The sequence below is a fragment of the Streptomyces sp. NPDC049627 genome, assembly GCF_044465645.1.
Taxonomy (GTDB): domain Bacteria; phylum Actinomycetota; class Actinomycetes; order Streptomycetales; family Streptomycetaceae; genus Streptomyces.
Window position 1 is genome coordinate 396263 of sequence record NZ_JBITLW010000009.1, and the last position, 57671, is coordinate 453933.

At 71.5% G+C, this 57671-nt stretch carries 44 protein-coding genes (1 of these 44 cut by a window edge); 26 read left to right on the forward strand and 18 right to left on the reverse strand.

From position 1 onward, the window contains the following. The 4 genes from ACIBU0_RS26090 to ACIBU0_RS26105 form a co-directional block, all read right to left on the reverse strand. Positions 1 to 1135, reverse strand: the 5' portion of a protein-coding gene (locus ACIBU0_RS26090) for an NCS2 family permease (RefSeq protein ID WP_398822539.1). It extends 323 nt beyond the left edge of the window; 1135 of the gene's 1458 nt are visible here — the first part of the coding sequence; it begins with the start codon at positions 1133 to 1135; the stop codon falls past the left edge of the window. 187 nt (positions 1136 to 1322) lie between these two features. Next, positions 1323 to 3707 carry a xanthine dehydrogenase family protein molybdopterin-binding subunit gene (locus ACIBU0_RS26095; protein WP_398822542.1) on the reverse strand — a complete coding sequence of 795 codons (2385 nt, stop codon included), beginning with the start codon at positions 3705 to 3707 and terminating at the stop codon, positions 1323 to 1325. A gap of 5 nt (positions 3708 to 3712) precedes the next feature. Continuing rightward, on the reverse strand, positions 3713 to 4315 hold the full coding sequence (locus ACIBU0_RS26100; protein ID WP_398822545.1) for a (2Fe-2S)-binding protein: 603 nt from the start codon (positions 4313 to 4315) through the stop codon (positions 3713 to 3715). Beyond that, positions 4315 to 5205, reverse strand: a complete 891-nt coding sequence (locus tag ACIBU0_RS26105; RefSeq protein ID WP_398822548.1) for an FAD binding domain-containing protein — start codon at positions 5203 to 5205, stop codon at positions 4315 to 4317. Before ACIBU0_RS26105 ends, ACIBU0_RS26100 begins: the two co-directional genes overlap by 1 nt. A 376-nt stretch (positions 5206 to 5581) precedes the next feature. Between ACIBU0_RS26105 and ACIBU0_RS26110 the strand changes: the two genes are divergently transcribed. Both ACIBU0_RS26110 and ACIBU0_RS26115 read left to right on the forward strand, forming a co-directional pair. After that, entirely contained in the window at positions 5582 to 7255 is a 1674-nt protein-coding gene (locus tag ACIBU0_RS26110) for a PucR family transcriptional regulator (protein ID WP_398822551.1), read from the forward strand. 179 nt (positions 7256 to 7434) lie between these two features. After that, positions 7435 to 8199: a hypothetical protein gene (locus ACIBU0_RS26115; protein ID WP_398822554.1), complete on the forward strand. Its 765-nt coding sequence runs from the start codon at positions 7435 to 7437 to the stop codon at positions 8197 to 8199. 55 nt (positions 8200 to 8254) lie between these two features. Here the strand turns inward: ACIBU0_RS26115 and ACIBU0_RS26120 are convergent, their stop codons facing one another. Next, on the reverse strand, positions 8255 to 9112 hold the full coding sequence (locus ACIBU0_RS26120) for a GntR family transcriptional regulator (protein ID WP_398822557.1): 858 nt from the start codon (positions 9110 to 9112) through the stop codon (positions 8255 to 8257). 155 nt (positions 9113 to 9267) lie between these two features. Here ACIBU0_RS26120 and ACIBU0_RS26125 point away from each other — a divergent pair, with 155 nt between their 5' ends. Continuing rightward, on the forward strand, positions 9268 to 10119 hold the full coding sequence (locus ACIBU0_RS26125; RefSeq protein WP_398822560.1) for a (2Fe-2S)-binding protein: 852 nt from the start codon (positions 9268 to 9270) through the stop codon (positions 10117 to 10119). Between the two features lie 303 nt (positions 10120 to 10422). Then, positions 10423 to 11463 carry a DUF2637 domain-containing protein gene (locus tag ACIBU0_RS26130; protein ID WP_398822563.1) on the forward strand — a complete coding sequence of 347 codons (1041 nt, stop codon included), beginning with the start codon at positions 10423 to 10425 and terminating at the stop codon, positions 11461 to 11463. Between the two features lie 73 nt (positions 11464 to 11536). On the opposite strand, the gene ACIBU0_RS26135 is transcribed toward ACIBU0_RS26130, so the two are convergent. Both ACIBU0_RS26135 and ACIBU0_RS26140 read right to left on the reverse strand, forming a co-directional pair. Further along, the gene (locus tag ACIBU0_RS26135; protein WP_398822566.1) at positions 11537 to 11959 is read right to left on the reverse strand and encodes an ATP-binding protein; all 423 of its coding nucleotides are present in this window, start codon (positions 11957 to 11959) and stop codon (positions 11537 to 11539) included. 633 nt (positions 11960 to 12592) lie between these two features. Further along, complete coding sequence (locus ACIBU0_RS26140) at positions 12593 to 13210, reverse strand: hypothetical protein (RefSeq protein ID WP_398822569.1); 618 nt, start codon at positions 13208 to 13210, stop codon at positions 12593 to 12595. Positions 13211 to 13445: 235 nt separating this feature from the next. On the opposite strand from ACIBU0_RS26140, the gene ACIBU0_RS26145 reads away from it, so the two are divergent. Beyond that, positions 13446 to 14756: a helix-turn-helix domain-containing protein gene (locus ACIBU0_RS26145; protein WP_398822572.1), complete on the forward strand. Its 1311-nt coding sequence runs from the start codon at positions 13446 to 13448 to the stop codon at positions 14754 to 14756. Positions 14757 to 14778: 22 nt separating this feature from the next. Here ACIBU0_RS26145 and ACIBU0_RS26150 read toward each other — a convergent pair whose 3' ends face one another. Continuing rightward, on the reverse strand, positions 14779 to 16113 hold the full coding sequence (locus ACIBU0_RS26150; protein ID WP_398822575.1) for a protein phosphatase 2C domain-containing protein: 1335 nt from the start codon (positions 16111 to 16113) through the stop codon (positions 14779 to 14781). A 298-nt stretch (positions 16114 to 16411) separates the two neighbouring features. Between ACIBU0_RS26150 and ACIBU0_RS26155 the strand changes: the two genes are divergently transcribed. From ACIBU0_RS26155 to ACIBU0_RS26165, 3 genes are all read left to right on the forward strand, one after another. After that, positions 16412 to 17350: a winged helix-turn-helix transcriptional regulator gene (locus ACIBU0_RS26155; RefSeq protein ID WP_398822578.1), complete on the forward strand. Its 939-nt coding sequence runs from the start codon at positions 16412 to 16414 to the stop codon at positions 17348 to 17350. A 62-nt stretch (positions 17351 to 17412) separates the two neighbouring features. Further along, the gene (locus ACIBU0_RS26160; protein ID WP_398822581.1) at positions 17413 to 17895 is read left to right on the forward strand and encodes a DUF456 domain-containing protein; all 483 of its coding nucleotides are present in this window, start codon (positions 17413 to 17415) and stop codon (positions 17893 to 17895) included. Positions 17896 to 18014: 119 nt separating this feature from the next. Further along, positions 18015 to 18386: a PPOX class F420-dependent oxidoreductase gene (locus tag ACIBU0_RS26165; protein ID WP_398822584.1), complete on the forward strand. Its 372-nt coding sequence runs from the start codon at positions 18015 to 18017 to the stop codon at positions 18384 to 18386. Between the two features lie 2 nt (positions 18387 to 18388). Here ACIBU0_RS26165 and ACIBU0_RS26170 read toward each other — a convergent pair whose 3' ends face one another. From ACIBU0_RS26170 to ACIBU0_RS26195, 6 genes are all read right to left on the reverse strand, one after another. Next, positions 18389 to 18898: a methylated-DNA--[protein]-cysteine S-methyltransferase gene (locus tag ACIBU0_RS26170; RefSeq protein ID WP_398822587.1), complete on the reverse strand. Its 510-nt coding sequence runs from the start codon at positions 18896 to 18898 to the stop codon at positions 18389 to 18391. Positions 18899 to 18900: 2 nt separating this feature from the next. Next, positions 18901 to 20292 carry a bifunctional transcriptional activator/DNA repair enzyme AdaA gene (locus ACIBU0_RS26175; RefSeq protein WP_398822800.1) on the reverse strand — a complete coding sequence of 464 codons (1392 nt, stop codon included), beginning with the start codon at positions 20290 to 20292 and terminating at the stop codon, positions 18901 to 18903. 168 nt (positions 20293 to 20460) lie between these two features. Next, positions 20461 to 21555, reverse strand: a complete 1095-nt coding sequence (gene rsgA, locus ACIBU0_RS26180) for a ribosome small subunit-dependent GTPase A (RefSeq protein WP_398822590.1) — start codon at positions 21553 to 21555, stop codon at positions 20461 to 20463. A 287-nt stretch (positions 21556 to 21842) separates the two neighbouring features. After that, the gene (locus tag ACIBU0_RS26185; RefSeq protein WP_398822593.1) at positions 21843 to 23339 is read right to left on the reverse strand and encodes a cellulose binding domain-containing protein; all 1497 of its coding nucleotides are present in this window, start codon (positions 23337 to 23339) and stop codon (positions 21843 to 21845) included. A gap of 188 nt (positions 23340 to 23527) precedes the next feature. Then, a complete protein-coding gene (locus ACIBU0_RS26190) occupies positions 23528 to 24847 on the reverse strand; it encodes a radical SAM protein (protein ID WP_398822596.1) in 1320 nt (439 codons plus the stop codon). A gap of 330 nt (positions 24848 to 25177) precedes the next feature. Next, positions 25178 to 26185, reverse strand: a complete 1008-nt coding sequence (locus ACIBU0_RS26195; RefSeq protein ID WP_398822599.1) for a hydroxyacid dehydrogenase — start codon at positions 26183 to 26185, stop codon at positions 25178 to 25180. A 537-nt stretch (positions 26186 to 26722) separates the two neighbouring features. On the opposite strand from ACIBU0_RS26195, the gene ACIBU0_RS26200 reads away from it, so the two are divergent. The 14 genes from ACIBU0_RS26200 (at position 26723) to ACIBU0_RS26265 (ending at position 47217) form a co-directional block, all read left to right on the forward strand. Then, on the forward strand, positions 26723 to 27478 hold the full coding sequence (locus ACIBU0_RS26200) for a hypothetical protein (protein WP_398822602.1): 756 nt from the start codon (positions 26723 to 26725) through the stop codon (positions 27476 to 27478). A gap of 50 nt (positions 27479 to 27528) precedes the next feature. After that, positions 27529 to 29538 carry a hypothetical protein gene (locus ACIBU0_RS26205; RefSeq protein WP_398822605.1) on the forward strand — a complete coding sequence of 670 codons (2010 nt, stop codon included), beginning with the start codon at positions 27529 to 27531 and terminating at the stop codon, positions 29536 to 29538. Further along, positions 29535 to 30506, forward strand: coding sequence for an AAA family ATPase (locus tag ACIBU0_RS26210; protein ID WP_398822607.1), 972 nt, complete (start codon positions 29535 to 29537; stop codon positions 30504 to 30506). Before ACIBU0_RS26205 ends, ACIBU0_RS26210 begins: the two co-directional genes overlap by 4 nt. Beyond that, the gene (fsxC, locus tag ACIBU0_RS26215; protein WP_398822610.1) at positions 30499 to 34530 is read left to right on the forward strand and encodes an FxsC protein; all 4032 of its coding nucleotides are present in this window, start codon (positions 30499 to 30501) and stop codon (positions 34528 to 34530) included. The genes ACIBU0_RS26210 and fsxC overlap by 8 nt, the downstream gene beginning before the upstream one ends. Further along, on the forward strand, positions 34520 to 35521 hold the full coding sequence (locus ACIBU0_RS26220; protein WP_398822613.1) for a KGGVGR-motif variant AAA ATPase: 1002 nt from the start codon (positions 34520 to 34522) through the stop codon (positions 35519 to 35521). The genes fsxC and ACIBU0_RS26220 overlap by 11 nt, the downstream gene beginning before the upstream one ends. A 74-nt stretch (positions 35522 to 35595) precedes the next feature. Next, positions 35596 to 36849 (forward strand): D-arabinono-1,4-lactone oxidase, encoded by a 1254-nt coding sequence (locus tag ACIBU0_RS26225; RefSeq protein ID WP_398822616.1) that lies wholly within the window; start codon positions 35596 to 35598, stop codon positions 36847 to 36849. A gap of 125 nt (positions 36850 to 36974) precedes the next feature. Then, positions 36975 to 38210: an ROK family transcriptional regulator gene (locus tag ACIBU0_RS26230; protein ID WP_398822619.1), complete on the forward strand. Its 1236-nt coding sequence runs from the start codon at positions 36975 to 36977 to the stop codon at positions 38208 to 38210. Positions 38211 to 38443: 233 nt separating this feature from the next. Continuing rightward, positions 38444 to 39706 (forward strand): ABC transporter substrate-binding protein, encoded by a 1263-nt coding sequence (locus ACIBU0_RS26235; protein WP_398822622.1) that lies wholly within the window; start codon positions 38444 to 38446, stop codon positions 39704 to 39706. A 20-nt stretch (positions 39707 to 39726) separates the two neighbouring features. Further along, on the forward strand, positions 39727 to 40695 hold the full coding sequence (locus ACIBU0_RS26240) for a carbohydrate ABC transporter permease (protein ID WP_398822625.1): 969 nt from the start codon (positions 39727 to 39729) through the stop codon (positions 40693 to 40695). Next, positions 40692 to 41567, forward strand: coding sequence for a carbohydrate ABC transporter permease (locus ACIBU0_RS26245; protein ID WP_398822628.1), 876 nt, complete (start codon positions 40692 to 40694; stop codon positions 41565 to 41567). The genes ACIBU0_RS26240 and ACIBU0_RS26245 overlap by 4 nt, the downstream gene beginning before the upstream one ends. A 27-nt stretch (positions 41568 to 41594) precedes the next feature. After that, the gene (locus ACIBU0_RS26250) at positions 41595 to 44471 is read left to right on the forward strand and encodes a glycoside hydrolase family 2 TIM barrel-domain containing protein (RefSeq protein ID WP_398822631.1); all 2877 of its coding nucleotides are present in this window, start codon (positions 41595 to 41597) and stop codon (positions 44469 to 44471) included. A gap of 125 nt (positions 44472 to 44596) precedes the next feature. Beyond that, positions 44597 to 45604 carry an ATP-binding cassette domain-containing protein gene (locus ACIBU0_RS26255; protein WP_398822634.1) on the forward strand — a complete coding sequence of 336 codons (1008 nt, stop codon included), beginning with the start codon at positions 44597 to 44599 and terminating at the stop codon, positions 45602 to 45604. A gap of 1 nt (position 45605) precedes the next feature. Further along, positions 45606 to 46409, forward strand: a complete 804-nt coding sequence (locus tag ACIBU0_RS26260) for an ABC transporter permease (RefSeq protein WP_398822637.1) — start codon at positions 45606 to 45608, stop codon at positions 46407 to 46409. A 1-nt stretch (position 46410) separates the two neighbouring features. Continuing rightward, positions 46411 to 47217, forward strand: a complete 807-nt coding sequence (locus tag ACIBU0_RS26265; RefSeq protein WP_398822639.1) for an ABC transporter permease — start codon at positions 46411 to 46413, stop codon at positions 47215 to 47217. Positions 47218 to 47309: 92 nt separating this feature from the next. Here ACIBU0_RS26265 and ACIBU0_RS26270 read toward each other — a convergent pair whose 3' ends face one another. From ACIBU0_RS26270 to ACIBU0_RS26285, 4 genes are all read right to left on the reverse strand, one after another. Further along, the gene (locus tag ACIBU0_RS26270; RefSeq protein WP_398822642.1) at positions 47310 to 49328 is read right to left on the reverse strand and encodes a calcium-binding protein; all 2019 of its coding nucleotides are present in this window, start codon (positions 49326 to 49328) and stop codon (positions 47310 to 47312) included. Between the two features lie 120 nt (positions 49329 to 49448). Beyond that, entirely contained in the window at positions 49449 to 50720 is a 1272-nt protein-coding gene (locus tag ACIBU0_RS26275; protein ID WP_398822645.1) for an MFS transporter, read from the reverse strand. A 125-nt stretch (positions 50721 to 50845) separates the two neighbouring features. Next, the gene (locus tag ACIBU0_RS26280) at positions 50846 to 51358 is read right to left on the reverse strand and encodes a hypothetical protein (RefSeq protein ID WP_398822648.1); all 513 of its coding nucleotides are present in this window, start codon (positions 51356 to 51358) and stop codon (positions 50846 to 50848) included. After that, positions 51355 to 53082 carry a PHP domain-containing protein gene (locus tag ACIBU0_RS26285; protein ID WP_398822651.1) on the reverse strand — a complete coding sequence of 576 codons (1728 nt, stop codon included), beginning with the start codon at positions 53080 to 53082 and terminating at the stop codon, positions 51355 to 51357. The genes ACIBU0_RS26280 and ACIBU0_RS26285 overlap by 4 nt, the downstream gene beginning before the upstream one ends. A 246-nt stretch (positions 53083 to 53328) precedes the next feature. On the opposite strand from ACIBU0_RS26285, the gene ACIBU0_RS26290 reads away from it, so the two are divergent. The 4 genes from ACIBU0_RS26290 to ACIBU0_RS26305 all read left to right on the forward strand — a co-directional run bounded on the left by ACIBU0_RS26290 (position 53329) and on the right by ACIBU0_RS26305 (position 57630). Next, the gene (locus ACIBU0_RS26290; RefSeq protein WP_398822654.1) at positions 53329 to 54645 is read left to right on the forward strand and encodes a jacalin-like lectin; all 1317 of its coding nucleotides are present in this window, start codon (positions 53329 to 53331) and stop codon (positions 54643 to 54645) included. A gap of 93 nt (positions 54646 to 54738) precedes the next feature. Then, positions 54739 to 55341, forward strand: a complete 603-nt coding sequence (locus ACIBU0_RS26295) for a TetR-like C-terminal domain-containing protein (RefSeq protein ID WP_398822657.1) — start codon at positions 54739 to 54741, stop codon at positions 55339 to 55341. Positions 55342 to 55402: 61 nt separating this feature from the next. After that, positions 55403 to 56842, forward strand: a complete 1440-nt coding sequence (locus ACIBU0_RS26300) for a hypothetical protein (RefSeq protein ID WP_398822660.1) — start codon at positions 55403 to 55405, stop codon at positions 56840 to 56842. A gap of 59 nt (positions 56843 to 56901) precedes the next feature. Next, on the forward strand, positions 56902 to 57630 hold the full coding sequence (locus tag ACIBU0_RS26305; protein WP_398822803.1) for a hypothetical protein: 729 nt from the start codon (positions 56902 to 56904) through the stop codon (positions 57628 to 57630). The last annotated feature ends 41 nt before the right edge of the window (positions 57631 to 57671 follow it).

Here is a 57671-nt window from a genome sequence, read left to right on the forward strand (position 1 = left end):
AGAGGCAGGCCGCGAAGAACAGGCCGGTGACGACCGAGGAGAGCCCCGTACGGGCACCCTCGCCGACGCCGGTCGCGGACTCGACGAACACCGTCTGGCCGGACGCGCCGGACACACCGCCGATCGCACCGCCCGCGCCGTCGATGAACAGCGCCTTGGACAGACCCGGCATCCGGCCCTTGTCGTCGGCCAGGTTGGCCTCGGTGCCGACGCCGATGATCGTCGCCATCGCGTCGAAGAACCCGGCGAGCACGAGGGTGAAGACGATCATGCCGACCGTCATCGCGCCGACCTCGCCCCAGCCGCCGAACTCGACGTTGCCGAAGATGGAGAAGTCCGGCATGGACACCGCGCTGCCGTGCAGTTCGGGAGCGCCGCTGGCCCACTGCTTGGGGTCGATGACGTCGAAGGCGTTGAGGGCGACGGCGAGGACGGTGCCGCCGACGATGCCGATCAGGATCGCGCCGGGGATGCCGCGCGCCTGGAGCATGAAGATCGCGATCAGGGTGGCCGCGAAGAGCAGGACGGGCCAGCCGGCCAGTTCGCCGGCCGGGCCGAGGGTGACCGGGGTGGCCTCACCCTGGTGCACGAAGCCGGCCTTGTAGAAGCCGATCAGGGCGACGAACAGACCGATGCCCATGGTGATCGCGTGCTTCAGCGCGAGCGGGATCGCGTTCATGATCATCTCGCGCAGGCCGGTGACGACCAGCAGCATGATGACGACGCCGTACATCACGCACATGCCCATGGCCTGCGGCCAGGTCATCTGCGGGGCGACCTGCGAGGAGAGCACGCCGGAGACGGAGAGGCCGGCGGCGAGGGCGAGCGGTACCTTGCCGAAGAAGCCCATCAGCAGCGTGGTGAAGGCCGCCGCGAACGCGGTCGCAGTGATCAGGGCCTTCTGCGCGAGGGTGTCCCCTGCCGCGTCCTTGCCGGACAGGATCAGGGGGTTGAGCAGGAGGATGTACGCCATCGCCATGAAGGTGGTGACGCCGCCGCGCACCTCACGCGCGACCGTGGATCCCCGCTTGGATATGTGAAAGTACCGGTCGAGCCACGACTTGCCGGCGGGGACGCGGGTGCCTTCTCCCGCGTCTTCGGCAGTGGTCGTGGGCTCCAGTGACTGCTGGGTCATGTGGGCCTACTCCCAAGGTTCAAAGGGGCACCCTGGCCAACCGCCGTTGCGGCTGACGGGATTTGGGAAGGTGCTTCGGCCGCACGACCCGGGGGACGGCCCGAGACGAACGATCTGTACTGCTTGCTCCGGGCGGCGCGGAGTGTGTGACGTTCCGTGCGCCGCCCGGAGGGACTGGCGGGTTTCCTTACGCCGTACCGGTGAGGTGTTCCGGACGGACCGGCGTGCGGTTGAGCTCCAGCCCGGTCGCGTTCCGGATCGCCGCCAGGACGGCCGGGGTCGACGACAGGGTGGGGGCCTCGCCGATGCCGCGCAGCCCGTACGGGGCGTGGTCGTCGGCGAGTTCGAGCACATCGACGGGGATGGTCGGCGTGTCGAGGATCGTGGGGATCAGGTAGTCCGTGAAGGAGGGGTTCCTGACCTTCGCCGTCTTCGGGTCGACGATGATCTCCTCCATGACCGCCACGCCCAGACCCTGGGTCGTACCGCCCTGGATCTGGCCGATGACGGACAGCGGGTTGAGCGCCTTGCCGACGTCCTGGGCGCAGGCCAGCTCGATCACCTTCACCAGGCCGAGCTCGGTGTCGACCTCGACGACGGCGCGGTGTGCGGCGAAGGAGTACTGGACGTGGCCGAAGCCCTGGCCGGTGCGCAGGTCGAAGGCCTCGGTCGGACGGTGCCGCCACTCGGCCTCGACCTCGACGGTCTCGCCTTCGAGGACGTCGGCCAGATCGGCGAGGACCTCGCCGCCGTCGGTGACGACCTTGCCGCCCTCCAGGAGCAGCTCGGCGGTCGCCCAAGCGGGGTGGTAGGAGCCGAACTTGCGGCGCCCGATCTCCAGCACCTTCTCGCGGACCAGCTCACAGGAGTTCTTGACGGCGCCGCCGGTGACGTACGTCTGACGCGACGCGGACGTCGAACCGGCGCTGCCCACCTGGGTGTCCGCCGGGTGGATCGTCACCTGCGTGACGCCCAGCTCGGTGCGGGCGATCTGCGCGTGGACGGTGACACCGCCCTGGCCGACCTCCGCCATCGCCGTGTGCACGGTCGCGACGGGCTCGCCGCCGACGACCTCCATGCGCACCTTGGCGGTGGAGTAGTCGTCGAAGCCCTCGGAGAAGCCGACGTTCTTGATGCCGACCGCGTAGCCGACACCGCGTACGACGCCTTCGCCGTGCGTGGTGTTGGACAGGCCGCCCGGCAGCTGCCGTACGTCCGCGCCCTCGCTGGACTCCCACTGGCGCTCCGGCGGCATCGGCATCGCCTTGACGCGGCGCAGGAGTTCGGCGACCGGGGCCGGCGAGTCGACGGGCTGGCCCGTCGGCATGATGGTGCCCTGCTCCATGGCGTTGCGCTGCCGCAGCTCCACCGGGTCCATGCCGAGCTGCTTCGCCAGCTTGTCCATCTGCGCCTCGTAGGCGAAGCACGCCTGGACCGCGCCGAAGCCGCGCATGGCGCCGCAGGGCGGGTTGTTGGTGTAGAGGGCGATGGCCTCGATGTCGACGTCGTCGACCACGTACGGGCCGATCGACAGCGAGGAGGCGTTGCCGACCACCGCCGGGGAGGCCGAGGCGTACGCCCCGCCGTCCAGCACGATGCGGCACTTCACGTGCGTGAGCTTGCCGTCCTTCGTGGAGCCGTGCTCGTAGTAGAGCTTGGCGGGGTGGCGGTGGACGTGCCCGAAGAAGGACTCGAAGCGGTTGTAGACGATCTTGACCGGCTTGCCCGTGCGCAGCGCCAGCAGGCAGGCGTGGATCTGCATCGACAGGTCCTCGCGACCGCCGAAGGCGCCGCCGACGCCGGAGAGCGTCATACGGACCTTGCTCTCGGGCAGGCCGAGCACGGGCGCGATCTGGCGCAGGTCGGAGTGCAGCCACTGGGTGGCGATGTAGAGGTGGACGCCACCGTCCTCGTCGGGGACGGCGAGACCCGACTCGGGGCCGAGGAACGCCTGGTCCTGCATGCCGAAGGTGTACTCGCCCCGGACGATCACGTCCGCCCTCTTGGCGGCCTCCGCCGCGTCGCCGCGGATGATCGGCTGGCGGTGGACGATGTTCGGGTGCGGGACGTGGCCGCTGTGGTGGTCGTCGCGGTTCTCGTGGACGAGGATCGCGTCCGGGGCGGTCGCGGAGGCCTCGTCGGTGATGACGGGCAGCTCGCGGTACTCCACCTTGATCTTGGCGGCGGCGCGGCGGGCCGTCTCCGGGTGGTCGGCGGCGACGATCGCGACCGGCTCACCGTGGTGGCGTACCTTCCCGTGCGCGAGAACCGGGGTGTCCTGGATCTCCAGGCCGTAGTTCTTCACGTCGGTCGGCAGGTCGTCGTACGTCATGACGGCGTAGACGCCCGGCATGGCGAGGGCCTCGCTCGTGTCGATGGACACGATCTCGGCGTGGGCGACCGTGGAGCGCAGGATCTGGCCCCAGAGCATGTCCTCGTGCCACATGTCGGACGAGTAGGCGAACTCGCCGGTGACCTTGAGGGTGCCGTCCGGGCGGAGGGTCGACTCACCGATGCCGCCCTTGGTCTGGGACCCCTGGGTGATCTTGGTGGGAGCGCCGTTGGTGGGCATGGTGCTCAGACCGCCTCTCCCTGCCGGGCGGCCGCGAGGCGGACCGCGTCCATGATCTTCTCGTACCCCGTGCAGCGGCACAGGTTGCCCGACAGGGCCTCGCGGATGTCCGCGTCGGTCGGGTTCGGGTTGCGCTCCAGCATCTCGTCGGCGGCGACCAGCAGACCCGGGGTGCAGAAGCCGCACTGGACGGCGCCGGCGTCGATGAACGCCTGCTGGATCGGGGAGAGTTCGGTGCCCTCGCCGGTCTGGGAGTCCTGGCCCTTGGCGGCCCACTGCTGGGCGTCCTGGAGCGAGGTCCCCGCCTTGCCGTCCGTACCGCAGGCGCCGGAGGCGCAACCGCCGTGCTCCGCACGCTGCTTGGCGAAGTCGGCCAGCCCCTCGACGGTCACGACCTCGCGGCCCTCGACCTGACCGGCGGCGACCAGGCACGAACACACCGGCACGCCGTCCAGCCGGACGGTGCACGATCCGCACTCGCCCTGCTCACAGGCGTTCTTGGACCCCGGCAGACCGAGCCGCTCGCGCAGCACGTACAGAAGGCTCTCGCCCTCCCAGACGTCGTCGGCTTCCTGCGGACGTCCGTTGACAGTGAAGTTGACGCGCATCAGGCGACTCCCTCCGTGTGAGCGGCGGTGCCGCGGTACGACTCCCAGGTCCAGGTCAGCGTGCGGCGAGCCATGATGCCGACCGCGTGGCGGCGGTAGCTCGCGGTGCCCCGGACGTCGTCGATCGGGTTGCAGGCGGCGGAGCACAGGTCCGCGAACTGCTTGGCGACCGACGGGGTGATGATCTTTCCGTTGTCCCAGAAGCCGCCCTCTTCGAGCGCCGCGTTCAGGAACTCCTCGGCGGCCTTGGCCCGGACGGGCGTGGGAGCGGCCGAACCGATCCCGGTACGGACGGTCCGCGTCTCGGGGTGCAGCGCGAGCCCGAAGGCGCACACGGCGATGACCATGGCGTTGCGGGTGCCGACCTTGGAGTACTGCTGCGGCCCGTCGGCCTTCTTGATGTGCACGGCGCGGATCAGCTCGTCCGCGGCCAGCGCGTTGCGCTTGACGCCGGTGTAGAACTCGTCGATCGGGATACGGCGGCTGCCGCGCACCGACTCGACCTCGACCTCGGCGCCGGCCGCCAGCAGGGCGGGGTGGGCGTCACCGGCCGGGGAGGCGGTGCCGAGGTTGCCGCCGACGCCGCCGCGGTTGCGGATCTGCGGGGAGGCGACCGTGTGCGAGGCGAGGGCCAGGCCCGGCAGCTCGGCGCGCAGGTTGTCCATGATCGTGCTGTACGGCACCGAAGCCCCGAGCCGCACGCTCTCCTCGCCGACCTCCCACTCGTAGAGGTCGCCGATGCGGTTCAGGTCGAGGAGGTACTCGGGCCGGCGGTGGTCGAAGTTGATCTCGACCATCACATCGGTGCCACCCGCAATCGGCACAGCGGTGGGGTGCTCGGCCTTCGCGGCGAGCGCCTCCTCCCAGCTGGCGGGGCGAAGGAAGTCCATGACCGGCTCTCTTCTTGGTCTCGTGGGTCGTACGGTTTGAGCCAGATCTGGTGCGGCGGGCCCGGCTCGTTCATGTGCTGTTAACGCGCATTGACGTCAGTACACAGCTCCGTCCTCCACCGGGGTCAGTCACGGAAACCATGAAGGAGTTGGCTGGCCAGGGAGGTCATCTTGTAGATTCGTATGAACGGAGGTCATCAGTAACCTCCCCGTTTTTCCGTGGAAACGTGAGACACAGCCCTTGTGACCAGGGACACAGCCGACACACAGCCCGGCGGAGAACGGTCACCCCCCACCGGCCCGCCGGACGGGCCGCTCACCACACGACCTCCTAGATCCATCGTAGATTTCGAGACAAAGAACGGCGGCGACGAGAATGCGGCTGCGCGCACTGCTGGACACCGACGCGCTGGGCCTCAAGCTGCTCGGCGGCGAGGACGAGCTGGACCGCACCGTGCGCGGTGTGATGACCACCGACCTCAGGGACCCCAGCCGCTATCTCTCGGGCGGTGAGCTGGTCCTCACGGGCCTGGCCTGGCGTCGGGGACCCGCGGACTCCGAGCCGTTCGTGCGCCTCCTGGTGCAGTCCGGAGTGGTCGCGCTGGCGGCCGGCGAGGCGGAGCTGGGGGACGTGCCCGAGGACCTGGTCCTGGCCTGTGCCCGCCACCGCCTGCCGCTCTTCGCCGTCCACGAGTCGGTGGCCTTCGCGACGATCACCGAGCATGTCGTACGGCAGGTCAGCGGCGAGCGGGCCGGGGATCTGGCGGCCGTCGTCGACCGGCACCGGCGGATGATGACGTCGGGCCCGGCGGGCGGCGGCCCGGACGTCGTCCTCGACCTCCTCGGCTCGGACCTGGACCTGCGGGCGTGGGTGCTGTCGCCGACGGGCCGGCTCATCGCCGGTTCGAAGGTCGGCGGACCGGCGCTGCCCGCCGACCTGTGCGCGAGGCTGGCGGCGGAGCACCTGTCGGCCGCCCGTACGGCCCGCCGCGGCCCGCACCGCGTGACGCTCGGCACCACGCCGTACTCCCTCTTCCCGATCCGCAGCAGCGGCCGCTCCCCGCAGGCCGCGCGGGACGTGCGCGAGACGCTGCTGTCGGACTGGCTGCTGGCCGTGGAGGCGGACGCGAGCGACTGGCCCGAGGAGCGGCTGGACCTCCTCCAGGGCGTCACCCAGCTGATCGCGGTGGAGCGGGACCGCAGGGACGCGGCGCGCACGGTGCGCCGCCGCCTCGCGCAGGAGGTCCTCGAACTGGTCCAGACGGGCGCGGCGCCCGCCGAGATCGCGGCGCGGCTGCGGGTCGCGGCCCCGGTGCTGCTGCCCGGCCTCGGCGCGGCCCCGCACTGGCAGGTCGTCGTGGCCCGGGTCGAGTGGGAGGGCGGGGACATCGAGGCGGGGCCGGTCGCCCAGTCGCTCCTGGAGGAGGTCCTGGTGGATCCGCTCGCGACCGGCCCGGAGCCCTCCGACCGCATCGCCGTGGCCCACACGGGCGACGAGGCCATCGCCCTGGTTCCCCTGCCCGCCGTCTCCTCGGAGCACGACGGCTCCGAGGCGGGGATCCTCGCGGACGCGCTCCTCGACTCGATCCGGGACCCGCTGGCGGCGGGCCTGGACGACGACGGCCGGGTCACGCTGGGCGTGAGCGCGGCGGTGCACTCGGCGGAGGGGCTGCGCGGCGCCCTGGAGGAGTCCCGCCACGCCCGCCGGGTGGCGGCGGCCCGCCCGGGCCGGGTCTGCGCGGCGGGCCACCAGGAACTGGCCTCGCACGTGCTGCTGCTGCCGTTCGTCCCGGACGACGTGCGGCGGGCCTTCACGGCAAGGCTGCTCGACCCGCTCCGGGACTACGACCGCCGCCACCGCGCCGAGCTGATCCCCACCCTGGAGGCCTTCCTGGAGTGCGACGGCTCCTGGACGCGCTGCGCGACCCGTCTCCACCTGCACGTCAACACGCTGCGCTACCGAGTGGGCAGGATCGAGCAGTTGACGAGCCGGGACCTGTCCCGGCTGGAGGACAAGCTGGATTTCTTCTTGGCATTGCGGATGAGTTGAGCGGGCGCGGGGCCCCGCGGACGGTGGTGCGGGATGGCACCAAGTGCCGTCGCTGTCCCACGACTTTGTGAAATCCTTCACCCACCCTCTTGGCCGGGCCCGGCGATTCATGCTGAGATGCGGCCACCACTCAACAGCTCGATGGCGTGCTCGGGGAGGGCAAGGTGGCGTATACCGCCATGTCTGGTAACGGAACGACCGCTGGTGACGATCCACTCCAGACCGCGGTATGGCGGCTGCGCTCACGCGCCTGCTGGGCGGATGCGGCGGCCCTGCTCCAGCCGGTCACCGCTCAGGCCGCGCTGCAGCGGGCCGCGCTGCTGGTGGAGCGGTGTCTGTACACCGAGCAGGGCTGGGAGGAGGCCGAGGACGCGCTGCGCACGGCCGAGGCGCTCGCCCACAGCGACGACGAGCGGGGCGCGGCCGCTTGTGAACGCGGGCAACTTGCGTACGCCGCGACGCTGCACTCGGTGCGTGACCGGGCCGACGAGGCGCGGGCCGCACTGGGGCGGGCGGCGGCGCTGATCCCTCCGGGGGCGGCGGGGAGGGCCTTGCTGGACTTCCGGCGGGGTCTGCTGGCGGAGAACCTGGCGCGCTCGCCCCAGGCGGCCCGTGCGGCATACCGCCGCGCACACGCGGGCGCGACGGCCCATGCCGACCCCCTCCTGCTCTCCTTCACCTGGCGCCATCTGGCCGGACTCGCGCTACGGGACGGCGAGTTGGCGGAGGCGCGGCACGGGTTCGCCGAGTCCCTGCGCATCCGTGAGGAGTTGGGCTACCTGGTGGGGACGGCGCCCGCGCTCGTCTCCCTCGCCGACACCGAGACCGAGCCCGAGGCGTCGCGCCTGCGTGAGGAGGCCCGGCGCCTGTTCCGCCTCCTGGGCGGCGTCCCCACCTGGCTGTCCCGCCAACTGGCCCCTACCCCACCGGCAGCCACGGCCTGAGCCATCCTCGAAGGGGCGGGGCCCCTGGACCCCCTGCCGCCGCGGGCACCCCCGCTCAACCGCCGGAGGCAGCCGCCGCCGCGAAGTGCTCCCCCACCAGCGACCGCACAACCTCCAGCTCACCCGCGATCAGCGCATCCAGCAGTGCCGTGTGCTCCGCGGCGTCGGCGATGAGGTCGGCGTGGCCGTGGGCGGGTGGGCGGGTCGTGGTGACCAAGGGCCACTGGGCGCGGCGGTGGAGGTCGTCGGCGATCTGGACGAGTTGGTCGTTGCCGCAGAGGGAGAGCACAGCGCGGTGGAAGGTGCGGTCCGACTCCGCGTAGGTCGCCCGGCACCCGGCCGACGCCGCGCGGACCGTCGCCTCGGCCAACGGCCGCAGTTCCGCCCAGCGTTCGGCGGGGACCGTACGAGCGAGCCGCAACATCACCGGCACCTCGATCAGCGCCCGGACCTCGGCGAGTTCGGCCAGCTCCCGGGCCCCGCGTTCGACGACCCGGAACCCCCGGTTGGGGACGACCTCCACGGCCCCCTCCAGGGCGAGCTGCTGCATGGCCTCACGGACCGGCGTCGCGGAGACGCCGAAGCGTTCGCCGAGGGCGGGAGCGGAGTACACCGCCCCGGGAGTCAGCTCGCCGCTGACGAGCGCGGTGCGCAGCGCGTCGAGGATCTGCCCCCGCACCGAGGCCCGCTGGACGACCGGGCGCGGCCGCGGGATCGGCTGCTCACTGTGCGTGTGCTCCCCACGAGCCGTCGGCGCCGCCGAGCCCCCCGGACCCCGACCCCTGCCCGCGGCCCCGCCCTGCGGCGGCACCCACGGCAGATCCGGCCGGGCCTCCTGGACACCGGATGCCCCCGGACCCACCGGGCCCTGCGGAATCCCCGTCCCGGCGGAGCCCTGCGCGCCCTGCTTCACGGGTCCTCCTCCGGACGTGTCGGTACTTGGGGTCATTACGGCGGGTTGTTACTCACCCGTCAAGCACCTTAGGCGCAGAACGCGACAGTTCAAACTGAAGCGACCTTGGGTAAGGTTAGCCTTACCTTCAATGCCTCGCGGATCGGCGGTCCGGTATGCCTGTGCCCCCCTCAGCCCTCGCCGACGCGTACACCCGTCTCACCGAGGCCTTCCCGGGGCTCGACATCACCCAGCCGGCCATCGGCGAGCCGCTCCCCCGGCACGGCGGCTGGATCCCCGCCACGGCGCTCGCAGCAGGCACGACCGGTCTCGACGCGTTCCTGGCCTGGGACGACGCACAGATACGACGCGACTACGGACAGCCCGCACGGCCGGACGTCGTCGCGAGCTTCGGCCTGCACCGCTACGCGTGGCCCGCCTGCCTGCTGATCACCGTGCCCTGGTTCCTGCTGCGCCGCGTCCCCCGCTTCCCCGTGACGCATGTCTCGTACGACCGGACGGCCCCCGGCCTCTCCCTGGGTCGCCTCGCCGCCCGCCCCGCCGCCTTCGCCTGCCTCCCCGGCGACCCGGCGGCGACACTGCCCGGCGCCAGGGTCGTACCCGACGAGGAGGCGCTGCGCGCGGAGGTACGGGCCGCGGTCGCCGAGCACCTCGAACCCGTCCTCGCCGGCTTCGGACCCCGTATGCGGCGACGCGGGCGCGCACTGTGGGGCATGGCGACCGACGAGGTCGTGGAGGGCCTGTGGTACGTCGCCCACCTGTTCGGCGACCGCGAGCAGGACCGGGCCCGGCGCGAGCTGGAGCTGCTGCTGCCGGGCGCGACGAAGCCCTACGTCGGCTCGGCCGCCTTCCGTGAGCTGACCGGACCGAACGGCGAGTCCCTGCCGACCCGGGACCGGGCGAGCTGCTGCATGTTCTACACCCTGCGCCCCGAGGACACCTGCGTCACCTGCCCCCGCACCTGCGACGCCGATCGGGTCACCAGGCTGCTGGCCACCGCGAGTTGAGGCCCCCTCAGGCGGGGAGCGGGACGGGGTGCCGTAAGATCACCCGCGAGTGCGACACCCGTTCCGGTTACAGGCGTTTCACAAATTCCTCACCAAGCACAGGAACTTTCCGTGGAACCACCCGTACGGGTAGTCTTATTCGAACTCAACTCCCGCCCCTCAAGCGGCAGTTCGAGCAGAACGCCGCCCTGGGCATTCCCTTGCACTTCCTTGGCGGCCTCTTGCCCCGAAACCCCCTGAGGGCCGGTGGGATTGGGCCACTATGGCGGGCGTTACGCCCTATCCCAATGCAAGGGACCCCAGATGAGATTGACCGACATATCGCTGAACTGGCTGCTTCCGGGCGCCGTCCTGCTCCTGGGCCTGCTGGCGGCGATAGCGGTGCTCCGGCGCGGGAAGGCCTCGGGGAAGGACGCGAGCGCGGACGACTCGTGGGAGCGCAGCGAGGAGCGCCGCAGGCGCAAGGAGGCCATATACGGCACCGCCTCCTATGTGCTGCTGTTCTGCTGCGCGGCCGTGGCCGCCGCGCTCTCCTTCCACGGTCTGGTCGGCTTCGGCGAACAGAACCTCGGCCTCCACAACGGCTGGCAGTACCTCGTGCCGTTCGGTCTGGACGGTGCCGCGATGTTCTGCTCCGTCCTCGCGGTGCGCGAGGCCAGCCACGGTGACGCGGCGCTCGGCTCCCGGATACTCGTGTGGACGTTCGCGGCCGCCGCGGCCTGGTTCAACTGGGTGCACGCGCCCAGGGGCATCGGCCACGACGGTGCCCCGCACTTCTTCGCCGGCATGTCCCTGTCCGCGGCGGTGCTGTTCGACCGGGCGCTGAAGCAGACCCGCCGGGCCGCCCTGCGCGAGCAGGGTCTGGTGCCCAGGCCGCTGCCGCAGATCCGGATCGTCCGCTGGCTGCGGGCTCCCCGGGAGACCTACAAGGCCTGGTCGCTGATGCTCCTGGAGGGCGTGCGCAGCCTGGACGAGGCGGTCGACGAGGTCCGCGAGGACAAGCGGCAGAAGGAAGCGAGCCGACTGCGGCGCCGCGAGCAGGAGCGCATGGAGCGGGCCCAGCTGAAGGCCATCAGCCGGGGTCACCGCGGCTTCGTCGGCCGCGGCGGCGGACGGCACGCCGAGCCCCAGGCGGCCCTGGAGCGGGCCGACCGGGTCACCGCGGAGCCTGCCATATCCACGCCGGAACAACTGCCCGTGCGCTCACGTCCCTCACTGCAGCCCGTACGCACCGGTTCTGATCCGGTCACCGTCGACCTCACCGCGGAGGACGACACAATGGCGCTGCCGCGACTCGACTCCCTGGAGCGCAAGCTCAAGGACCTTGAGCAGCAGTTCGGCTGAGAACGCCGCTCATCGACGGGAAGGGGCGCGATCCGGGACCCGGGTCGCGCCCCTTCCCGTTGACGTACGTACGTCAGGCGGCACCCGCGTCGAGTTCGAACCACACCGCCTTCCCCACCCCGTGCGCCACCACACCCCAGGCGTCCGCGAGGGACTGCACCAGGAGCAGGCCTCTGCCGTTCGTACCGTCGTCGGCGTTCGGTACGCGCAGTCTGGGCCGGCGGGCCACGAAGTCCCGCACCTCCACCCGCAGTCCGCGTGGTCCGACGGTGGCCGTCAGGACCGCTTCACGGTCGGTGTGGACGATCGCGTTGGTGACGAGCTCGCTGGTGAGCAGTTCGGCTATGTCCGATCGCCCTGGTCTCCCCCAGTGCCGTAACAGTTCGCGCAGGGCCTTGCGGGTCTCCGGTACGGCCCGCAGGTCCGCCCGCCCGAGTCTGCGCCTGAGTTGAGGCGTCTGTATGTGGTCCCCGGCGCTCGCGGCCCTGTCCTCCACTGCCTCCGCCGAGGAGGCCCCGAATGCGATGGGACCGCCTCCCCGTGCCTGCCTTTTCATGACCCCCGCCCGCGTGCCGATGTCGGTTCCCCTCCTGGCTCGAACACGTTCACGGGAACCATTTCCCAGTCGGACCCCCGACAGTCATGTCGAATCGTCAACGACCAGGTGTTCGGCCACGGTTGGGGCAGGCAGTACGGGGTGGATGAAACCGGGAACGTCACCCGCCGGCCGCCCGGAAGTCGCCGTACGCGACGAGCGGACCCTGTGGGCCACCGGCCAAGGGGCCTGCTTCCAGGCGGGGAGCAGGCTGCCGGCGAGGGGAGGCGGGGCGGGGCGTCCGCCTCGGGAAGGGGCGGCCCACCAGGGCGGTACCGCACGGCGTCGGGCCGACGGCCCCGGGGGCGTCCTGACGGTGGAGGTTCGGCCCGTGCGTCGATTCCGGCCTGACGACACCGCCGTACGCGATACAGAGGCGGGACACCTGAGGTTCGGCATCGAGGCGCTGTCCGAGCCGATGCGCGCGGCCGGTGAAACTGGCCGGAATTCGGCCGTGCCGTGGGTGCGGGGCCGCCCGCCCGACCCCCGTCCGGGAGGGCGGCCCCACCGAGTGGTGGTCCGGTGGTGCGCCGGTCAGTAGAGCTTGTCGACCGCGGTGGTGGTCGTCTTCTTGAAGTCCTTCACCGGCGCGTCGGTGAAGTCGCCCATCTGCCCCCACTGCACAACGGTGACGGTGCCGCCGTCCCGGCCGACCGACACCAGGTGGATGTCCATGGCGCCCCAGGAGGCGCGGGTGTGGACGCCGTGGACGCGGGCGCCCTCCTCGACGGGCAGGCTGCCGTAGCTGCGGTACTCGGCCTCGATCTCCGGGTCGGCGTCGCTGCGCAGGGCGCAGTTCCGGATCTCCATGTTGAGGCGGGTGGCGAGGGCCTTGGCCTTGGCGTTGTCCCCGACGACGACGTTGAGCTGTTCGGCGCCGGTTTCGAGGTCGGTGCGGAAGGTGCGGTAGCGGGAGTCGTAGCCGAACAGCGCCTCGCCCAGGCAGCCCTGCATCTCCTCCGGGACGCCGTCGGTGACCCTGCCGGCGGTCCAGGCGGAGGAAGGGTGCGGCGGCAGTTCGGACGCCGACAGGAACTTCGGCGCGGGCGCCTTCGTCGCGGCGCCGGCCGGTGCGGCGGTGAGTGCGGTGCCTGCGGCGAGGCCCGCGACGGCGAGTGCGGCGAGCACGCCGGCTCGGGTGCGCTTGGACATGGGTGTCCCCCGTGAGTGAGAAGAGTGCGTGAACGATCGGAAAGTGGTCGTCAGCGACGCCGGATGGTCCGTCCGGCTCTGGTCGGTGCGACACCAAGAGCATCAGCCGTCACAGTCGGCGAACGCAACCGCCGGCGCCCGATCCGCGACGGTGGAACCATCCCAGCCCTTGTGACGTGCAGGTATATGGGGTGCCTGGGATGCCGTCCCGGGACGGGGAGGACACGGGGGAACAGTGTCGGAAGTGCAGGACGACGTCCAGGAGTTCGCGGCGCTGCTCAGACGGCTGAAGGAGCGCACCGACCGCAGCTACGGTCAGCTGGCCCGCCGCCTGGCCATGAACACCTCCACGCTGCACCGCTACTGCGCCGGTGACGCGGTCCCCGTCGACTTCGCGCCCGTGGAACGCTTCGCCGCGCTGTGCCGTGCCACTGCGGAGGAGCGGCTGGAGCTGCACCGGCTGTGGATCCTGGCGGTGGCCGCGCGACAGCGCAACCGGACGGCGAGTGCTCCCGCGACGGACAGCGCCGTCGCCGTGCATGACGGCTCCCTCCCGGAGACGGCCGAGGAGCCGCAGACCCGGCAGTCGTTACCCGAAGAACCGGCACCGAACAGTTCTCCCCGCCGCCCCTGGTACCGCCGCCGGCGCCTCCTGGTCACCGCGGCCGTGGCCACGGCGCTCCTCGCCACGCTGGGCAGCCTCTCCGCCCTGCCGGACGACGACCGCTCCCGGGCGAGCGACTCGGTGCGGGGCGCCGATCCGACCCGTACGACGACGGCGGGTCCCCGCCCGACCCCGACCGCGTGGCCGAAGCCCTCCTCCACCTCGCCGTCGCCCGGCGCCTCGCACACGAAGAAGCCCTCGCCGAAACCCACGGCCACAGCCGGCAGCCCCTCCAAGGGGACCGGCCGGCAGCGGCCCTCGACCGGCCTCCCCCTCACCTGGAGCGCCAACTCCCATGTGTGGCAGGCGGGCTGCGGACACGATTACGTCATCTCCAGGCCCCCGCAGCAGGTGCCTCCGCCCCCGGCCCCGCAGGACGCCCGGACCTGGGCGGCGTCGCTGAGCGCGGTGCACGGGCGGCAGACGATGGTGGAGATCTCGGTGCAGGGGCGGACGTCCACGGCCGTCGTCCTGGAGGCGCTCCGGGTGCGTGTGGTCGGCCGCTCGGCGCCCGTCGCGGGCAATGCGTACGCCATGGACCACGGCTGCGGCGGAGCGCTGACGCCCCGCTACTTCGACGTCGACCTGGACATGGACCGGCCCATCGCCCGCCCGGTCCGCGGCAACGACTCGGGCACCCCGATCCCGGCGATGCGGCTGCCGTACCGCGTGTCCGCCGAGGACCCGGAGGTGCTGCTGGTCGACGCGCGGACGACGGGCTGCGACTGCAGCTGGTACCTCGAACTCGACTGGTCCTCCCAGGGCCGCACCGGCACGGTCCGCATCGACGACCACGGCCGCCCGTTCCGTACGACGAGCATCGGGGCACTGCCGCGGTACGCGTACGACACCTCGGCCCGCACGTGGGGGCCGTACTCCTGAGCCGTACGAACCGGGGGCGGTGCTACGCCTCCCACACGGCGGCGGCCGTGCGGTCGTCGGCGTAGCCCTTGACCCGGACCTGGGCGTCGGCGAGGAAGGCGGCGAGGCCGGGCGGCTCGGGGCCGGACCACCGTCCGGTCAGGTGGGCGGCGAGTTCGGGTTCGCCGCGCAGCGGGTCGGCGAGGCCGCCCGTGCACATCAGGAGGGTGTCGCCCGGGCGGGCCACCGAGGCGCGGAAGCGGAAGGGCTCGCGGGGCGGTTCGGGGGCGGGGTCGTAGGGGCTCGGGGGTGTGGTGATGCCGAGGTCCATGGTGAGGCGGTCGCCCTCGGGAGTCTCTGCGGGGAGGGAGCCGAAGCCGACGACGGGTTCGCCGACGGCATCGGTGGCGCGGGGCTCGATGTCCTGCCATTCGCCGTCCCGCAGACGGAACAGTCCGCCTGCGCCGACGCCGAAGAAGACACGCGTACGGCACCCTGGGTCGGCCGGGAGCAGGAGGCAGCGCAGCGTCGCCCCGTACTCCTCCGGTTCGATGCCCTGTTCCGCCGCACTGGCGCGGAGTTTGCCGAGGCTGCGGTCGGTGAGGCGGTGCAGGCCGGACTTCAGGTCTCCGCGCCGTGCGGCCCTGATGTCCTCCGTGAGCCTCGGATGACTGCGGCCGACGGCCCGGCCGATCCAGTGGCAGGCCTCGGCGGCGGCGCGGTGCGCGTTCGGGGTCGCTCGGGCGCCGGTTGCCATCGCCACGAGGACCAGGGCCTGTTCGCCGGTGCCGAAGCGGGCGGTGAGGAGGGAGTCGCGGCGGGGTTCGCCCCGGTAGCGGGCGGAGTCTCCGCGCAGGGAGACGGCGCGCAGGGTGCAGGCGCCGTAGTGCGCGCCGTCCAGAACGGTGTCGGCGACCAGGTCGTCGAGGTCGTCGGGGTCCGCGAGGGGGAGGGCGGTGGGTTCGGGGGCGTAGGTGGGAGGGCCGTTGCCCACGTAGTCGAGGGGGGTCGGGGGGAGCAGGGGGACGTCGACCCGGGTCGCGGGGTGGGGCTCGGCGTCCATGTTCGATGGCTGACTTCCCTGGGGTTCCTGCGGTTCGTGGGGCTCCTGGGGCTCCTGGGGCTCCTCCACCGTGAATCCGGGCGGCTTCGGCAGACCGGGCGGGAACGCCGACGGCCGTCCGGAGGCATCCGGGTCGGCCCGTGGCGCCGGAACCGTGGCGCCCGTCCCCTGATTCACCGCCCCCGCCGCCGAGGCGAACCGGTCGTCCAGTGAGTCGGGTGCCGTTGTCGGGCCCGTGTCCTCGGCGGAGTCGCCGTACAGTTGCCCCCACCAGTCGTCCTCGTGACCCGTGGGCCTTCCCCCCTGCTGGCTCATGCCCCCAATTGTCCACCGCACGGCCAGGATGAAAACGGGGCATCCGGAAAATCCGCCCCGGTACGCCGCCTGGAAAACGGCGTGTCGGGTGAGGTGTTGAACAGTCTTGCGAAACAAGATCGCCCCATTCCCCTTCTGCGGCGGCGACACCTTGGCGGAGTGACGGGTGGGGCGGCGATGATGTGCTGAGGCGTTTTTGCGCCGTGGCTGTTTTACGCCGTAGCCGTTCCACGCCGGGGCTGTTCTCCGCGGCCATGGACCGGGCAGCGGTGTTCGACCGGGGAGGAGGCGCGGCCCGATGCTGGGAGCGATCGGTCTCGACGAGACGCTCGAGTCGGCGTACCGGGCCCTGCTGTCCGTGGGCGCCGCCGACGTAGCGGATCTCGCGCGACGGCTGGCGCTCGGCGAGTACGACACCGAGCGCGCCCTGCGCGGGCTGGAGCGGTACGGGCTGGCGGCGCGGTCCTCCGCACGGCCCGGCCGCTGGGTCGCCGCGCCGCCCGGGGTGGCGCTGGGCGCGCTGCTCACCGAGGAGTACCGGGCGTCGGCCGGCGAGCCCGCCGGGCACGACCTGGTCGAGGTGGTGATCGGGGCGGCCGCGGTGGCGCGGCGCTTGCTGCAGCTCCGGCTGGGGGCGAGCAAGGAGGTGTGCGCGCTGGTCACCGGTACGCCGGCCGCCCTCACCGGCATGGAGAACGACGCGGAGCAGCAGGCCGCCGACCGCGGCGTCCGCCACCGGGTGGTGCTGGAGCGCTCGGTCCTCGACCGGCCGCACGCTGTCGCCGGGCTGTCCGCCGCCCTCGGCCGCGACGAGCAGGTGCGGGTCGTGGATCACGTGCCGGCCGGGCTGGTGATCGCCGACCGGACACTCGCCCTGGTGCCGCTCACCTCGCACACGTCGGAGCCGGCCGCGCTGGTCGTCCACGCGAGCGGGCTCCTGGAGCTGCTGTCCGGGCTGTTCGAGTCGGTGTGGCGGGAGGCTCTGCCGGTACGCCTCGGCGCGTCCGGGGCCACCGAGCAGCGGCTGGACGAGCCCGACGACACCGACCTGAAGGTGCTGTCCCTGCTGCTGGCCGGCCTGACCGACGCGAGCGTGGCCAAGCAGCTCGACCTGGGCCTCAGGACCGTGCAGCGCCGGGTGAAGCGGCTGATGGAGCTGGCCGGGGTGACGACCCGGTTGCAGCTGGGGTGGCATGCGTATGAGCGGGGATGGGTGGACCGGGAGCGCCAGGAGTGACGCGGGACCTGCGGCGATACCGCTGATCTGCGCGTGGTCGCGAGCTCCGGCACTCTGGTCAGATGGGAGTGTGGGACCTCGTGCTGGTCGGCCTGGTCCTCCTGCTCGGCCTGTGCGGCGTGCTGGTGCCCGGGGTGCCGGGGTCGTGGCTGGTGTGGGCCGCGGTCATGTGGTGGGCGCTGCAGGATCCCCAGCCGGTCGCGTGGTGGGTGCTGGTGGGGGCCACCGTGGTGCTGTTCCTCTCCCAGGTGGTGCGCTGGGCGCTGCCGCCGCGCCGGCTGCGCCCGAGCTGGGCCGGCCGTCACATGGCGCTGTACGCGGGAGCGGGGTCGTTCCTGGGTTTCCTCCTGCTCCCCGTGGTCGGCGCGATCCCCGGCTTCATGGCCGGCATCTACCTGGAGGAACGGTTCCGGCTCGGCCGCCACGGCGAGGCGATGGCGGCGCTGCGGACGGCGATGCGGTCGGGCGGGTCGAGTGTGCTGGCGGAGCTGTTCACGTGCCAGCTGATCGCGGGGGCGTGGGTGGGGGCCGTGATCTGGGGCTGAAACGGGCTGATCATCGGGCAGCACAAGCCGCCGGGCGGCGTCGGCCCCGCCGGAGTAGGTCCGGGGCCCTAGGACAAGGAGCCGATGCGCCGCGGATACGGGCGTGTTTCGCTGGCCGCATGACCGAATTCAGCGAGGCGGAACGCGCGTATCTGAGGTCGCAGCGGCTGGGACGGCTGGCCACCGTGGATCCGGCGGGGCAGCCCCAGGCGAACCCGGTCGGCTTCTTCCCTCAGGACGACGGGACGATCCTGATCGGCGGCAGCTCGATGGGGACCACCAAGAAGTGGCGCAACCTGCAGAAGAACCCCAAGGTCGCTCTGGTCGTCGACGACCTCGTCAGCGTACGGCCGTGGCGGGTGCGCGGGGTCGAGATCCGGGGGGACGCGGAACTCCTCACGGGCCCGCACGAGTTGGGCCCGTACTTCAGTGAGGAGGTCATCCGTGTCCATCCGCGGTGGGTCCGCAGCTGGGGCGTGGAGGAGGGCTGATCTCAGGCGGAAGCCTGCAGCGCGCCCTCCAGCGTGAGCAGCCGCACCTTGCGGTCCAGGCCGCCCGCGTACCCGGTCAGTGACCCGTCGGCGCCGATCACCCGGTGGCACGGCCGGAGGATCAGCAGCGGGTTGGCGCCGATCGCGCCGCCGACGGCCCGTACGGCGGCACGCGAGGCGCCGATCCGCGCGGCGATCTCACCGTACGTGGTGGTGGCCCCGTACGGAACGGTGTCGAGGGCCGCCCAGACCCGCTCCCGGAACTCACTGCCGTCACCGCGCACCTCCAGATGGAACTCCTTGAGCTCACCGGCGAAGTAGGCGGCGAGCTGCTCCTCGGCCGAGCGGAAGAGCGCGGGATCACGCCGCCAGCCGTCCTGGACAGTCCGGCCGCCCTTCTGGCCGGGCACGGAGAGGGAGGTCAGGACGCCGGTCGAGGGATCGGCCGTGAGCAGGAGACGCCCGAGCGGGCTGTCGATCTCGGTCCAGTGGGTCGGGGTCGGGGTGGTCATGTTTACTCCAACTCCCCTGCTGCGAGCAGGTGTTGCCAGGCATAGGAGCGCCAGGGGCGCCAGCTGTCGGGGACGTCGACGCCGGGCGGCGCGACGTCCGGGTCGCCGAGGGCACGGCTGCGGATGACGGCGACGGTACGGTCGTCCAGACCGGGCAGACCGAGCAGCGCACGCCGTGTCTCCTCCCGGTCGGCGCCCGGGTCCAGCCGGACGGCTCCGTCGGCGAGGGCGGCGGTGAGCGCGCCCAGGCGACCGCCGGGCTCGGCCTCGGCGAGAACGGCCGCCTCCGGGAACAGATGGGTGAGGCTGCCGCAGGGCGAGTCGAGCGCCTTGCCGTACCGCAGCACCAGCCGCTCGGCTTCCGCCGGCCCGACCAGTGCCCGCACCGCCGTCTCCTCCGCGTCCGCGGCGCCGGGTGACCGCAGTCCGGGCCGGGCGGCCACGAGTGCGGCGAGCTGCGGATCGGCCCCGAGCCGCTCGTCGACGGCGTACGGATCGGCGTCGAGGTCGAAGAGACGCCTCAGGCGCTGCACGGCGGTCGTCAGGTCGCGGGGGTCGGTGAGGTGGAGGCGGGCGTCGAGCCAGCCGCCGGGGTGGGTGGCGGGCGGCGTCCTGGGCAGACCGGGACGCTCGTCGACGGCGACGATTCCGGTGCCGTGCGGCAGCCTGAGGGTCCGCCGGTACGTCCGGTGCCCGTGCGGCCCGGCGATGTCTTCGACGCCGGGCACGACCTCCCGTCCCAGCCGGTCGAAGACGGCACCGGCCTGGTACGGCCCCCGGTACGCGAGCCGCAGCGGGATCCCGGCGGACGGGGTGTCCCCCCGCCGGGAGGCCCTGCGCGCGGCGGCCGCCCGCAGCTCGCTCGGCGTCGACGCGTACACCTCCCGGACGGTGTCGTTGAACTGCCGCACGCTGGCGAACCCGGAGGCGAACGCGATCTCGGTGATCGGCAGCCCGGTGGTCTGCAGAAGCACACGTGCGGTGTGCGCCCGCTGGGCCCGGGCGAGCGCCACCGGCCCGGCGCCGAGCTCGGCGGTGAGCTGCCGCTGGACCTGCCGGGCGCTGTAGCCGAGCCGCGCGGCGAGCCCGGCGACGCCCTCCCGGTCGACGACCCCGTCGCCGATCAGCCGCATCGCCCGCCCCACCGCGTCGGCCCGCACATTCCACTCCGCGGACCCCGGCACGGCGTCCGGCCGACACCGCCGGCAGGCCCGGAAACCCGAGCCCTGCGCGGCGGCGGCCGTCGCGAAGAACCGCACGTTGCACCGCTTCGGCGTGACCGCCGGGCAGCTGGGGCGGCAGTAGATGCCGGTCGTCTCGACACCGAAGAAGAACTCGCCGTCGAACCGCGCATCACGGCTGCGCACCGCCTCGTACCTGGTGTCTTCGTCCATCACACGGTCCAGTGTGGGGCCTGGACGAAGACAGGGCTGGCGGATTTCGGACACGGCACTGCCGCGCCCCTTCAGGGGCGCGGGGCTGTGTTCGATATGCGGCTCCGCCGCGTGGGCGCGACCAGACACAACGAGCCCGCAGCCGCCAGACGGCCTGACGCGGCACCCTCACCGCCATCGCCCCCGCTTCGCCTCCATCGCCGCCCTCCCCTCAGCGCCCTTCCGCTTCCAGTCCCGCCGAAGCTCCGCACGGACCCTCGCATCGGTCTTCGCCACGATCCACTGGTTCTCCCGCATCAGCTTCCGGTAGCTGTCCAAACGCCGCTCGGGGAGCTCACCGGCATCGATCGCGGCCAGCACGGCGCACCCCGGCTCGGCATCATGCGCACAGTCCTGGAAACGGCACCCCTCGGCCAGCTCCTCGATCTCCGAGAAGACCTGGCCGACCCCGGTCCCGGCGTCCCAGAGCCCGACGCCGCGCAGCCCCGGCGTGTCGATCAGGACCCCGCCGCCCGGCAGCGCGAGGAGGTTGCGCGTGGTGGTCGTATGACGGCCCTTGCCGTCGATGTCCCGCGTGGCCTGGACCTCCATGACGTCCTCGCCGAGCAGCGCGTTCGCGAGGGTCGACTTGCCCGCGCCGGACTGTCCGAGCAGCACGGACGTACCGCCGGACACGACCGCGACGAGCGCGTCGAGCCCGTCCCCGTCCATCGCGCTGACCGGGAGCACGGGCACCCCGGGCGCCGTGAGCTCCACGTCCTGGACGAGATGCGAGAGCGTCACGGCGTCCGGCACGAGGTCGGCCTTGCTGAGGACGACGACCGGCTGCGCGCCCGACTCCCAGGCCAGGGCGAGGAACCGTTCGATCCGGCCGAGGTCGAGCTCGACGGCCAGCGACACGGCGACGATCGCGTGGTCGACGTTGGCGGCGAGGATCTGCCCCTCGGACCGCTTGGAGGAGGTGGAGCGTACGAAGGCGGTACGGCGTGGCAGATACGTCCGTACGTAGCGGGGATTGTTTCCCGCGGGTTCGACGGCGACCCAGTCCCCGGTGCACACGACCCGCATCGGATCGTGCGGGGTGACGAAGGCCGTGTCGGCGCGTACGACACCCTCGGCGCTGATGACGTCGCACTGCCCGCGGTCGACCCGCACCACGCGCCCGGGCAGCAGCCCCTCGGCGTCGTACGGGGTGAACGCGTCGGCCCAGGCGGAGTCCCAGCCGTAGGGAGCCAACGCGGAGAAAACAGAAGAGGAAGTCAACGGGTGACCCTTCACAAGGGTGGCCCCGGCAGCCGCGTCAGCGGGACGCGGAGAGATGAGGTGTGATCAGCCGGCGGCCACGGAGGCGGACTTGATGAACTGGAACCGGATGCGAGCAGCGCTCATCGCCATGACAGCCATCGGTCGACACCTCCTCACACACATCTGACGCACGCCTCTGATGCAGACATCTGACGCACGCATCTGCTTCGACGGCGGCGGCCACCGGCCACCGCCCTGAACCGCCGTCACTCTAGCCCGGACCCGTGAAGGCCCGTCAACCGGTTTTAGGCACAGTCGTGCCCGTTCAGCGCGAAGTCGTACGCCGGCGAGTTCTCGCCCTCCCACGACGCGATGAAGCCGAAGGAGAGGGTGCCGTTCTCGGCGACCGTCCTGTTGTAGTCCGCGGCCGCGGCCGTCACCCGGGAGCCGTTCTGGGCGAAGCTCGCGTCCCACATCTGGCCGACCTGCTGGCCGTCCCGGAAGGACCAGGCGACGCGCCAGTCGTCCAGGGCACGCTCGGTGGTGACGGTGACGGTGGCCTGGAAGCCGTCGGGCCATTCGTTGACGAGGTCGTACTGGACGCTGCAGGTGGCCGGTTCGCTCGCGGACGGATCCGGCTCGTCCCCGCCGGCCGTGGAGGACTGGGTGCCCTGCGGCTCCGGGTCGGGTTTCTTCGGCGCGGGTGAGTCGCGCCGGGTGTTGGTCGCCGACGGCCGCGGCGAGTGCGACGCCGACGCGCCCGACGCCGACCGGGTGGCGCCCGTGACCGGCGCGGAGAAGTCGGGGCCGGAGACCGGCTGGCGGTCGGAGGCGTCGCCACCCGCCACGGTGCCGTCACCGGTGGAGCCGCCGGGCATCATCGACACCGCGAGGGCGAGCAGGGAGACGAGGACGGCGGCGACGAGGAGGCCGCTGCGCACGACGCGCGCCTTGTGCGCACCGGGGTTCGGCGGGCCGGCGTCCGCCTCCGGCCGGTCGGGACGTCCGGCGCCGAGGCGCACCTCGGTGGCCCGGCGGCGGCGCTCCAGGTAGGCGAGTCCGCCCCAGCCGATCACCCCGCCGGCGAGCGCCCCGGGCAGCCCGCCGCCGTGCAGCCGCAGACAGGCCGCGGCCTCGGCGCACTCCACGCAGGTGGCGAGGTGGCGGGAGAGGTCCTCCGGGGTGTCGGCGGCCGTCGAGCGGGTCACGGCGTCGAGGAGGCGGGCGTAGCTGCGGCACTGCGCGTCCATCGGCGTGTCGAGGTGGTTGCGCTGGCAGCGGTCCCGGAACAGGCCCCGGACCTGGGCGAGTTCCTCGGAGACGGTGTCCGGGTCGAGGCCGAGCCGACGGGCCACGACGGCCGGCGGCAGCGCCTCCACCTCGGTCAGCCACAGCAGTGCCGCGTCCGGCTCCTGCATGTCGCGCAGTCCGCGCAGCGCGAGCGGGCGCTGCAGCGGGGGTCCGGTGTAGCGGGCGGCCTTGTCGGAGTTGAGCCACAGGCGCAGGTCGGGGTCGAGCTTGTGGCCCTGTCCGGTCTCCTCCCAGGCGGCCGCCGTGGTGCGTACGGCGGTCAGCAGCAGGGGGATCCGGGGCAGCCGGGCCGGGCGGCGGCCCGCGCTTCGCAAGGTTCCGGCCTCGGCCTCGCGGGCCTCGCGTATGCCGGTCGAAAACGCCTCTGCGGCCAGCTGGCCGGCCGCGGTGGAGCCGGCCGTGCACAGATCGGCGTACGACAGCACGGCGTCCCAGCACTCGGAGAACAGCGCGGCCTCGGTGGCGTCCTGGGGGGTCGGCAGGTCGGGCATGAGTCTCCTGCATCCACATGCGAGGTCAACTCGCCATATTGGCAATGGAGTTGGGGGGAACCTCGCGGCAGAGCATGAGCTTTTCACGATTCCTGCACAACTGACAAGCGCCGTGTTCAGATGTCATGACAGTCCGTCGCGCCCGCAACTCCAGTCACTGGTACGGATGCCGGCCCCGTCCGTCTCAATTACACCGTCGCGGACTCCTCCGCCGGAAGGCTGTCCATGAAGGAGCTGACCGAGAACACCGCGCGACCGGGACCGGGCGGACCGTATCCGGGCGGGGAGGACAGGCCGAAGTCGTCCATCGTGGCGCGGTAGGCCTCCAGCAGCCGGATGTGGTACTCCAGCGGCGCTCCCTGCGGGTTGGCCTTGCCGAGCGGGGTCGTCGGCTCGGGGCACCACGTGGTGAAGCGGGGCGTGATCCCGTGGGACATGAAAAAGCGCAGGCCCTCGGTCGTCGAGGCGATCGCCTCGTCCACCGTCGTGAAGCCGAACGGCTCCGCCATCTCCACACCCGCGACGAAGTTGGGGATGACGTTGCGCGCGCCGAACACCTCGGCCGAGTCGAGGATCCGCTTGTGCCACTCGTCGCGGCCGACATAGCGCTCCTTGCCCGGGCAGTACAGCTCGAACAGGCGGCGGTCCCACACCTCGTAGTTGGGGTGGTAGATCTGCACGCCGTAGTCCTTGAACCGCTGCACGTCGTCGCGCGGCAGCGCCTGCGCCACCACCTTGCCGATCCAGCGGCCCGGGAAGCGCTCCTCGATGGCCTTGGCGTAGTGGCCGTAGAAGTCCGCCTCGTCCCGCCCGGCGACCGTCTTGGTGATCGCGCCGCCGGTGAGCGTGTAGGCGGTGGACGCCTTGGCGGTGTCGTACCGGTCGATGATCTCGAGGGCCTCCAGGACCTCCTCGACGTCCTTCACCCCGGTGTACGGGCGCCCGGCCGCCTTGTGCTGGCGCCAGTTGTGGTTGATGTCGCAGTACTGGCACTCCTCCTTGGCGCCGAAGTACTGGCAGACCCGGAAGACGGTGAGGTAGATGAGATAGCCCCACTGGATGGTGGGGGCCACCTCCATGACGGACTTCCCGTTGGAGAGCTTGTGCCGGTAATACTCGGGCATGGGCGGGACACCGACGTCGGCGATCCGCTTCCCGTCGAGGTAGAGCCCGAGCAGCCCCTCTTCGTCGGCGGCCACGCGGTACGGCGACGACGGGTTCACGCGCACCGAGACGACGGTCCGGCGCAGGTCGTACGGGCCTCCGGTGAGGATGATCTCCTCCGGCGGGCGTCGCAGTGCCGCCTCCCCCAGCTCGGGCAGGGTGCCGTGGTCGAAGGAGAAGATGAAGTACGACTTCGGCTTGACCTCACCGCCATCGTTGTCACTCAGGGCGGACGGGTCGAAGGCGACTCCGCCCCGGAGCAGATCCTCCTTGAAGACGGCTTCCCGAGGTACATGCGGGAATCGCTCCATCAGATCCTCGACCAGTGCGGTGCGGCTGCCCATCCGTTGTCTCCTCCCGGCTCAGGCGTACGACTCCTCACGGTATGCCCCTGCCCGGGCGTGAGCGGCGGCGGGGGCCCTTCGGGGCCGGTCGTGGCGGGCCGTGGGGTGATGGGGGGCTTTTTTCTCGCCCCCGCCGCCCCTACCCGTCCCGTCCCTGGGGGCCTGCGGCCCCCAGACCCCCGCTTCGGCCCTGAAGGGGCCTCGTCCTCAAACGCCGGACGGGCTGGGTAAGTCAGCCTCTCCGGCGTTTGAGGAGCGGGGGTCCAGGGGGCGGAGCCCCCTGGCGGGGGCGAGAACAGCCCGGCCGCGCACCCTCAAACTGGCCGACCGTCACGCCATGCGTTCCAGCTCCGACTGGACGATCCCGTGGGCCAACGGCTGCCCGGCGCCGAGCCGCTCCGCCTCTTCCGTGACCGCGAGGCCGAGGCGGGCCGCCTCGTTTCCCTGGGCGCCGGCCAGATGCGGGGTGATGAAGGCGTTCGGCAGGTCGTACAGGGGTGAGTCGGCGGGGAGGGGCTCGGGGTCGGTGACGTCGAGGATCGCGGAGATGCGGCCGGTGCGGAGTTCGGCGATCAGGGCGTCGTGGTCGAGCAGGGCGCCGCGCGCGGTGTTGATCAGGACCGCGCCGTCGCGCATCAGGGCCAACTCGCGGCGGCCGATGAGGTGACGGGTCCGGGGGGTCTCGGGGGCGTGGATCGTCACGACGTCCGAGGTGTGCAGGAGGTCGTCCAGAGGAAGGAGCCGTACGCCGAGTGCGTCGGCGCCCGCCTCGTCGACGTACGGGTCGGTGAGACACACGCGCAGGTCGAAGGGGCGCAGGAGCTCGATCACCCGGCGGCCGATGCGCGAGGCTCCGATGACGCCGACGCGGCGGCCGTAATTGCCGATGCCGGGGACGAGCCCCCAGCCGGCGAAGGCACGCTCGGTGCGCAGGCGGTCGCGGGCGGCGAGGAGATCCTTCCCGGCGAGCAGAATCATGGCGAGGGTGTACTCGGCTACCGGCACGGCGTTGGCCCCGGCCGCCGAGCTCACCGCGATGCCCCGCCGCCACAGCTCGGGCGTGGCGAGGCTCTTGACCGAGCCGGCCGAGTGCAGCACCGCGCGCAGTTCCGGGGCGGCGTCGAGGAGGGCCGCGTCGAGGCGGGGGCAGCCCCAGCCGGTGACGAGGATCTCGGTGCGGGCGAGGGCGTCCTTGAGGCGCGGGTCCGTGAAGTCCTCGGCCACGAGGGCGGGATCGATGTCCACCGACTCCCGCAGCCGCTCCAGCACCTCCGGCGGAAAGACCTGCGGCACGTACTCGGCGGTCATGGCGAAGAGCGCCTGCGGCAGACGGGGCAAGGACGTGGCCTCCGGCTCAGCGAGGGGGACGAGAGGGGGGCGGGAAAGCGGTCTCTACGGTAGGCAGGCGCGGGTGAGAGGGTCAACGCACGGACGCTTCCCCGGCAGGACGGCATGGCATGGGTGACGGGGACGACGGCCGGTTCGGCAGCCCCACCGTCCCTCTCATGGTGACGATCGGACGGGCTTCCGGTATTTCGGTATTGCGGCGCATGCTTGACCTGCCGTCTGATAAATGTCCCTATACGTGCACGCCCCGCCGGACGGGGGCGGAACGTGTCGGGGGGCATCACGGGGGTACGGATGATCGCTTCGAGCAGGGCTCAGCTGGTGTTCGTCCATGGCATCGGCCCTCTTCGGAATGCCGGACAGGAGCAGCAGGCGTGGCTTGAGAGTCTGGCCCAAGGTGCACGTAGGGCCGGGCACAGTGACGCCGTCTCGGGTCTCACCCGGCAGTGGCTCGCCGACGTCCGGTTCGCGAACTACAGCGACCTGTTCATGGCCCCAGGCCGGCAGGGTCCCGACGTCTTGCCGCCCATGCGTGAGCAGCAAGCCCTCCTGCTGCCCTTTGTCCGGGAGCTGACCGAGGAACTCTTCCACCAGGCTCGGGACCGTGGGGACGCCCGTACGCTGCGTGTGATCGAGGACGCCCGGCAGCAGTTGTCAGGGGCAGCCGACGAGGTCGCGGCGTCGCCGCAGACGCAGGGAATCGGCGAACCCGTGCGGCTTCTGGCGAGCGTGCTGACCACTCTGCTGCAGATACCCGGGCTGCGCAGGGCCGCCCAGTGGGCCAGCGGCCAGTCGTTGCTGGGGCACCTGGGCCAGGTGGGGCGCTACCTCGGCCGCGGCGAGACGGACGGCGAAGGGCGGCCCCTGGACGTGCGCGTGCGGGAACGGGTGCTGCGGTGTGCGGACCCCGGGCGGCCGCTCGTGGTCGTCGCGCATTCACTGGGCACGGTCGTGGCCTTCGAGGCCCTGCACCACCATCCCGGCCCCGTCGCACTGCTGGTGACACTCGGTTCGCCGCTGGCGACCGCGGCGGCCGTCCGGCAGCGGGTGCGGCCGCGACCCGCGCACACTCCGGAACCGGTCGAGCGGTGGCTCAACTTCTGGGACAGGGACGACATCGTGGTGTGCCGGCCCCGGCTCGCCCCATGGATGCTGCCGAACGGATCCGGTGTCGTACCCGTCACGGATCGCGTCGACTCCGACGGGATCTGGGTGCACACCGCGACGAAGTACCTGCGGCAGCCCGCGGTGGCCGGCCCGGTCGTCGAGGCGCTGAAGCGGTGACCGGCCCGGCGGCGCGGCACGTGCTGGTGATCGCAGCGCAGTGCCGCGCCATGGGAAGGCTGACGCGCCTCGGACGAGCGGCGCGGGACCTGCACGCCGTCCTCATCGATCCGGCGTTCGGAGGCTGCGCCCGCCGCATCGGTGCGCACCGGTCCCTGCTGATAGGCGACGACCTCACACCGGGGGACGTGCATGAGGCCGTGACCGAGGCCGTACGCCGAGCCAGGGAGGACAGCACCGTCCTCGTGGTGGCCCTGCTGGGCCACGGGTTCACCACGCCGCAGCAGACCGACCTGTACTACATGGTCGGCGACTCCACGACCGAGAGCACCGGCTCGGCCGTGCATGTGGGGCATTTGCTGGCCGGAGCGGCCGACGAGAAGGGGCTGGACGGTGTCATCGGCATCGTCGACACCTGTCGTGCGTCGGGTGCGACACCGGACGCCGGCCAGTTGGCCGGTGGTGTGCGGGCGGGCCGGGCACGGCTGGCGGTCCTCACCGCCGCAGCCGCCGACCAGGACGCCCGTGATCTGCGGCTGAGTTCCGCTCTGACAGAGGTGCTGAGGGAAGGCATTCCCGGTGCCGGCAGCGCGCTGCACGTGGACCGGACCCTGACCGAAGCGTTACGCGCGCGCATCAGCGGCCAGACCGTCGGACGCACGGAGTACGACAACGATCCGTATGCCCTCCAAGGTCTGTGGCTGTCCCGCAACGCCCGTCACACCACCGTCACCGACGCCGAACCCGTCGGCCCGTTGGGGCATCAGGTGCTGTCGGAGGCGGTGGAGTTGTGGCGGGCGCCTGCCGCGCTGCCCGAGCGTCTCACGCCCACCGCCCTCGAGGAACTGCGGGACTTCGCCCGGTCCGGCCGGGTCGAGGACGAGACCGACCCGGTCTGGCGCCGCCGCATCGAGGAGGTGACCACGGCGCTCCTGGAGTGCGCGTACGTCGCCGACCTCATCGCCGACACGCTGGCCGACGAACTCACCAGCGATCTGCTGCGCACCGCCGGCCGCCTGGCCGGCTTCCCGACCGCCCGCAAGGAAGGGACGCTGCTGCGCGACCTGCTGGAGTACGCCGCCCTGCGTGTCCAACCCGTCGGGGACAGGCCAGGGCAAGGGGTGGCCCGGCTCCTGGCCGCCGTCGCCGATCGAGCGGGGCTCGGCACGAGCGACTCGCCACTGCGGGAGTGGGCCCGGCAGCGTCGGCTGACCCCGCAGTTCAACCAGGCGCTCAAGGATTTCGAGGCCGACCGGCAGGGACAGCGGCTGCGGCTCGTCGTGAGCCTGGCGGGCGCGTGGGCGGACTGGCCGGAGGAGGTGGAAGCCTGGTTGCTCCGCGGCGGTACGGCACTGCCCGAGCAGTGGTCCACCCCCTGCGTCTCCGCAGATCGCATCGGTGTGGGCAGGGCGATCGGAGAGGCGCTGGACTGGGCGCGCGGCCAACTCCCGGTCCCGGAGCTCCTGGTGAACGTGGACGTGGCCGCACCCGCGCACCTGGTGGCGCGGTGGCGGCCGGAGGAGGAGAAGATCGGACTCCACATCCTGGGGGCGCACCACGCCGTCATGGTCCGCTGGAGCGGTCGGCTGGATCCGCAGGCGCACAATGCGGAGAGCAACGACGCCGCCCGCAAGTCCCTTCAGGCCATGGCCTCCTGCGCTGCGGTGCCCGTGGAGTGGGTCGACGCGGCGGTCCTGCGCGACCGCTCCGGACTGGACCTCGGATTGCAGGCCGGCCAGTACGCCATGGCGGTGGGCGTGGACCATCACCCTGAGGACCTGCCCGACGTCCTCGGTCTCTTGCTGCCGTACGCGCCGATCGTCCTGTGGCCGCGTCCCGATGCCCGGTCCTCCCAGGACCGCCTGCGCACGGTGGTGGGCCAGCAGTGGCACACGCTGCCCGGAGGCTTCGCCCAGGCCTACCGCGACCGCTGGAAGACCCACGAGAACTGCTCGCTGTGTCTGGGCGACATCCGTGCCGTCTGGCATGACGAGGCGTGGCTGGAGTTCTGCCGCCCGTTCGAGAAACGTGCTGTCACCGCCCTCGAGGAGGAACCGTGACCTGGAAGCCCTACTACCACGGCGACGGAGTCCGGCGGCGGGCGGAACTCGCTGCACCGCCACCCTGGCGTACATTCCCCCGAACCTCCCAGCACCGCGAGTACCAGCCGCCGCCGGGACTGACCGACGCCGTCAACGCGGCCCTGCACCTGCGCCGTCCGCTGCTGATGACCGGTCCCGCCGGGTCGGGGAAGTCCACCGTCATCGAGCAGGTCGCCCACGAACTGGATCTCGGCCCGGTGCTGCGCTGGCACATCACCTCGCGCAGCACACTGGCCGAGGCGTTGTACCGCTACGACGCCCTGGGGCGCATCCACGCCCAGAGCCTCCGGGCCTCCCTCACACAGGCCGCCCACCACCGCCGACTCGGCGGCCGGCGGGCCGGTCGCGCGGGCGACGACATCGCGCCCTTCCTCCAGCTCGGCCCACTCGGCACCGCGCTGCTGCCGGTGGAGCGGCCTCGCGCCCTGCTCATCGACGAGATCGACAAGAGCGATCTGGATCTGCCCGGTGACCTGCTGGACGTCCTGGAGCGCGGCGAGTACGAGATTCCCGAACTCGTGCGCTACAGGCGCCGCAGCGTCGAGGTCCGCCAATGGGACAGCCAGGACACGTACCGGATCGAGCACGGACACGTGCGGTGCACGCAGTTCCCCTTCATCGTGCTGACCAGCAACGGAGAACGCGACTTCCATCCGGCCTTCCTCCGCCGCTGTATCCGGTACACGATGCCCAGGCAGACCCCCGAGTTGCTTCGGGACATCGTCCGCGCGCACTTCGAGGAGCTGCCCGGCCACGGGGCCCAGGAACTGATCATCGAGTTCGCCGAACGCGTGGGCCGCGGCGATCACCTGGCCGTCGACCAGTTGCTGAACGCCGTGGCTCTGCTCGTCGGTGACCAGGCGCCCCCGGAGGAACAGCGCCGGCAACTGCACACCCTGCTGCTGAGCGCGCTGTCCCGTGCCTGACGCTCTCGACCGGCTGCTCACCTCGCTGGGCGCGTGCGCGCCGCCCGGCACGGACGCGCGCACCCTGGCCGACGCGGTGTTGCTGGCCGTTGCCCGGACGGCCGCGCGGCCCGCCGCCCAGGTCGAGGACGACTCTGCGGCCTCGGCTCCGCCGACGGACGAGCCGGCACCGCCCGGCGAGCCGGCCCCCACCATGCCGCCGGCCGCCACTGGCCAGGACCCGGGGGTGTCCGCCCATGTCCCGGGAAGCACCACGCGGGTGCGCGGTACCCCGCTGTCGCTGGGTCGCGCGGACCCCCTGCCCGAAATCCTGGCCGTCGGCCGGGCCCTTCAGCCGTTCCGCCGCACCTGGCGCCGCGGCAGTCGAACCCGCCTGGACATCGACGCCACGGTGGACCACTACGCGCGCGGAGGGCCGCTGATACCGCTGTTCTCCCCGCGGCCGGAACGCTGGTTCGAAGTCGTGGTGCTCGTGGATCGCTCGCTGTCGATGAGCGTGTGGCAGGAGACCGCGCAGGCCCTGACCCGGCTGCTGCGTGGCCTGGGCGCATTCCGGGCCGTGCACAGCTGGACATGGGAGTGGGACGAGGAGGCACGACCACGGCTGCGCGACCAGACGCGCACACGGGTCTCGCCCGACCGCGTGCCCCACCACGGCAGCGGTGCGCAGGGCCGGCGTCTCGTCCTGGTCGTCTCCGACTGCACCGCGCGCGGCTGGCACGATCCCGCCCCCTGGAAGATGCTCGCATCCTGGGGTCGGCACGTCCCGGTCACGCTCGTCGATCCGCTGCCGCAGCGGCTGTGGCGCCGCTCCGCCCTCGACCTACCCGCCGTACGCGCCACCGCCAGGCACGCCGGCAGCCACAACGCCGCTCTGCGCTACCGGCTCCCGCTGCGGTTTCAGCCCCACTCCGGCCTGGCTGCCGAGCTCAGCCCCTGGCAGGCTCTGCCCGTCGCCGCCTGTACGCCGCACTCCCTGGGTTCCTGGGCTCGTGCCCTGATGGGTACGGATCCGCAGGGCTGCGACGCCGTCCTCGTTCCGGCCACCGGGCGTGTAACGCGCCTCGGCCCCGTTGGAGGTGACGGCGCCACGGACCCCGAAACCCTTGCGGACGCGTTCCTGCGCACCGCCTCGGCGCCGGCGGTCCGGCTCGCCGTTCTGAGCTCGCACGTGCCCGAGCTCACCCTGCCGCTGTTGCACGCGCTGCGTGAACAGGCCGTGCCCGAGGCACGCCTCGCCGACGTCGCCGAGGTGCTCACCAGCGGCCTGCTCGCCGTGACCCGAGTCCCGGACCACGATCCCGTGCTGACCTTCCGCGGTCCGGCCCGCGCTCGGCTGCGCGAACACCTGACGAGTCACGACGCGTGGCGCACCCTGGCCGCGCTCAGCCGTCACCTGCACGCGCACCCACACACACCGCACGGCATCGCCGCTGTCCTGCACTCGCCGAACGCCGTCGCGGAACTGCCCGCCCATCTGCAGCCGTTCGCGCACGCAGCGCTGGCCACGCAGCGGTTACTGGGGATCCCTGCCGCCCTGTCGGCCGGGCCGGAGGAGGCGCCTTCGCAGGATCCCGCTCATGTCACGCAGGATGCCGGGACGACAGACCAGTTTCCGTGGCCGTGGAGGGGACGGCTGTTCGCCGTCGTCCGCACATCGGGGCACCCAGGTGCCGGGAGCCGCTTCCGGCGCGTGGGCACCGGTTTCCTGCTGGGACCGCGGCTGGTCCTGGCTGCGGGAGACCTGGCCCAGGGCGCGGCAGACGACACGCTCGGTGCCGTACAGCTGCGCCCGAGCGGTGTTCGTGTCACGGCGAGCGACTGGCTCGACTGCCGCGTCATGTGGCGCGGCGAGCGCCACTACCAGGGCCTCACCCTGCTCCTCGTGGCGACGGGCGCGGCCGGCCCCGAACTCCTGCGGGGATCGGCGGAACAGAATTGGGGCGCATTGCCAGGCACCGGGTCACTGGCCTCCTGCCGTGTCCTCGTGGCGGAGGAAGGGCAACTGCGGACCCCCACAGGTGTGCTGCACGCCACGGAGCCACCCGGAGCCCCCCACATCCTCGCACTGGACCACCCGCTGCCGCCGGACGTCACCGTGCGCCCCGGCACGCCCGTCTTCCACGGGGACACGTTCCTGGGCGTCGTCGTCGCAGCGGCGAAAGAGCCGTCCGGCAGCCGTGCCTTCGCCTTCACCATGGCCGGGATCGCCACCCTGTCCCGCGACCCGCAGTTCCAGGACGTCGTCAGGCGATACATGCCGGGGCGCTCCGCACTCACCACCGTCACCCCGGCCCGACGCCCCGCCCGCTTCCTCATCGGCAGCCTCCCCCCGCCCTGGGACGGTGCCCCGGACAGGGGCTCTGCCCTCGCTGAGGACTGGGCGGCCGCGGATCGTGGTGTGCCGCTGGTGCTGGGCGGGGACTCGGCGGCCGAGAAGCGGTCCTACGCATCGGCCCGTGTCCGCGGCGAGTGGCAAGAGCGCCGGGCCGACGTCGTCATCTGGGCATCCGGGAGCAGCACCTCGGAGATCCGCACCCGGTACGCCGAGGCCGAAGCGGTGATCGCCGGAACCGGTACGGCCCGTGCCGAGGACGGCGTCGATGCCCTGTTCCAGCGCCTGCGGAGCATGACGCGCCCCTGGATCGTCGTGATCGACGGACTGGACGAACTCCCCTTGCCCGAGGAGGTGTTGCCGCCTCTCACCCGATACGGTCGGGTCGTGGTCACCGGAGAGGGGCCGGTCCTGAGTTCCTGGAGCGGCGCACCGGCGACCCCCCGGGACTCCCCGGTGAAGGCCGCAGGGCCCAGGCGCCGTCCGATGCCCGGCGAGAGGGTGAACTTCTTTCTCAGTCGAGCTCCCACCGAGGCCCTGGACGTCTATGTCCGGAGGTTCTACGACGACTTGCTCAACGAACTGCGCAGTCTCGGGGCGGACGTCAACAGGCAGCTCCCGTACAGGGATTTCACCCAGGCCGCCATGGCCCCCGAGCGAGATCGCTTGGTCGGCCGGGAGGTCGGCGCATGCCAGGCCTTCGTGGCGCTGTACTCGCCGTCGTACTTCCGCAGCCGCCACTGCGGCAGGGAGTTCGCAGCCTTCAGTGAGCGCCTGAGGCGGTACCGTGAGGACATCGGGATCGACGTCCCCTCGCTGATCCCCGTCCTGTGGTCGCCCTTGGACGAACCCCTCCCCCGCACGGCCGACCGGTATCGGACGACGGTTTCCGGGCTCTCCGACGAGTACCCGCGACGAGGACTGCGCGAGCTCCTGCGCTCCGACCCGACGGGCGCGGCCTACCGCGAAGTGGTCGAGGCGGTGGCGGATGCCGTCATCCACGCCCACAGGTTCCCTGTGCCCTTCGTGTCGGACCTGGATCTGGCTCACGTGCAGGAGGCCTTCCCGCTGGGAACGACGCCGGAGCGCCTGGGACCGTCGCATGTGCGCATGTTCATAGCCGGCAGAACAGCGCTGGACCCGTCTTCCTATCCCCCTCGTTACCCGGCCCTCGCGCACCGTGCACAACGGGTGGTCGTCGATGAGGGGTTCACCGCCAGTCTGGAGCTTGTCGACGAGACGCTGGAGGAGCACCTCGACCACGCCGTCCGGGAGGGGCAGATCACCATCCTGATCGTCGATCCCCGGGTCGTCCGCGACCCTCTCTACGGGGACATCCTCACCGCGTTCGACCGTGCCCACCATCCGATCACCGGCGTCATCGTCACCGAGGTCGACACCGACGGTCATGCCGAGGCGGACGAGGAGGAGCTCTGGACCGCGGTGGCGAGTGTGTTCCAGCGCAACTGGCTGCGCCGCAACGACCGGTACGACGCGCTGTTCCGGGCGCGAGTGGACAGCGAACAATTCGACTCGGTGCTGGCCGTGATGGTGGCCGTGGCAGTCAACCGGCTCATGGAGTCGAGCACACCGCGGCGGCTGCCCTCCGGACCTCCGGCGCCGCCCCTGCCAGGGCTGTCCCTGCCGGGACCGCCCTATCCGGGAGGAGAGGGTACGCATGACGAGTGAGCCGGGCAGGCACGGACGGATCGTCACCTTCTACTCGTACAAGGGAGGTGTCGGGCGCACCATGGCGCTGGTCAACATCGGCTGGATCCTGGCCTCGAACGGGCTGCGCGTGCTCGTCGCCGACTGGGACCTGGAGGCTCCGGGACTGCATCGCTACCTCCGTCCCCTGCTGATCGACCCGGAACTGCGCTTCACAGGAGGGATCCTCGAACTGTGCCAGAGCTACGCCCGCGAGGCCCTGAGACCAGCGGCGGCGGGCGAGGCGACCGATGACGACTGGCTGCGCGCCTGTGCGCGTCCGGCACCGTACATCACCGGCACGGACCTGAGCTTTCCGGGCGGCGGCCGGCTCGACCTGATGCCGGCGGGACGACAGAACGTCACGTACTCGGCCGCCATCAGCAGCTTCAACTGGCATCACTTCTACGAGGTGCTCGGCGGCGGCACGTTCCTGCAGGCTCTGCGGGAGGAACTGATCGCCGCATATGACTACGTCCTCATCGACAGCCGCAGCGGCTCCAGCGACACCGCGACGATGTGCACCGTCGTCCTGCCCGATGTTCTGCTCGCCTGCTTCGTGCTCAACCAGCAGAGCATGCGCGGCACGGCCGATGCCGCCTTCACCGTGAACCGGGCGGCTCCGCGTCCCGTTCATGTCCTGCCGGTGCCGATGCGGGTCGAGGCCGTCGAGACCGAACGGCTCGAAGCGGCTCGCGACTTCGCGCGGGCCCACTTCGGCCCCTGCCTTGCCTGGCTCCCTGAGGAATCGCACCACCGTTACTGGGGTGATGTCGAGATCCCGTACAGGCCGTACTACGCCTATGAGGAGATTCCCGCGGTGGTGGCCGACCGCCCGGACCAGCCGCACACGCTGCTTGCAGCCTTCGAACGGCTCACCGGCTGGCTGACCACGGGTCTCGTCCGCTCCGTGCCCCCGCTCCCGGCGGCGGAGCGGCACCGCCTGAGGCAGGCCTACGCACGCGCGGACTGATCCCCGAGCGCCCCTGCGAGGTAGGTTCCAGCGGTGACTTCCTGGTTCTCGTTTTCCCTGGGAGGGACGACCGCATGACCGAGACGATCACCAACTGGGCGGGCAACATCACCTACTCCGCCAAGGAGTTGCACCGTCCGTACTCGCTCGAAGCGATCAGCGCCCTGGTGGCCGCGAGCGAGCGGGTGCGGGTGCTGGGCAGCGGGCACTCCTTCAACGAGATCGCCGAGCCGGGCCCCGAGGGCGTCCTGCTGTCGATCGCCGGTCTGCCGCCGGTGATCGACGTGGCCCGTACGGCCCGTACGGTCCGGGTCTCGGGCGGTGTCCGGTACGCCGAGCTCGCCCGCGCGGTGGACGCGCACGGGTTCGCGCTGCCCAACATGGCGTCCCTGCCGCACATCTCGGTGGCCGGTTCGGTCGCCACCGGCACGCACGGGTCGGGGATCGGCAACGGCTCCCTGGCCGCGCCCGTGCGGGAGGTGGAGCTGGTCACGGCGGACGGGGCGGTGGTGACCGTCGGGCGGGGCGATCCGCGGTTCGGCGGTGCGGTCACCTCGCTGGGCGCCCTCGGTGTCGTCACCTCCCTGACGCTCGATCTGGAGCCGTCCTTCGAGGTGGAGCAGCATGTCTTCACCGAACTCCCGCTGGCGGGGCTGGACCTGGCGGCGTTCGAGGCCGTGATGTCGTCGGCGTACAGCGTGAGCCTGTTCACCGACTGGCGTGCGCCCGGATTCCGGCAGGTGTGGCTCAAGCGGCGCACCGACCAGTTGCTGCCCGACGTCGCGTGGGCGGCGCCCGCGACCGAGAAGCTGCACCCGGTGCCGGGGATGCCCGCGGTCAACTGCACCGAGCAGTTCGGGGTGCCGGGGCCGTGGCACGAGCGGCTGCCGCACTTCCGGGCGGAGTTCACGCCGAGCAGCGGGGCGGAGCTGCAGTCGGAGTATCTGCTGCCGCGGCGGTACGCCGTCGACGCGCTGCGGGCGCTCGACGGGATCCGGGAGACGGTCGCCCCCGTCCTGCAGACCTGTGAGGTGCGGACCGTCGCCGCCGACGAGCAGTGGCTGAGCCCTTCGTACGGACGGGACACGGTCGCGCTGCACTTCACCTGGATCGAGGACACGGCCGCCGTCCTGCCGGTGGTGCGGCGGCTGGAGGAGGCGCTGGACGCCTTCGAGGCGCGGCCGCACTGGGGGAAGGTGTTCACGGTGCCGGCACAGGTGCTGCGCGGCCGGTATCCGCGGCTGGCCGACTTCCGGGCGCTGGCGCGGGAGCTGGACCCGGGTCGGAAATTCGCCAACGGCTTCGTACGGGAGATACTGGGTGACTGACGGCGGAGGGACTTTGTAAACCCCCTTTCCTAACCCCTTGTCGAAAGTCCCCGCACGCCATAGCCTTGCGCCGCGCCGGTGCCGACGACGACCCGGCCTGGACCGAAGGGACGGGGGCAACACCGGTGAAGCGCACATCCCGCGACATCCGCACCGCGAACCGCTACGAGGTGCTGCGCCAGATCATCGCGACGTCACCCACCTCCCGGCAGGAGCTGGCGGCCGCCACCGGCCTCAGCCTCGCCACGGTCGCCACCCTCGTGGGCGAGCTGCTCGACCTGCGGATGATCACGGAGGTCGGGTTCGAGGACTCGGCCGGCGGCCGCCCCCGGGGACTCGTGGCCGTCCACGCGTCCGGGGGCGCGCTGATCGGCGTCGACATCGCGGAGACGTACGTCCGGGTCGAGCTCTTCGATCTCGGGCTGAACGTCCTGGCCCGCGCCGACGAGGACATGCGCCCCGGCGAGTCCCGCCCCGAGCAGGTCGTCGGCCATGTCGCCGCGGCCGTCGGCTCGGTGGTGGCGCAGGCCGGGCTGGAGGGCGCGCGGGTGCTCGGCGTCGGGGTGAGTGTGCCGGGGCAGGTCGATCGGGACACGGGCGTCTCCGAGTACGCGCCCAACTGGGACTGGCACGACGTGCCGCTGCTCGACCTGCTCTCCGAGCACATCGCCTACCCGCTGTACATGGACAACCCGTTGCGTGCCAGCGCGGTGGCCGAGCTGTGGTTCGGTGCCGCGCGCGGCAGCGGGGACGCCGTGGTCGTCAACCTCGGGACCGGCGTGGGCGCCGGGCTCGTCCTGGGCGGCGGGCTGCACCGGGGGGTGAGCAACAGCGCCGGGGAGTGGGGCCATACGACGCTCGTGCTGGACGGGCGGCTGTGCCACTGCGGCAACCACGGCTGCGTGGAGACGTACGTCGGCGCCCCCGGAATCATGGTGAACCTGCGGGAGCTGGCCGCCGACAGCACGTTGCTGCACCCGGAGGACCAGACGGCCACGATCGACGCGCTGGCCCGGGGTGTGGCCGCGCACGATCCGGTGGCGGTCAAGGTGGTCCGGGACACGGCCCGCTATCTGGGCGCGGGCATCGCCGACCTGGTGAACCTGTTCAACCCCGAAGTCGTCGTGCTGAGCAGCTGGGTCGCCGCCACCCTCGGCGAACCCCTGCTGCACGAGGTGCGCGAGGCCGTCGCCCGGCATGCGCTCAGGCGCCCGCTGGCGGCCACCCGGATCGTCCTCTCCCCCATCCCCACCGACCCGGTGTGCCTGGGCGCGGCGACGTTCGCGCTCGAAGGGGCGCTGCAGTCCGTGGGACAGAGGGCGGGGGCGAAGCGGGCCGGACCGGCGCGCAGCCGGACGTGATTCCCCTGGCCTGAAGCGGGTTCGCGGCCCGCTGGTGCGGTGGTCCGCGAACCCGTGACGTTCGGCATCCCGAACGTTGCACAACGCTTCGCGCAGACTTCGTCCAACCCCTTGCCGAAGCCTTAGCCGAAGGTTAACGTCCCGCACCGCACCCCTCTTTGAGCCAACTGGCGCTGAGCCGCTTCAGCCACAGGCACAGGGCCGCAAGCCGCACTCGAGACAAGGACGTCAGCATGTCGGCAATGAGCAACAACAACTGGGACCGCCGCACCGTTCTGCGGGCCGCGATGGGTCTGGCCGCCGCGGGCGGGCTTGCCGCGTGCGGCAGCAACACCGGCCGGGGCAGCGGAGGGTCGGGCGACGGTCTCGTCCAGTACTTCCACGCCTACGGCGAGGCGGGCGTCGAGCAGGCCGTCAAGAAGTACGCGAAGGCGTACGACAAGGCCGACGTGACCACCCAGTGGATCACCGGCAACAACTTCGAGCAGAAGCTGTTCGCCGCGCTGCTCACCAAGAACGCGCCGGACGTGTTCGAGTTCCACCCGCAGATCCAGCTCATCAAGAGCGGTCAGGTGGCGGATCTGACCGACATCATCGAGCCGGTCAAGGACGACTTCAACCAGGCCGACATCAAGTCGCACACGGTCGACGGCAAGATATACGGCGTCCGGATGATCGACGACCCGCAGTTCTTCTTCTACCGGCCCTCGATGTTCGAGAAGGCGAAGGTCGAGGTGCCGACCACGCTGGAGGAGCTGATCGAGGCCGCCGCCAAGCTCAAGACCAGCAAGGTCAAGGGCGCCTACCTCGGCAACGACCTCACCCCGGTCCAGCACAACCTGATCTGGTCGGCCGGCGCCGACACCCTCACCGCGGACAACAAGCCCGCCTTCAACACCGACGCCGTCGCCGAAGGCCTGAAGCAGCTGCGTGGCCTGTTCACCAGCGGCGACCTGCTCCTCGACGCCCCCGCCGACTGGTGGGACCCGTCGGCCTTCACCCAGGGCCTGACGGCGATCCAGTGGTGCGGCATGTGGGCCATGCCGGCCATGCAGCAGGCGCTCGGCGACGACATCGGCGTCTTCCCCTTCCCGAAGGTCGGGTCCGCCGGCAAGGAGTCGGTCTACAACGGCGGCTGGTCGATGTTCGTCAACGCCAAGGGCAAGAACGTCGAGAAGGCCAAGGAATACGTCAAGTGGCTGTGGATCGACCAGAAGCAGTACCAGGAGGACTTCGCCACCTCCTACGGCTTCCACATCCCGCCGCGCACCTCGCTCGCCGAGTCCGCCACCAAGCTGAAGTCGGGCCTGCCGGCCGAGGGCGTGAAGCTGTTCAACGAGTTCGGCCACTTCGACAACATCGGCTGGACGCAGGCCATGATCGCCGCGGTCAACGACGTGATGGCGAACTCCGTCCGCAAGGACGGTGACCCCAAGGGCCAGCTGGCCGCCGCTGAGAAGAAGGTCGACGCCGAGCTCAAGAAGCTCTTCGGATAGCCCGCCGGACGGATCTCGACATGTCGACCACCACCACACCCGGGGTCGCCAAGAACCCCGCCCCGGCCAAGGTCTCCAAGGACCGGCCGCGGCGGGGCCTCAGGGCGAGCAGCACCTTCAACTTCTGGCTCTTCACCGGGCCCTTCCTCATCGGCCTGGTGATCTTCGTCTTCGTGCCCATCGGCTGGAGCCTGTATCTCAGCTTCTTCGAGGCACGCTTCACCGTCACGCCGAGCGAGTTCGTCGGCTTCGACAACTACAAGCAGATCCTGACGGACACGGACTTCCGGAACTCCCTGGTCACGTTCACCGTCTTCGCCGCGTTCATCGTGCCGACCACCTGGGCGTTCTCGCTCGGACTGGCGCTCCTGGTGAACCGGCTGCGGTTCATGCGGGCGTTCTTCCGGTCGGTGTTCTTCCTGCCGACCGCGGTCAGCTACGCGGCCGCCGCGCTGATCTGGAAGATGTCCATCTTCAACGGCGTCCGCTTCGGCATGGCCAACACGGTCGTCGGCTGGTTCGGCGTCGACAACATCGCCTGGCTGGGCAACCCGGACCCGCCGTGGTACTGGCTGGTGATCGTGACCGTCCGGCTGTGGCTGCAGTCCGGTTTCTACATGATCCTCTTCCTGGCGGCGCTGCAGAACATCCCGAAGGAGCTGTACGAGGCCGCCTCCATCGACGGTGCCAAGCCGGGCTGGCAGACCTTCCGCCACATCACGCTGCCCCAGCTGCGCGCCACCTCGACCGCGGTGATCCTGCTCCTTCTCGTCGCCGCCTACCAGGCCTTCGACGAGTTCTTCATCCTCCTCAACAAGGCCACCTGGGGCCAGCCACCCCTGGTCGAGCTGTACAAGATGGCCCTGGGCGAGAACCAGAACTACGGCGCGGGCAGCGCGGGTGCGCTGGTCCTGACCGCGCTCATCTGCCTCGTGACCCTGCTCCAGGGCAAGATCATGGGCTTCGGAAGGGGTGACGAGTCCCAGTGACCACCACAGCACCCGACGTCAGGAAGCCGGTGAAGGCCAAGCGCCGCGGCGGCGTCATGGGCAACACCGGTCTGTACATCGCGACCGGCGTGGCCGCCGTCCTCTTCCTCATCCCGTTCTATCTGATCGTCCGCAACGCCTTCATGACGGACCCGGAGATCACGGGCGAGGAATGGAAGTGGTTCCCCACCGACATCCAGTGGGGCAACATCAGCGAGCCGTTCGACGACGTCACGGTCGACTTCGCCCGGTCGTTGTGGAACTCCCTGGTCGTCGCCATCCTGCACACCACGGGCATTCTCCTGATCTGCTCGCTGGCCGGATACGGCCTCGCCCGCATCCCGTACAGGCACGCCAACAAGATCTTCTACGCCGTACTGGCCACCCTGATGGTGCCCACGGCCGTGACCTTCGTGCCGAGCTTCGTGCTCGTCTCGTCGCTCGGCTGGGTGGACACCTACCGCGGTCTCATCATTCCTGGCCTGTTCAGTGGTTTCACCTGCTTCCTGTTCCGGCAGTACTTCCTGGGGTTCCCCAAGGAGCTGGAGGAGGCGGCGCGCGTGGACGGACTCAGCTACTGGGGCGCGTACTGGCGTGTCGTCGTGCCCAACTCGCTGAACTTCTTCGCGGCGATCGCGACGATCACCTTCATCGCGGGCTGGAACGCCTTCCTGTGGCCCCTGGTCATCGGCCAGGACCCCAGCGCGTGGACGGTGCAGGTCGCCCTCTCGTCGTACGCGACGAACCAGACCGTCAACTACCACCTGATCTTCATGGCCACGGCCATCTCCATCCTGCCCCTGTTGTTCGTGTTCCTGTTCCTTCAGCGCTGGCTGGTCCAGGGAATCGCACAGACCGGCATCAAGGGCTGACGCCTTCTTCTCAAGACCTGGAGACCGATGTCTTTCCGCACCACCCCACCCGTCGACTACGTCGAGGACGTCTCCCCCGGCCGCGGGACCCTCCCGCCCCGCGCCTGGTACGCGTCCTCCGACGCGAAGTCCCTGTCCCTGAACGGCAGCTGGCGCTTCCGTCTGTCGGCGACCGCCGACGCCGAGGACGACTCGTTCGCAGCGGAGGGGTACGACACCGGGGACTGGGCCGAGGTCACGGTCCCCGGCCACTGGGTCCTGCAGGGCGACGGCGCGTTCGGTTCGCCCGTCTACACCAACCACCTCTATCCCTTCCCGGTCGATCCACCGCGCGTCCCGACCGAGAACCCGACCGGCGACCACCTGCGGGTCTTCGACCTGCCCGAGGACTGGCCCGCCCCGGACGAGGGCGGCGCCGTCCTGCGCTTCGACGGCGTGGAGTCCTGTGCCAGGGTCTGGCTGAACGGCACGGAACTCGGCGAGTTCAAGGGCTCCCGGCTGCCGCACGAGTTCGCCGTCGGGGAGCTGCTCAAGCCGGCCGGCAACGTGCTCGCCGTCCGCGTGCACCAGTGGTCGGCGGGTTCGTACCTGGAGGACCAGGACCAGTGGTGGCTGCCCGGCATCTTCCGTGACGTCACCCTGCTGCACCGCCCGGCGGACAGTGCGGGCGACTTCTTCGTGCATGCCTCCTACGACCACACCACGGGCGAGGGCACCCTGCGCGTCGACTCCGACGTCGACGGGCGGGTGTCCGTGCCCGCCCTGGACATCGATGTCGCCACCGGCGAGCCGGTGACCGTCCCGGTCGAGCCCTGGTCGGCGGAGACGCCGAAGCTGTACGACGGCGAGCTGATCACCGCGGGTGAGCGTGTGCCGCTGCGCATCGGCTTCCGTACGGTCGCCCTGGAGGACGGCCTGATCAAGGTCAACGGCAAGGCAGTCCTGTTCAAGGGCGTCAACCGGCACGAGTGGCACCCGGAGAAGGGCCGCGCCCTCGACCTTGCGACCATGCGCGAGGACGTGCTGCTGATGAAGCGGCACAACCTCAACGCCGTCCGCACCTCGCACTACCCGCCGCACCCGGCCTTCCTGGACCTGTGCGACGAGTTGGGCCTGTGGGTCATCGACGAGTGCGACCTCGAGACGCACGGCTTCACCGAGCAGGGCTGGCGCGGCAACCCCGTCGACGACGACCGCTGGACCCCGGCTCTGCTGGACCGCGCGGCCCGCATGGTCGAGCGCGACAAGAACCACCCGTCGATCGTGTTCTGGTCCCTCGGCAACGAGGCCGGCACCGGCCGCGGCCTGACCGCGATGGCCGAGTGGATCCACGGCCGGGACCCCGAGCGGCTCGTGCACTACGAAGGCGACTGGAACTGCCGCGACACGGACGTGTACTCGCGGATGTACGCCTTCCACGACGAGGTGGAGAAGATCGGGCAGCAGCTCGACGGCGGCACCCACAAGCGGCGCGAACTCCCCTTCATCCAGTGCGAGTACGGGCACGCCATGGGCAACGGCCCCGGCGGACTCGCCGACTACCAGGAGCTGTTCGAGAAGTACGGCCGGCTCCAGGGCGGCTTCATCTGGGAGTGGATCGACCACGGCATCAAGCACCCCGAGCTGGGCTACGCCTACGGCGGTGACTTCGGCGAGGAGCTGCACGACGGCAACTTCGTCTGCGACGGGCTGATCTTCCCGGACCGGCGGCCCTCCCCCGGGCTCGTCGAGTACAAGAAGGTCATCGAGCCGGTCCGCATCGAGGGCGACGGCGCCGACGGCACCGTACGGGTGACGAACAAGTACGACTTCGCCGATCTCTCGGGCCTCGCCTTCGAGTGGGCGTACCAGGTGGACGGCGAGACGGCCGAGGCGGGCGCCCTACCGGTGCCGGACCTCGCGCCCGGCGAGTCGACGGACGTCAAGCTGCCCGAGCCGCCCGCGCACGAGCCGAGCGGCGAGACGCAGTGGACGGTGCGGGCGCTGCTCGCGGCCGACACGGCGTGGGCACCGAAGGGTCACGTCGTCGCCTGGGGCCAGGTCCCGGTGCACGCACGGCAGTTGCCGGCCGTGAGCGCCACGGACCGTCCCACCGAGAGCGATCGCCTGATCACCCTCGGCCCGGCCTCCTTCGACGCCCGCACCGGCGCCCTGAGGACCATCGGAGGCGTCGAGGTGACCGCGCCGCGCCTGGACGTGTGGCGGGCGCTGACGGACAACGACGAGGGCGCGGAATGGCAGACGGACACCCGCTACGGGATGCTCTGGCGCAAGTACGGCCTGCACCGCATGCGCCACCGCCTCGACGCCGTCGAGCTGGGCGACGACGCCCTGACGGTACGGGCCCGGGTGGCGCCCGCCGCCTGGGAGTTCGGTCTCACCACCGTGTACCGCTGGACCTCCGACGGCGAGCGGCTGAAGCTGACCGTGTCCGTGACGCCGGACGGCGACTGGCCGGTGCCGCTGCCCCGGCTCGGCATCCGGTTCGGGCTTGCGCAGGCGGACCGGGTGAAGTGGTTCGGCGGCGGTCCCGGTGAGGCGTACCCGGACACCCGGCTGGCGTCGATGACCGGCCGCTGGCAGGCGACCGTGGACGAGCTGCAGACGCCGTACGTCCGCCCGCAGGAGAACGGCGCCCGTGCCGACGTCCGCTGGGTGGAGCTCGGCGGGCTGCGGATCGAGGGCGACCCGGAGTTCTGGTTCAGCGCGCGGCGCTGGACCAACGAGCAGCTGGACGCCGCCGCGCACCTCACCGACCTCACACCGGGCGACACGGTCTGGGTCAACCTCGACCACGGCCAGCACGGCATCGGCTCGCAGTCCTGCGGTCCGGGGCCGCTGCCGCGGTACTACCTGCGGGCCGAGCCCACGGAGTTCTCGTTCGTGTTCTCGACCGCCGGGTAAGAAGACCATTAATCGATTGACCGATTGATCGACATTCCGACAGGGTCGGGACGTCGCCTGCGGCCGGTCGGCACTCCCGCCGACCGGCCGCGACTTGTCTGACCAGGCAAAGGAGTTGATGCCTCTTGGATGGCAGCATCGAGGTTCGCGGCCTGTCCCGGACCTTCCACACCACCGTCCGCCGGCCCGGCCTCGCCGGCGCACTGCGCTCTCTGGTCAATCCGGAACGGGTCGCCAAACACGCCGTCTCCGACGTGACCTTCTCCGTCGCCCCCGGGGAACTCCTCGCCCTGCTCGGTCCGAACGGCGCCGGCAAGTCCACCACCATCAAGATGCTCACCGGCATCCTCACGCCCACCTCCGGCGAGGCCCGGGTCGCGGGCGTGGTGCCGTACGAGGAGCGCGAGCGCAACGCCCGCAACATCGGCGCGGTGTTCGGGCAGCGCACCCAGCTGTGGTGGGACCTGCCCGTGCGCGAGTCGTTCGCGATCCTGCGGGACATCTACGAGGTGCCGAAGGCCGAACACGCGGCCCGCCTCAAGGAGTTCGACGACCTCCTCGACCTCTCCTCCTTCTGGGACACCCGCGTCCGCCATCTCTCCCTCGGCCAGCGCGTCCGCTCCGACCTGGCCGCCGCCCTGCTGCACGACCCGCCGGTCGTCTTCCTCGACGAGCCGACCATCGGCATGGACGTGGTCGTCAAGGAACAGGTGCGGGAGTTCCTGCGCAACCAGGTGGAGCAGCGCGGCCGTACGGTCCTGCTGACCACGCACGACATGACCGAGGTCGAGCGGCTCGCCGAGCGCGTCGTGCTGATCAACCACGGGCGGCTGATGCTCGACGGCACCCTGGACGAGATCCGCCGCAAGTTCGGCTCGACCTGGCAGGTGCGGGCGACGCTCGCCGACCCGCACACCGACGTCGTACCGCCGCCGGGCACCGCGGTGCTGCGGCACGACGGCCCCCGTGTCGTCTTCGGGCCCGACGGGCCCGACGCCCCGACCGTGCACCAGGCGCTGAAGGCGGTCATCGAGCGGTTCGAGGTCATCGACATAGGCATCGACGAGGCGGACCTGGAAGACGTGATGAGGGCCGCCTACGCCCAGGCGGGCACCGCCGCGGAAGGGGCCTGACATGGCGGTCCTGCACGCCTGGCGCGCGGCCCGCGTCACCCCGCTCGGTGAGCTGTACGCCCCGCCCCGCATGACCGCCGTCCTGCTCCGGCTGACCGTACAGGTGGTGCTGGTGTGGTCCTTGTGGCGCGGCCTGTACGCGCAGAGCGGCACCACCGCCGGACTGGACCGGGACCAGGCGGTGACGTACGCCGTGCTCGCCGTACTGGCCTCCCGGCTGCGGGAGCTGGACCAGCACACGGGCCGGGACATGGTGCTGCAGCACATGCACTTCGGCACCATCGTCTACTGGTACCTGCGCCCCCTGCCGCCGCAGCGCTACTACGCCCTGCGCGCCCTCGGCGAACAGCTCTACGGGCTGGCGTGGGCGCTGGGCGGCTACGCGGTCTGTCTGGCCGTGGGACTCGTGGAGCCCCCCGCGTCCGCCGCCGCGGCGGGGGTGTTCGTGCTGAGCATGCTGCTCGGCCAGTGGGTTCTGTACTACGTCATGCTCGTCCTGGACCAGCTGTGCTTCTTCACGCTCCGCAACAACGCCGCGATGCTGATCCTGCTCTTCGCGCAGAACCTGCTGGCGGGCGTGTACGCGCCGCTGTGGTTCTTCCCGGACTGGTTCATCACGCTGAGCGCCTTCCTGCCCTTCCAGGCGACGCTGAGCGTGCCGCTGTCGCTGTACGTGGGCCGGATTCCCTTGTCGGACGCGGCGTTCCAACTGGCCGTACAGGCCGGCTGGGTGGTGGCGCTGGCGCTGTTCACCCGGTGGGTGTGGCGGCAGGCCGCGCGGCGCGTGATCTCGCAGGGAGGCTGAGATGTCGCTGAAGGCTCTGCGCATCGTGTGGCGCATCACCGCCCTCAACTTCCGTGCCCAGCTGGAGTACCGCACCGAGTTCCTGATGATGGTCGCGATCGGCGCGGTCTGGCAGGTGTCGGTGATCGTGTTCGCGACGGTGCTGCTGACCCGGTTCACCGGGATGGGCGGCTGGGACAGCACGGACGTGCTGCTCATCCCGGCCATGCGGATGCTGGCCCACGGGCTGTTCGTGCTGTTCCTGGGGCGCATGCACTGGGCGGGCCGGCAGATCCAGGAAGGCAGGATCGACACCTATCTGCTGCGCCCCATGCCGGTCCACCGCCAGGTCCAGCTGCACTTCTTCCCGACCAACGCCATCGGTGACCTGACGGTCGCGGTCGGTCTGATGGTGGGCGCGCTGTCGCGCAGTCACCTCGACTGGACGGCGGGCCGGATCTCGTACCTGGTCGCGGCCGTGCTCGGCGGGATGCTTCTGGAGGCGGCCCTGTTCACGGTCGTGGCGTCGGCGGCGCTGCGGTTCCCGGCCGCCGACTACTGGGGCCGCTGGCTGGAGGAACTCCTCGGCACCTTCGGCAGCTACCCGCTGAACGTGCTGCCCAAGGCGGTGGGCGGCTTCCTCACGTACGGTCTCCCGCTCGCGTTCGTCGCGTACTTCCCGGCGGCGGTGCTGACCGGTCACGGCCACGACACCATCGTCCCGTACTGGCTGGCGGCGGCCTCCCCGCTGCTGGGCGTGCTGGCGTATCTGGCGGCGCGGCTGCTGTGGCGGTGGAGCCTGCGGCACTACACCGGCGTCAACGGTTGACGCGGACGGCACGTTTCCTCAGGCCCCTTCTCCGGCCGGCAGCCCTGGATGCCGGCCGGAGAAGGGGGGTTACCGCAGATGGCTGAGGGTGGTCACGGACAGCTGATCCGGGTGTCCCCGGCGTCCGTCGTGCAGGTGTCCGTGCCGACCCCGCCGTTGGCGGTGTCGTTGCCGGAGACGTTGTCGACGGTGTTGAGGACGTCGTTGCCGTAGTTGCCGATCAGGTTGTCGTTGCCGGGGCCGCCGTTGAGCGTGTCGTTGTTGAGGCCTCCGTCGATGCGGTCGTTGCCGAAGTTGCCGTACGCGGTGTCGTTCCCGGAACCGGCGTTGATCGAGTCGTCGCCGCCGAGGCCGCAGATGACGTCGGTGCCGCTGGTGCCGGTCAGGGTGTCGTTGCCGCTGGTGCCGATGCGGGTGCAGCCGCGGGAGTTGTTGACCGTGGTGGGCGACGTCGTGGTGTTGTTGGCGGTGTCCGGGTCGGTCTGGTCGGCGCTCACGGTGGCCCGGTCGGTGAGGGTTCCGGTGGCCCTGGGTTCGACGACGACCGTCACGGTGGTGCGGGCGCCGGCGGCGAGCGTGCCGAGGGCGCAGGTCGCGCCGGTGGCGGAGGTGCTGCAGGTGCCCTGACCCGGGGTGGCCGAGATGACCGTGGCGGCGGGGCCGGTGACCGTGTCGGTGAGGCCGATACCGGTGGCCGAGGTCGTGGTGCTGTTGTTGGCGACCGTCACGGTGTACGTGGCGCGGTCGCCGATGCTGACCGTGCCCGTGCCGGTCTTGCTGACCGACAGGTCGACGCCGGCGGGCGGCGGCGGAGGCGGGGTGCCCGCGCCGCCGAGATAGCGGGCCAGGGCGCGCAGGCCGGCCGTGTTGTAACCGAAGGCGACGGTCTTGCCGTCGGTCTGGAGGGCGAGGCTCCGCAGGATGTCGCTGCCGCCGAAGTCGGTGGTGGTGAGGCCGTTCGTGCCGAATCCGGTGTCGAGCGTGCCGTCGGCGTTGAAGCGGGCGAGCAGGAAGTCGCCGGCCGACCCTGCCCCGCCGGCGACGATCCGGTCGTCGGGCTGGACCACGAGGTCGGTCACACCGGATGTGCCGCCGAAGTCCGCGGTGGCGACACCACCGGTGCCGAAGCCGGTGTCGCGGCTGCCGTCGAGGTTGTAGCGCACGAGCGTGAAGCGGTCCGCGCTCTGCCCGCCGAGGACGATCTTGCCGGTCGACTGCACGGCCACGGCCTGGCCCCAGTTGTACCCGCCGAGGTCCGTGGTGACCTTGCCGTCGCCGCTGAAGCTGGTGTCCGGGCTTCCGTCGGGGTTGTAGCGCGCCACGGCGAAGTCGAAGGAGGTCTCACCGGCGTAGCCGGCCATGACGATCTTCCCGTTGGACTGGAGAGCCATGTCCTGCGCGGTCGCGCCGCCGCCTCCCGTCTCGGAGAACGAGGTCATGACCACGCCGTCACCGCCGCCGAAGGCGCTGTCCGGGCTCCCGTCGGGCAGGTACCGCACGACCGCGAACCACCCGCCGGCATAGGCTCCGCCGACGATCTTCCCGTCGGGCTGCACCGCCACGCCGACCGCTTCCTCGGCCCCGCCGGCCAGACCGGGGCTGACCCAGCCGTCGCCGCCCCCGAAGGAGGTGTCGACGCTGCCGTCGGAGTTGTAGCGGGCCACCGTGAACCAGCAGCAGCCCGCGAACTCGTCGTCGGTCTCCTGGTGACGGCCGACCACGACGATCTTCCCGTCGGACTGGACCGCCACCCCCTGGGCCACGTCCTCCCCGCCCTCGAAGTCGGTGAGCACCTCGCCGTCGCCGCCGCCGAAGGACGTGTCGACGCTGCCGTCGGAGTTGTGCCGCGTCAGGGCGAACTCGGAGTCGAGGTTGGCCGGGTCCTGCTCCCAGCCGACCGAGACGATCCTGCCGTCGGGCTGGACGGCCACGTCCTCGCCCTCGGCGTAGCTGGAGGTGGTGATCGTGACCCGTCCGCCGGTGCCGAACGTGGTGTCCAGGTCACCGGGTGCGGCGTACGCGCCGTGCGGCACGGCGACGACGAACGCCAGTGCCGCGGCCAGGGCGGACGCGGCACGTAGGGATCCCCGTAGGGAAGCAATGATGGACATACCGTCAGAGTCCCGTTGAACTGGCGGTACTTGGGGGCGGCTGGCCAGCGGATCGGCTCACTGGGCCGCACAGCTCCACCCTGCGGGGTGACCGCTCCGACGATATGAAAGCCCCAGGTCTCAGGGGCGGTGACCGGACCGCCGTATCGGTGTGAAGAGCGCGGCGACCGCGATCAGGACGCAGCATCCGCCCGCGAGCAGGGCCACCGGGGCGGTGCCGTGCTGTTCCGCGGCCCAGGTGAGGACGGCAGCGCCGACCGGGGCCGCCGCGTACTGCAAGGTCCAGAAAGCGGACGTGACCCGGCCCAGCAAGGGTTCCGGAGTCACCTCCTGGCGCAGCGACATGGAACAGGTGCCCGCCATGCCGGCGCAGGCCAGAAAGCATGCGCTCAGGGCGGCGACGACGGGTACGTCCCGCGCCCAGCCGAGCCCGGCGAAGGACAGCCCGCACATCGCCACCGCGCCGGTCCAGGTCGGCCCGAAGCCGAGCCGGCGACGGGCCCGTGCCACCAGCAGGGCGCCGGTGATGGTGCCGAGCGCGCCGACGGCCATGACGGTGCCGACCGTGCCGTCGTCGTGGCCGAGGTCGTGCTTGAGGTGGTAGATGACCAGGTCGTTCAGGCCGAGGGTGAGAAAGCTGAAGACGAACAGCAAGGCCGTCAGAGCGCGCAGCACCGGGTGACCGAGGAGAAAGGCGATCCCGGCGCGCAGGTCCCGCCACAGTCCCGCACGCTCACCGGACGTCGGTGCCCGTCCCTTCAGCCGTACGTAGGACAGGCAGGCGGCGGAGACACCGAAGCTGGCCGCGTCCACGCCGACGGCCGTGGCGGGGCCGGTCCAGGCGGCGACCAGGCCGGCGCACAGCGGGCCCAGCACGCCGGCCGCGGCGGCGGTCGCGTTCAGCCGGCCGTTGGCCTCGGTGAGCCGGTCGGTGCCGACCAGCCCGCGCACGACGGTGACGTAGCCGACGGCGAACAGCATGCCGACGGCCTCGCACAGCGGCAGGACCGCGTAGAGCAGCCAGATCTGCGGCCCGAACAGCCAGACCAGCGGGACGAGTCCGTACAGGACCATGCGGACGAGGTCGCAGCCGATGAGCAGTCTGCGCCGGTCGACGCGGTCCACGACGGCCCCGGCGAACACCGCGGCGACGACCGAGGCGGCCCCGCCGACCGCCGTCAGCAGGCCCATGCGGGCGAGCGAGCCCGTCGTCTGCAGCACGAGCAGCGGCAGGGCGATCAGGGCGAAGGAGTCGCCGAGGACGGAGAGGGTCTGCGCGGCCCAGAAGACCCCGAAGTCCCGTTGCCGCCAGAGCGGGCGAGCGGGGCCGGCCGGGGGTGCGGGAGCCGAGTCGCTGCCGGATTCGCCCTCGCGCTGGGCCTCGTAGGTCATCCGTCCCCCGTCGACTCGGCACCGGGACGTGAGGTGGGTCCCCGGCAACCTTACGAGCGCCTGCGGCAACCCGGGAACACCGCACCCCCGGACGCCTCAGCCGCCACGGCCTGCGCGCAACCCGCTCAGTGGTCCGCGCAGCACGGCGTCGGGTCCGGCACCTCGAAGGGAACGAGTGTGCCGGCCACGGCGGGCATCGCGGTGAGGACGAGTTCGCCGTTCTGCCACTGCGGGCGTACGTGGTCGGCCGTCATCAGGCGGGTGTCCGGCGCGGGCCGGTCGGGCCCGCCCAGGACGGTCACGCGGTCGATCGCCGAGCGGGCGAGCAGGTCCGCGACCGTCAGGGTGCCGGTCAGGGCCGAGACGCCCGGGTAGATCACCGCCCGGCCCAGCGCGTCCGGCGCCCCGTGCGACACCTCGTACTTCCGGGCGGTGAGCCGCTCCTGGGCGGTACGCAGGAGCGGCTCGGACGGGAAGGTCAGGGAGAGAACCACGCGTGGGCGCTCTCCCCGCACCAGATGGGTGCAGCCGAACGCGCCCTCGGGAAGGGCGAGTTCGGCCGCCAGCGTGTGGAGCAGGTGGTCGGCCGCGCGGAGGTCCCTGATGTCCGCGTCCACCGTCAGGACGTACGGCGTCATGCGGGCAGGACCCACACCGGGTTGGAGTAGAACCACAGGTCGCGCCAGGGGTCGGCGTCGCCGACGACGTCGATGGCCGGGCCGGCCGGGTCGACGGCGGCGCCCATCGGGCCGACGGCGCCGCGGTTGCCGTCGGTGCCGCGCAGGCGGACGTAGAGGGGGTGGTCGACCTTGCCGAGGTGGTAGGTGAGGCGGACCGTGCCGGTCGACCTGTTCACCTCGTAGGACTTGACCACCTTCGCGGTCGGCGCGGTGAAGGTGTCCTTGTCCGCGACCGGGCCGGTGACATCACCCTGGATGACGTCGACGCGGGCCAGCTTCGGGACGAAGCCGGCCCAGTTGGGGCCGCCGGCCATCGCCACGTCGACCGTCAGCGTGACGTCGGTGCCCTTCCTGACGTGCAGCGCGCCGCCGAGCGTGGCCCAGCGGCGGCCGCCGCTCACCCGGACGTCGAGGGCGCTGATCAGCTGTCCGTGGTCGACCCAGATGCGGCCCGCCCGGATGCCGTCCATGACCGCGGCGTAGGAGAAGCCGTCGGCGCCGACGTGCGTACGGCTGTACTGGCCGGGCCAGTAGTCGCCCTCGGTGAGGTCGATCCGGCCGCTGTAGACGGGGTCGGTGTGCTTGCCGTTGGCCGGGTAGTCGCTGTCCGGGCCGCCGCGCTTCGCGGTGTCCGTGTAGACGTTGTGGGAGTCGGAGTTGGCGGTGATCCACCAGGGCTTGCCCTCGGCGAGGAGGCTGTCCCACAGGCCGCCGACGGTGGCGGTCATCCAGTCGAAGCCGCCCCAGGTGCGGTAGCTCTCCAGGGGGTAACCGGCGAAGGAGTTGGCGCCCGGGCTGCCGTCGTAGAGACCGCGGGCGCGGCCCATGCCGACGGACTTCTCGATGCCGGCGGCCTGGTGGCCGGGCGCCCCCTCCATGCCGACGGCTATCCGATGGCGCGCGGACGTGGCGTCGCGCCAGGCGCGGATCTCGTGCGGCGAGTCGATGCCCTTGCGCGCCGGGTGGTTGGCGAGCATCAGGATGTCCTTGACCCTTCGTCGCCTCACCTGCTCCGCGAGGAAGTCGAGGCCCGCGATGGCGAGGGCCTCGTTGGCGGGCGTCGAGTCGGTCGCCTTCTGCACGCCGCCGTCGTAGTCGGTCTCGAACTGCTTGAGGACGGAGACCTCGTTCTTGCCGGGGTGGACGAAGACCGTGCCGTGTTCGGCGGCCGGGATGTTCCACTCCAGGCCCTGGAAGACGAGTGTGTCGTCGTACGCGTCCCGGGCCTGCCTGATGTCCGGGTTGACCTTCTCCACACCGATCCTGGCGTGCGTCTCGTTGCCGTGGTCGGTGATGACCAGCCAGTCCATGCCGTGCCTGGCGCCCTGGCGGACCTGGTCGACGACGCGGTACTTGCCGTCGTTGCTGTACTGGGTGTGGATGTGGTGGTCGCCGGCCAGCCACAGGAAGCCGTTCGTCCTACGGCCCCCCGAGGCACCGCCGGTCGCGGAGGCGGCGGCCGGGGTCGAGGCGAGGACGCCCGTGGCGGTCAGCCCGGCGCCGAGCAGCCCCGCGCGACGCAGCAGCGTCCGGCGCGACTGCTGTTCGGGGGTCAGGGCCTCGTCGGGGACGGAGGTGTCGAAGGCGGCGGGCAGGGCGCCGGTTGCCGCCGTGTCGTGCGCGTGATCGTGGTCGTGGTCGTGCCCGTGGTGGTGATGACCGTGCGCGTGCCCGTGTCCCATGTACGCCTCCCCTTGCCGCTGCCTTCTGCGGCGCTTCTGCTTCGCCTGTGGAGGATCAAGGCGAAACATGAACGTTGAACCATCGGCGGGTGGCCGCCGGGTTCCCCGGACACGGCGGAACGCCACGCCTCTCACTGTTTCCCCAACGGCCCTTGTACGTCACCCTGGTTGACACGGAACCTGAACAGCGCTCACCTTCAGTGCGCACCGCCTTGCCCCTCTCTCACCCCCGGAGACACCCCCACCATGAGAAGGCTCCTCGGCGCCCTCGCCGCCGCCACCCTGGCCCTCACCGGCCTCACCGCCACCGCGCCACCCGCCGCGGCCGCCACCACCGGCTCCTTCAACGTCCTCACCTACAACGTCGCGGGACTCCCGGAGGGCCTGAGCTCCGGTCACCCCGAGAAGAACACCCCGCTGATCTCCCCGCGGCTCGGGGCGTACGACATCGTCAACGTGCAGGAGGACTTCAACTACCACGCGGCCCTGTACGCGGGCGACAACCACCCGTACCGCACCGCGACCAGCGGCGGTGTCCCCTTCGGAGACGGCCTCAACACCCTCTCGGACCACCCCTTCGAGGACTTCGAGCGGGTGAAGTGGAACAAGTGCACCGGCACCAACTGCCTCACCCCGAAGGGCTTCTCGCTGGCGCGGGTACGGCTCGCCGAGGGTGCCTTCGTGGACCTCTACAACGTGCACACCAACGCGGACGACACCGACGACGCGCTCGCCGCCCGGCGGGCCAACATCGAGCAGCTGTCGGACTTCATCCAGGCCAACTCGGCAGGCAACGCGGTCATCGTCATGGGCGACACCAACACGCGGTACACGCGCAGCGGCGACAACATCCGCACCCTCGCCGACAGGAACGGACTGACGGACGCCTGGGTACAGCTGGTGAAGGGCGGCACCCGCCCGACGCAGGGCGCGGACCCGCTGCTGTGCCCCACCACGGCGCCGCCGAACGGCTGTGAGGTCGTCGACAAGGTCCTCTACCGCGGCAGCAAGCTCCTGTCCCTCGACGCCACCCGCTACAACAACGAGTGGGCGTCGTTCCTCGACTCGTCCGGCGGCAACCTGTCCGACCACTTCCCGCACGCGGTCGACTTCTCCTACACCCTCAACTCCTCCCTGCGGGCGAGCGACTTCTTCGGCGGCCCGCACGGCACCGCCTTCAACGACGCCGACGACCTCCCGGCGTCGCCGTCCCCGCGCACCCTGACCCTGCGCGGCGCCTCCCGCCTCGACGCGGTGTCCCTGACCCACGACGGCGGCACGACCCTCACCCACGGCGGTACGGGCGGCACGGCGACGTCCCTGACCCTGGCCCCGGGCGAACACCTCACCACCGTCAAGCTGACGCAGGGACAGAAGGACGGCCGTACGCGGATCTTCTCGGCCGCGTTCACGACGGACAAGGGCCGCACCCTGGCCTCCGGCGCGGCGGCCCCGGACACGAAGACCTTCACGGCGCCGTCGGGCTGGCAGATCGTCGGCTTCACGGGACGGTCCGGAGACGAGATCGACAAGCTCGGGGTGCTGTACGCCCCGATCGGCTGACCCCCACAGCCGTTCCCGGACGGGTGGCCTGATTGCCTAGGATGCCTCCTGGAGGCCCTAGGCCAGGTTTCGTATCCGGAGGTCACCCGCCCCATGGCCCGCGCAGGACTCACCGCCGACCGGCTCGCCGCGGCCGCCGCCGAGCTCGCCGACGAGGTCGGGTTCGAGAACGTCAGCCTGTCCGCGCTGGCCCGGCACTTCGGAGTGAAGGACGCGAGCCTGTACTCGCACGTGCGCAACCTTCAGGACCTGCGGACGCGGGTCGCGCTGCTGGCCGGTGGCGAGATGATCGACCGGATCGCCGCGGCGGTCGCGGGCCGGGCCGGCAAGGACGCCCTGGTCGCCTTCGCGGACGCCTACCGGGAGTACGCGCTTCAGCACCCGGGCCGGTACGCGGCGACCCAGATGCGGGTCGACCAGGCCCTGGTGGCCGACTCCGCGGCGATGCGCCGCACCGCCGAGATCACCTACGGGATGCTCCGCGCCTACGGCCTCGAAGAGCCCGACCTCACCGACGCCGTCCGCCTGCTGCGCAGCACCTTCCACGGCTACTGCGCCCTGGAGTCCACCGGCGCGTTCGGGGCGCCACGGGCGGTACAGGAGTCCTGGGCGCGCGCCATCGACGCCCTGCATGTGGCGCTCGCGCACTGGCCGCGGAACGAGCAGGTCCGGCAGCCACCCCAGTTGTCACCCTGACCACTTAGACTGGAAGCTTCGCGGAGGTCACACACCGCCGCCACGGGGGAGGGAGCGCGTCTTGTCCCAACAGCAGCTCGGACGCGGCCCCTTGAGCTCCCGTCAGCCCGGCCCCCCACCACCCGCTCCCGATGAGGAACCCCCGGACGGCTCGCCCCCGGCGCGTTTCGTCGGCTGGCTCGGCGGCCTCGGGTGCGCGGCCGCCGGGTACGGCGTGTTCCAGTTCCTGTTCAGTGTGCTGCCCGACTCCCTCGACGGTTCGGCCGCCCGGTATCTGATCTCCGGGGTCAGCGGACTCGGCACCTCCGTCGCGGCCTGGCTGGCGGCGGCACTGCTGCGGGCCCGGACGGCAGCGGCTGCCGCACCGGCCGCCGACCCCGCGCAGGCCGGCGCCGTCGGAACCGCAGCCATGGCACCGGACGCGCCCGGCCCGCTCCCCCGAGTCTTCGCCTCCGCCTACGACACCCTCGTCGACCAGGTGTCCGTCGTGGACGACCCGCAGCGCGGGCGGCTCACCGGCTGGCCGCACTCCCTCGGCGAGGACTCACCGTCCCGGCCCACCCCCGTCGGCACGGCGTACGGCCTGCACATCATGCTCGACCTCGGCATGCCCGACGGACGGCTGAGCACCGGCGACCTGGTGGACACGCTGTGGCGGCTGCGGCTCCCGGACGGCGGCTGGTCGGCACGGTCCCAGGGGTCCGAGGCCCGTCCGGAGGTCACCGCGCTGGTGCTGGGCGCGCTGGCCCGGGCGGGTACGTCCGCGGACCGGCTGGCCGCCGAGGTGGACCGCTGCGCGAGTGGCTTCACGCGCCAACTCGACCGTGCCGGACGGGAGTCGACCCACGTGGTGACGACCGTGCTGCGCGGTCTGCTGCGGGCCGCGCCCCGCTCCGAGGTCCTGCCCCTGCTGCGCGAGGCCCTCGCGGACGGCGCGATCGGCGACCCGCGCCGCGACCATCTGCGCTGCTGGGGCTACCGCCTGCAGCCGCCCTACGGCAGACCGTCGCCGCTGCACACCGCGCAGGCCGTCGTCGCCCTGGACCGGGCCGCACGGGTCCTGGGCGAGGACGGCGACGCGCGCGCCACCCGGGCCCGGACGGCCCGCGAGGACGGCATCCGCTGGCTGCTCTCCTGCCCGGACGCGCCGCACGACACCTGCCCGGACCTGGAGAACCTCCACGAGGAGGTGCGCCGGCCCCGCACGGACGACCCCTCCCACCACGAGGTGCTGAACGTACGGCACTTCACCGCCTCCTGGCTGGTCCGTGCCCTGCTCACGCCGGGCGCCCTGGAGCTCGCCCGCGCCGACGGGCTGGAGGACGAGTGGCGGGTACGGCTGGACGGGGCCGTCGCCGCGGTGTGGGCGGGGCAGACGGACGGCATCTGGTTCTGGCGGCTGGGCGGCAGCGCCGAGCAGCGTCGCCCGATGTGGATGACCTATCAGGGACTGTCGGCGCTGCGCGCGCATGCCGTATGGATGTACCAGCCGGGTGGCTGAACTCGACGGTCCGGGTGGATGAACTCGAAGGCGGGGAGCGGTTGTTGGAGGGCGAGTGCATGGGCGGCCGGCAGATCGTGGCGGCGCGGCGGCTGCTGACCGGGACGCTGGACGGTGACCTGCCCGAGCATGAACTGGCGGCCGCCGCCCGCTCGGTGGTCGCCGAACTCGGGTCCCCCGGCCGGCTGCGCGAGCTGATCGCCGATCTCGCCCGCGGCGCGGGAGATCCGGAGGGCTGTGCCCGCCTTTCGTACCGTCATGTCCTCGGCTTCGACAAGCTGCTGCTGATCGACGGCGGACCGCGGCACATGCTGCGCGCACACGTGTGGCATCCCGGGGCGGGCGCGATCGGCGAGGAGGACATCCACAACCACCGTTCGGCGCTGGCCTCTTATGTGGTCCAGGGCCGGTTGTCCATGGAGTTGTACGAGGTCGGCGCCGACGGCGACGGTATCGCGGCGGACCGTTACGAGGAGTCGCTCGCCGAGCGGTCGGCGGACTGGGTGCTGAAGCCGACCGGTCCCGCCCGGTTACGGCTGACGCATCTCGGGCAGTACGCGGCGGGCAGCTCGTACGCCCTGCCCGCGCACACCCTGCACCGGGCCTGGTGCGACACGGACGCGCCCACGGTGACGCTGTTCCTGGAGACGGGCGCCGGACGGCGGCGCCACACCGATGTGTTCACGGCGGCGGGCCCGCATCCGGGGGCGGTGGCGAAGGTGCCGCTGGAGGTGCGGGACTATCTGGCGGCGTTGAGCGATCTGGCGGAACGGCTCAGGGCCTTGTGACGGGGGGCTTCGTCACGGCTGGCGGCACCCCGCCGCCCGGT

Excerpts from the sequence above, each read along its gene's own strand:
- ACIBU0_RS26110 (WP_398822551.1), top strand. The coding sequence starts at position 5,582 with ATGCGGCTGCGCGCACTGCTGGACACCGACGCGCTGGGCCTCAAGCTG.
- ACIBU0_RS26130 (WP_398822563.1), top strand. The coding sequence starts at position 10,423 with ATGAGATTGACCGACATATCGCTGAACTGGCTGCTTCCGGGCGCCGTC.
- ACIBU0_RS26280 (WP_398822648.1), bottom strand. The coding sequence starts at position 51,358 with ATGACGCCGTACGTCCTGACGGTGGACGCGGACATCAGGGACCTCCGC.
- ACIBU0_RS26285 (WP_398822651.1), bottom strand. The coding sequence starts at position 53,082 with ATGGGACACGGGCACGCGCACGGTCATCACCACCACGGGCACGACCAC.
- ACIBU0_RS26140 (WP_398822569.1), bottom strand. The coding sequence starts at position 13,210 with ATGTCCAAGCGCACCCGAGCCGGCGTGCTCGCCGCACTCGCCGTCGCG.
- ACIBU0_RS26220 (WP_398822613.1), top strand. The coding sequence starts at position 34,520 with ATGACGAGTGAGCCGGGCAGGCACGGACGGATCGTCACCTTCTACTCG.
- ACIBU0_RS26275 (WP_398822645.1), bottom strand. The coding sequence starts at position 50,720 with ATGACCTACGAGGCCCAGCGCGAGGGCGAATCCGGCAGCGACTCGGCT.
- ACIBU0_RS26240 (WP_398822625.1), top strand. The coding sequence starts at position 39,727 with ATGTCGACCACCACCACACCCGGGGTCGCCAAGAACCCCGCCCCGGCC.
- ACIBU0_RS26175 (WP_398822800.1), bottom strand. The coding sequence starts at position 20,292 with ATGGACGAAGACACCAGGTACGAGGCGGTGCGCAGCCGTGATGCGCGG.
- ACIBU0_RS26235 (WP_398822622.1), top strand. The coding sequence starts at position 38,444 with ATGTCGGCAATGAGCAACAACAACTGGGACCGCCGCACCGTTCTGCGG.
- ACIBU0_RS26225 (WP_398822616.1), top strand. The coding sequence starts at position 35,596 with ATGACCGAGACGATCACCAACTGGGCGGGCAACATCACCTACTCCGCC.
- ACIBU0_RS26200 (WP_398822602.1), top strand. The coding sequence starts at position 26,723 with ATGCGTGAGCAGCAAGCCCTCCTGCTGCCCTTTGTCCGGGAGCTGACC.
- ACIBU0_RS26150 (WP_398822575.1), bottom strand. The coding sequence starts at position 16,113 with ATGAGCCAGCAGGGGGGAAGGCCCACGGGTCACGAGGACGACTGGTGG.
- ACIBU0_RS26155 (WP_398822578.1), top strand. The coding sequence starts at position 16,412 with ATGCTGGGAGCGATCGGTCTCGACGAGACGCTCGAGTCGGCGTACCGG.
- ACIBU0_RS26265 (WP_398822639.1), top strand. The coding sequence starts at position 46,411 with ATGTCGCTGAAGGCTCTGCGCATCGTGTGGCGCATCACCGCCCTCAAC.
- ACIBU0_RS26170 (WP_398822587.1), bottom strand. The coding sequence starts at position 18,898 with ATGACCACCCCGACCCCGACCCACTGGACCGAGATCGACAGCCCGCTC.
- ACIBU0_RS26295 (WP_398822657.1), top strand. The coding sequence starts at position 54,739 with ATGGCCCGCGCAGGACTCACCGCCGACCGGCTCGCCGCGGCCGCCGCC.
- ACIBU0_RS26105 (WP_398822548.1), bottom strand. The coding sequence starts at position 5,205 with ATGGACTTCCTTCGCCCCGCCAGCTGGGAGGAGGCGCTCGCCGCGAAG.
- ACIBU0_RS26115 (WP_398822554.1), top strand. The coding sequence starts at position 7,435 with ATGTCTGGTAACGGAACGACCGCTGGTGACGATCCACTCCAGACCGCG.
- ACIBU0_RS26290 (WP_398822654.1), top strand. The coding sequence starts at position 53,329 with ATGAGAAGGCTCCTCGGCGCCCTCGCCGCCGCCACCCTGGCCCTCACC.
- ACIBU0_RS26125 (WP_398822560.1), top strand. The coding sequence starts at position 9,268 with ATGCCTGTGCCCCCCTCAGCCCTCGCCGACGCGTACACCCGTCTCACC.
- ACIBU0_RS26160 (WP_398822581.1), top strand. The coding sequence starts at position 17,413 with ATGGGAGTGTGGGACCTCGTGCTGGTCGGCCTGGTCCTCCTGCTCGGC.
- ACIBU0_RS26100 (WP_398822545.1), bottom strand. The coding sequence starts at position 4,315 with ATGCGCGTCAACTTCACTGTCAACGGACGTCCGCAGGAAGCCGACGAC.
- ACIBU0_RS26190 (WP_398822596.1), bottom strand. The coding sequence starts at position 24,847 with ATGGGCAGCCGCACCGCACTGGTCGAGGATCTGATGGAGCGATTCCCG.
- ACIBU0_RS26165 (WP_398822584.1), top strand. The coding sequence starts at position 18,015 with ATGACCGAATTCAGCGAGGCGGAACGCGCGTATCTGAGGTCGCAGCGG.
- ACIBU0_RS26250 (WP_398822631.1), top strand. The coding sequence starts at position 41,595 with ATGTCTTTCCGCACCACCCCACCCGTCGACTACGTCGAGGACGTCTCC.
- ACIBU0_RS26270 (WP_398822642.1), bottom strand. The coding sequence starts at position 49,328 with ATGTCCATCATTGCTTCCCTACGGGGATCCCTACGTGCCGCGTCCGCC.
- ACIBU0_RS26205 (WP_398822605.1), top strand. The coding sequence starts at position 27,529 with ATGGGAAGGCTGACGCGCCTCGGACGAGCGGCGCGGGACCTGCACGCC.
- ACIBU0_RS26305 (WP_398822803.1), top strand. The coding sequence starts at position 56,902 with ATGGGCGGCCGGCAGATCGTGGCGGCGCGGCGGCTGCTGACCGGGACG.
- ACIBU0_RS26185 (WP_398822593.1), bottom strand. The coding sequence starts at position 23,339 with ATGCCCGACCTGCCGACCCCCCAGGACGCCACCGAGGCCGCGCTGTTC.
- ACIBU0_RS26095 (WP_398822542.1), bottom strand. The coding sequence starts at position 3,707 with ATGCCCACCAACGGCGCTCCCACCAAGATCACCCAGGGGTCCCAGACC.
- ACIBU0_RS26260 (WP_398822637.1), top strand. The coding sequence starts at position 45,606 with ATGGCGGTCCTGCACGCCTGGCGCGCGGCCCGCGTCACCCCGCTCGGT.